Genomic DNA, 57,671 nt, shown 5'->3' with positions numbered 1-57,671 from the left:
GGCTGGTCCACATACCCGACAGGTTCGGTCTCATATAAATTGGAGCATTCGAGGACGGTAACGTCCGGCGACCGGTCGAGACGCCGCACCGCTTCCATTAACGTCTCTTCCCGGTCCCCTAAATTGGCCCCTAAAGCAATATAAGCCTCTGATGGCTCAGAGGTGGATTGTGCGTACATGGCGGATTCTCGCTTTCTTGTTTTGGGATATTAGCGGAAACGAAAGGCGTCAAACGTCCAACCTCCGCTAATTCCTCGTTCTGTAAAGCTCCACGGTGACGCCCTGAAAATGGATGTCAAAGGGAGGGTGCGGTTTGGTCACTTTGACCGTCAATGCATCGATACTAGTATAAGTGTCCAATAACAAGGATGCAACACGTTCGCCGAGCGCTTCGATGAGGCGGAAAGACTCGGTCTCAACCACTTTTTTCACGATTTCGTGCACTTCGGCATAATTTACCGTTTTGCTCAAATCGTCGTTTTTCCCCGCTTCCCGCAAATCGAGCTCCAGCTCCAAATCGATATAAAAACGTTGGCCCAGCTTGCGCTCTTCCTCGAACACGCCGTGGTACCCGTAATATTCCATCCGATGCAGCTTCATTTTATCCATAGATCGGTCGAACCTCCGTTTTATGTTATTTTACCCTTATCGTATCCGGCGAGGCATACAGCATCGCGTCGCACATATCTACGGTCCGCTTGATTGGTTTGATGTCATGGACACGCACGATTTGGCAGCCTTGGGCGATGCCGAACGCGACTGTGGCGGCCGTGCCTTCCACGATATCGTCGACCGGGAGATCGAGCACCGTACGGATGAATTTTTTGCGGGAAGTGGCCAGCAGCACCGGATATCCGATTTTCACCAGTCTGTCGAGCTGCGTCATAATCCGCAAATTTTCCGGCAGGTTTTTCGCAAAACCGACACCCGGGTCCAAGATGATCCGCTCTCCCGAAACGCCGGCTTTCAGCGCCAATTCGACGCTTTCCTCCAGATCCCGCACGACGTCGGCCGCAAAATCGCCGTAATTCATATCATTCCTGTTATGCATCAATATCACCGGGCAGCCGAGTTCCGCCGCCGCTCTCAGCATGTCGGGGTCCTTTTTGCCCCCCCAAATGTCATTCATGATATGGGCCCCCGCCTTGATCGCCTCCCGAGCTACCTCTGCTTTATACGTGTCCACTGAAATCGGGATATGGGGAGCGGCGCGGTGCAAGGCTTCAATGACCGGGATGATCCGGCGCAGCTCCTCTTCCGCAGGCACCGGCTCGTAACCCGGGCGCGTCGACTCGCCGCCGATATCGATCACATCCGCACCGTCCTCCACCATCTGAAGGGCGTGCCGAACCGCCTGCTCGGGATCGACATAGCGGCCTCCATCGGAAAAGGAATCGGGGGTCACGTTCAAAATGCCCATAATTTTCGTGGATGCACCAAGCTCAAGCACCGCTTCGCCCATCCGATATGTCCGTTCATAGATTGTCGTTTTCATGATAACCTCCCGTTCGCTGCCGGTACAACCGCAGCAGTATATCCGTTACCGGTCCGATTCGGCCGCCGCTAATGACGAGCGCCGTGCCGGTTTGATCGATCAGTGAAGTGACGGGCACCAGCTCCTGAATGGAGGTGGTCAGCCAAATTTCGTCCGCTTGCATCAAGTCTTCCCAAGTATAGAAACCTTCCTCACAGCGAAGCCCTGCAGCGGACGCGAGCTCCAGCACCAAACCGCGCGTAATGCCTGGCAGCAGGCCGCAGGCCGTATCGGGTGTATAAAGCCCGCCGTTTTTCGCGAAAAAAAGATTGCTGACGATCCCCTCCGAAAGGTAACCGTCGGCGCTCAGCATCAAGCCTTCGGCATGCAGGCGAACCGCTTCGGGGTCGGAGGAAAGCTCCCTTTTCGCCAAAATGTTGTTCATGTAATGCAGCGATTTCAAACGGACCGGACCTTCCGGCGTATTGCGACGGGTATTCAGCAGCTTAAGCGCCTTGCCATGGGTATACAGCCTCTCCGGCGGCTCAGGCAGAGGTTTGGCCATCAACACGGTATTCGGACGGCTATACATCCCTGCAGGCAGGCCAAGCACGTCTTCTCCCGCACTTACCGTATAACGGATATAAGCCTCCTTCAGACCGTTGGCCTGCATGAGTTCGCCGATCCAATCCCGCAGCTGCCGGGTATCCGGAAGGACGGAAGCGTCAATGCCCAGCGTTTTGCAGCCCTCCGTCAGCCGGTCCAAATGCCTTTCCAATAAAAACGGCTTTCCGCTATAAGTCCGGAACGTTTCAAACAACCCCATGCCGTATAAAAAGCCGTGATCCATTACGGAGACCACGGCAGCAGAAGCATCCATACTTTGACCGTTTAGCAGAATCCGATTCATACGCCCGTCGTTGCCGTCCGCTTCAAGAAATTGCGGAGCATCTGATGTCCATGGTCGGTAATGATCGACTCGGGATGAAATTGGACGCCTTCGATCGGGTATTCCTTGTGGCGCAGCCCCATAATTTCTCCCTCTTCCGTCTCCGCCGTAATTTCCAGGCAGTCGGGCAGGGTGCTGCGTTCCACCAGCAGGGAATGATACCGCGTCGCCGTAAACGGGGACGGCAGTCCCTCGAAAACGGACGTTCCTTGATGCAAAATAGGAGACGTTTTGCCGTGCATCAACCGCTCGGCGCGGACGACCTGGCCTCCAAACGCCTGTCCGATCGCCTGATGCCCGAGGCACACGCCGAAAATCGGAATCTTTCCTTTAAAATGCTCAATGGCCTCGAGGCTGATTCCCGCTTCGTTCGGAGTGCAAGGCCCCGGCGAAATCAAAATATGATCGGGAGCAAGCGCTTCGATTCCCGGGATGTCGATTTCGTCATTGCGGTATACTTTAACCTCTTCCCCCAGCTCCCCGAGATATTGAACCAGGTTGTACGTAAAAGAGTCATAATTGTCGATCACCAGAATCATGCTCTCATCTCCTTTTCACGCCGGGCCGGTCCCTCAGCCGCTTCCTTTTCGCTCAAAAGGACGGCCTTGACGACGGCTTTGGCTTTATTATGGCACTCGCGGTATTCGCGGTAAGGCTCGGAGTCGATCACGACGCCCGCACCGGTCTGGATCATGCCGATCCCGTCCGAAACGACCAGCGTTCTTATGATAATATTTAATTCCAAATTTCCATTATAGTCAATCCAGCCCATCGAGCCCGTGTAAGGCCCTCTTCTAACCGGCTCCAGTTCTTCGATAATCTCCATCGTGCGCACCTTCGGCGCTCCGGTAATCGTTCCGCCCGGGAACAACGCGGCGATGACGTCGAAAGCATCCTTGTCCTGGGCTAGCCGCCCCTCTACCTGGGATACCAGATGCATGACGTGGGAGTAATGCTCGACGGTCAATAGTTCCGGTACTTGTACCGTGCCGTAAGCAGCGACCTTGCCGATATCGTTGCGCTCAAGGTCGACCAGCATGACATGCTCCGCGCGCTCCTTTTCGCTGCCAAGCAGCTCCGCAGCCATTGCCTCGTCTTCATCCTTCGTACGCCCGCGGCGACGCGTGCCTGCAATCGGACGGGCGCTGATGGTGTCCCCCTGGCGCTTCACCAGCAGCTCCGGCGACGCGCTCGCAAGGCTGAATCCGGGAGAACGAAGCAGACCCATATACGGGGAGGGATTCAGCAGCCTCAACCATTCATAGATCCGCTCCGGTTCGGATTGCAGCTCCTGTTCCTGCCTAAGCGACAAGTTAACCTGAAACACGTCGCCCTGCCGGATATAATCTTGAATCGCCGAAACCGCCTGTTCAAAAGCTTCCTGCGTAAAGGCGCTTTTCATCCCGGGCCATTCGCCGGAATCGAGCTCCGGGGGAGCCTCGGCCATCCGCCTTTGCCGATGCAGCTTCTCTTCCTCAAGCTCCGCCCGTGCCTGCGCCGTAAACCGATCCCAACGGTCAAGCATCGCTTGGGCCTTTTCTTTGGCCGCTCCATAAGCCGCTTTCAGGTCGGTTTCTTTCGTTATCGTCATATGGGCCGCGCAGGCCAGCTTTTGCTTCTCATGGTCGTAAATCCAGATTTCATCGAACAACATCCAAAGATAGTCCGGGATGTCCGGCTGATCCGCCGCGATTTGCGGCAGCGTTTCAATGAACCGGACGACATCGTAACCCAGAAAACCGACGCATCCTCCAAGGAACGGCGGCAAATCGGCCGCAATGCCCGCCCTTTCCGCAGGCGTCGGGGCTTGGTACGGCTCCATCCAGCGTTTGATGACTTCAAGCGGAGAACCTGCCGTATAAGCGGTGCCGCCTTTCAGAAGATCCGTTATCCGCGCCTGCCCGCCTTTTCCCTGCAAAACCGATACAGGCTTCAACCCCAAGTAAGTGTACCGTCCATCCTTGCCGCTTTCGAGGACGAAGGAATACGGAGATGCCTGCTCCCAGGCATGCGACCAGGAGGCGGGCAATCCGCCTTCGTTTGCCTGGAATGACGTTTCCAGTACAAATGGAAGGATCGTGCAGCCCTGTCCGGCCCACCTTTTCCAATGTTCGATTGTCATCATACTTTCCCCGTACATCGCTTCATCCCTTTCGCTGCAAAGCTTGCTATTGGTTGTCAGTATACTTGCCCGCTTCCTTTTTGAAAAGGCCTTTTCCCGTGTTTTTGTTGGAAAACGAAGCGTTTTTTAAGAAAAATGTCTATCGACGTACTTTCATAGAAGACAGACCGCGCTTAGCGGAAATTTTCCTTGAGATCCAAGGAAGCCGTCGCTTCGAAGCTTTTACTCTCTTATATCATAAGAAAAACGTCTATCAACGTACTCCCTCCGATATCATCAAAAAACCCTGCCGCCGTTTGACGGCAGCAGGGCTGATAGCTCCCAATTAACCTTCGAAATTGTAAAGCGGGGTGCTGAGGTAACGTTCGCCGTTGCTTGGAATGATCACGACGATCCGTTTACCTTTACCGAGTTCCTTGGCAACCTTTAGAGCGGCAGAGACCGCGGCGCCGGAAGAAATGCCGGCAAGAACGCCTTCTTCTTTCGCCACGCGACGCGCCGTTTCAAAGGCTTCTTCGTTCTCGACATGGATGATTTCATCATAGATTTCACGGTTCAAAATATCCGGAATGAAGTTCGCGCCAAGGCCTTGGATCTTGTGCGGACCCGGCTTGCCGCCGGCCAAAATTGGAGAAGCCGCAGGCTCGACCGCCACGATTTTGATGTCAGGGAAACGTTGCTTCAGCACTTCGCCTGCGCCGGAGATCGTTCCGCCCGTACCGATGCCCGCAACAAAAGCGTCCAGCGTGCCGCCGATCGATTCGATCGCTTCGACGATTTCCGGACCCGTCGTTTCGCGGTGGATTTTTACGTTGGCCGGGTTTTTGAACTGCTCAGCCATGAAATAACCCGGGTTTTCCCTTACGATTTCTTCGGCTTTTTTAACGGCGCCGTTCATGCCTTCCGCTCCCGGGGTCAACACCAGCTCGGCTCCGTATGCGCGAAGCAGGTTGCGGCGTTCCAAGCTCATCGTTTCCGGCATGACGATTACCGCTTTGTATCCTTTAGCCGCAGCGACCATGGCCAGGCCGATTCCGGTGTTGCCGCTTGTTGCTTCCACGATCGTGCCGCCCGGTTTCAGCGTGCCGTCTTTCTCGGCTTCCTCGACGATGCTGATGGCGATCCGGTCCTTCACGCTTGCGCCGGGGTTCTGGTACTCAAGTTTCAGGTAAATTTCCGCGCTGTCTTCCGGAACCAGACGGTTCAAACGAACAAGCGGGGTGCTGCCGATCAATTCAGTAACATTGTTCACGACTTTAGCCATAGTAAAAATCCTCCCTTTTGAACGGTAAAATTCATTTTAAAATGTATGCGGATTCAGTTCGTGCGTCTGGCTGTAAAAACCGATTTTATATCCGAGTAAATAAGTAGGTATTTAGTACCTTTATCTTAACAACCTTCCATTCGAATGTCAATATGAACCACGGGAAGCCGCCGTCATTCCCCAAAATAATCTTAAGGAAAAAACTTCGGCGCAAAAAAACAAACCCCGCTATATGGAATCCTCGGTCCATACGGCAAAGGTTTGAATAACATGCTTTATTTTCCCCCTTTTTCCGGGTTTTTATCCGTGACGACGTTTGCTCCGTATTTGTCGCGCAGCTGCGCCTCCAGCTGTGTCAACGGAACGGCCTCGTTCAGTGCAAGCTGCTTGCGGACGTTGGCGCGGATCTCCTCGTTCGTTTGCTTTTCGCCCTTTTGGATGTCAATGACTTGGATAACCGCATATCCTTCGTCCTCCAGCTGGATCGGACCGGCGATATCCCCGGCCTGAAGCCCCTTGGCGGTGTCTAGCACCTCTGCCGAAACGAACGGATCGTCTTCCTGGATCCATCCGAGCCTCCCGCCCTGCTGACGGGTAAATTCGTCAAGGGTCAGTTCTTCCGCCAGCTTGCCGAAATCCTCGCCTTGTTCCAACCGGTCCAGCGTCCGATTAGCTTCTTTGCGGGTTTTGAGTTTGATCCAGGCGAGCTCGTATTGCTTTTTAGGCTCAAACTCCTCTTGGTGCTGATCGATATAACGGTCTACTTCCTCGTCGCTGATATCGATATTGACGATGGCGATTTTCTCAAGCTTCAGCTGGTAAGCCGCCTCCTCACGCACGTCGGCCGGGGACAATCCCAGCTGGGCGTACATCGACTGATAATAAGCATCCACCGACTCGTACCCGGCTGCGTCCACTTTGACCCTTTCCGCGATCTCCTCCGGCGTGACCCGGATTTGCAGCCTGTCGGCTTCCGCATTTACCGCCTTCTCATTCAGCATCTGCAGCAGCATCTCGTGTCCATGCGTCCGCTTCAACTCTTCTATCCACTCGTCCTCCGTGATGAACTGCCCGTCGAAAAGAGCAACGGCCTTCGCGCCGTTATGCTCTTCTTCCGGTTCGTGCGCCGCTTCGGCCGGCTTCAATCCGCGGATGACGATCAGGCTCCCCATAACCAACACGCCCGCTGCCAAAATGATGACTGCGGCCCATAGCGCCTTCTCTTGTCTGGTCATCATCCCATGGTCCCGCGCCTTAACGAATTGCTTGGTCCAAAATTTGCTGCAATTCTTCTTTATTAAAGCTGTATGCTTCGTTGCAGAAATGGCATACCACTTCCGCCTTGCCGTCTTCCTCGATCAGCTGCTCCAGCTCGTCTTTCCCGAGGCTTACCAGCGTTTGTTCGACCCGTTCCCTCGAGCATTGGCATTGAAACCGGATATCCATATGTTCCATGACTTCAATGTCAGGCAGCAGCCAGCGAAGCATCTCCTCAAGCTCCAGGCCTTGATCCAACAGAGCCGTGACCGGAGGCATCGCTCCGACGGCCTGCTCGATCGCCGTAATTTCGTCGTCGCTAAGCCCAGGCAGAAGCTGAACGATGAATCCGCCGGCCACGATGACGGAGTTGTCCGGAGCGACAAGCACGCCAAGCCCGACAGCCGACGGCGTTTGTTCCGATACGGCGAAATAATACGTAAAATCCTCACCAAGCTCTCCCGATATGATCGGTACGCTGCCACGGTAAGGCTCCTTCAGTCCCAAATCTTTCGTTACGTGCAAAAAACCCTCGCGGCCGACCGCTCCGGCAACATCGAGTTTGCCCTTGCTGTTGCTCGGCAAATGGGTATGCGGTTCGTCCACGTAACCTCTGACTTCGCCTTTTGCGTTGGCATCGACGACGATTTGGCCGAGGGGGCCGTCGCCTTTTACCTGGATCGTCAGCCTCTCATCGCCTTTGAGCATCGCTCCCATCATGGCGCCTGCCGTCAGCGTCCGCCCCATTGCGGCCGTAGCCGTCGGCCATGTGTCGTGTCTCCGGCGCAGCTCCTCGACGAGCGCCGTCGTTCGAACGGCGAAAGCCCGAACGCGCCCGCCCATTGCGGTGCCTCGGATGAGGCCGTCTTGTTTATTTTCCATGTCGTTCATAAACTCCTTGCTTTGGATTTGAAAATGTTGCGATCCTGCGATTTGAACTTCAAACCGGCCAAAAAGCCGCTGCTTCGTTTATCGTTCCCAAAACACGATGCTCATCCCTAGACCCTAGATAGCGATGATGAACTTCATTTGTTGCGCTCGTAAATAATCCGCAGTCCTTCTAGCGTCAGCATCGGGTTGACCTCATCGATCGCTTCCGATTCGCTGGCAATCAGCTCCGCAAGTCCGCCGGTGGCGACGACTTTGAGCGAAGGGGCCCGCATTTCCTCCTTCATCCGCTTGACGATTCCGTCCACCTGGCCGGCATAGCCGTAAATGATCCCGGCCTGCATCGCATGCACGGTGTTGCGGCCGATGACCTTTTTCGGCTTTTCCAGCTCGATGCGCGGAAGCTTGGACGCCCTTTCGACCAACGCTTCGGTCGATATGCCGATTCCGGGCACGATTGCGCCGCCGAGATAGTCGCCTTTTTGGTCCACGCAGTCAAACGTCGTCGCCGTGCCAAAATCGACCACGACGAGCGGCCCTTTGTAAAGCTCGACCGCCGCCACCGCGTTGACGATCCGGTCCGCGCCGACCTCGCGCGGGTTCTCGTTGCGCAAATTCAGCCCGGTTTTAATGCCGGGGCCGACCATCAGCGGATGTTTATGAATATATTTGCGGCACATCTGGTCTATGGTATGAACCATCGGCGGAACGACCGAAGACATGATGACCCCTTCAATGTCCGAAACGGCGATGCCGGACATATGGAACAAATTGTGAAACCATACCCCATATTCGTCCGACGTGGATTGGCGGATCGTGCTTAAGCGAAAATGGTGAAGGAGCTCGCGTCCTTTGTAGATGCCGAGCACAATGTTGGTATTCCCGATGTCGATGACAAGGATCATAGGGACGATCCCTCCTTTATTTTACGGCATTGAGATCCAGACTGATGTCAAGACTCTCAAAGGAATAGGTTAACCGCCCCACGGATATGACGTCAACCCCGCACTCGGCAATTTCTTTGACGGTTTGCAGCGAAACGTTGCCGGAAGCTTCCACGCGGACATGCGGCGCCTTCGTTTTGATCCGTCTGACCGCTTCTTTCATCATCTCATGATCCATGTTGTCCAGCATGATGATGTCCGCGCCGGCTTCCAGCGCCTCCGATACTTGTTCCAAAGACTCCGTTTCCACCTCGATGGTCATCGTATGAGGTATATGGGCGCGTGCCCGCTCGACCGCTCTGCGGATTCCGCCCGCTCCCTTAATGTGGTTGTCCTTAATCATGACGGCGTCGTATAACCCGAAACGGTGATTGGCACCGCCGCCGACCCGGACGGCGTATTTCTCAAGCATGCGGTGTCCCGGAGTCGTTTTGCGGGTATCGACGAGCCGGGCAGGCAAACCTTCCAGCCGATCCACGAACATGCGGGTCCGGGTAGCGATGCCCGACAATCGCTGCAAGAGGTTGAGGGCAAGGCGTTCCCCCGTCAAAATATGATGCGTGCTTCCTTCCACGACCGCCAGCACGGTTCCCTTCGTTACACGGTCTCCGTCTTTTACGTGAGGCGTGAACGCCAGACCGGGGTCCACGACTTGGAATACCAGTTCCGCAACGGGAATGCCCGCTACGACCCCATCCTCCTTTGCGTGAATGATGCCCTTCGATTCATGTCCCGACGGGATGGTTGTCATGGTCGTGATATCGCCTGAACCGACATCCTCCTTCAGCCACGAGCGGATCGATTCCACCAAGCCCTCGTTATATCCATTAAACATCATCGCTGTATTCCTCCATCATTTCTTCTTCGCGATGCTGAAGCAGATGCTTGCGCCACTCCGCGTCATCCCTTTGAGGATAATCCTCTCTATAATGGGCACCGCGGCTTTCCTTCCGCTCCAGCGCTGCCCGGGTCACCAGCATGCAGCTCGTCAGCATGTTCGCAAATTCGAACTCTTCCTTCTTCGTCAGTTCCGACTGAAAAATCGGCAGCTGCCGCTGGAGCTCCTCCAGCCCTTTTCGAAGCATCGGTTCGCTGCGGCGCAGCCCGGCATATCGAACCATTACTTTCTGTAGTTTCAACCGCCGCTCGATAACCGCCTGCTTGGGGGCGCCTGTCCGGCCCTCCAACTGATGGGTCAGATCGACGGAACCTGCGAGAGGCGCCAACTCCCGGATCCGGTTTACAATCCGTCTGCCGAACACAATCGCCTCGGACAGCGAATTGCTTGCCAAACGATTCGCCCCATGCACGCCGGTCGAGGACACTTCGCCGCAGGCAAACAACCTTGCGACGCTGCTTTCCCCGTTCAGGTCCGTTTTTACTCCACCCATCATATAATGCGCAGCCGGAGCGACGGGAATCCAATCCGTTGCCATGTCCAGGCCGTAATTCAGGCAAGTTTCGTAAATGGTCGGAAAACGGTGCTGGATGACATCCTGCGGCTCATGCGTAATGTCCAGATACACAAACGTCGATTTCGTTTCTTCCATTTCGCTGACGATCGCCCGAGCCACGATATCCCGGGGCGCCAGCTCGAGCAGCTCATGGTATTTTTCCATGAACCGATCGCCCTTGATATTCCGCAGCACGGCTCCTTCGCCCCGAACCGCTTCCGATATGAGGAAACGCGGAGCGCCGGGATAACACAGCGCCGTCGGGTGGAACTGAATGAATTCCATGTCGCGGATTCGCGCCCCAGCCCGGTAAGCGATGGCAATGCCGTCTGCTGTTGCCACATCCGGGTTCGTCGTATATCGGTAAAGCTGCCCGGCCCCTCCGGTACACAATATGGTCGCCGACGCCTTCACATATACCCTTTGCCCGTCGGGACGCTGTACGAGAGCCCCTACGCATTCGTTCCCAACCGTAATGACGTCGATCACAAAATGATGCTCCCACACTTGAACACGCTCATGAACGCGTACCTGCGCGGCCAGCGCCCTGACGATCTCGAAGCCGGTCGCATCCCCGTTCGCGTGCAAAATGCGGCGCCGGCTGTGGGCGCCTTCCTGCGTCAAGGCAAGCCCCCCGTTTTCAACGTCAAAACTGGTGCCCAGGCGAATCAGCTCCTGAACGCCTTCGGGCCCTTCATTCACAAGCACGTCGACCGCGGCGGAAGAGCATAATCCCGCCCCGGCCATCAGCGTATCTTCCCGGTGGTATGCCGGTGAGTCGTCCTCTGAAGTCACGGCGGCGATGCCGCCTTGGGCATAGCGGGTGTTGCTCTCCAGAAGGGCGTTTTTCGTAATCATGATGACGTTAAGGTCCTTTCCCGCCTCAATCGCCGTATAGAGACCCGCAATCCCGGACCCGATGACGATGACATCCGTTTCCAAGCAGGGCAACGACTGCAGGTCAAAATCAACCAAAAACTGAGGAATCATTGCATCATTCACCTGTCTTAAGAGAAAGAGTAGCGCATGCTACTGTACTTGTAACATGCGCTCTAAGGAAATTCGGGCCCGGTCTGCGACAGCCGGCGGCACGTAAATTTGCGGCTTCATGGTTTCCAGACACTTCACCAATTTTTTGAGATTGTTCACCTTCATGTTCGGGCATACCAAATATTTGGATGCGAAATGGAAGGTTTTATCCGGACTGTCCTTGCGGAGCTGATATCCCGTTCCGTCTTCCGTGCCGACGATAAATTCCTGACAGTCCGACTTTTTGCAGTAATCGATGATGGCTGTCGTGCTGCCTACAAAATCGCCCATGGCCACGACTTCCGGGCGGCATTCCGGGTGTACGACAAACTGGGCGTTCGGATGTTTGGCTTTCATCTCCACAACATCCTTCACGGTCAACATATCATGCGTGTTGCAGTATCCTTCCCAAATGATCATCTTTTTGTCGGTATGCTGCTGCACGTAATGGCCGAGGTTTTTATCCGGCACCCAGATGATCTCGTCGCAATCCAGCGACTGAATGACTTTTACGGCATTGGATGAGGTACAACAAATGTCCGTTTCCGCTTTCACGTCGGCGGAGGAGTTGATATATGTAACGACTTTGGCATTCGGATGCTGCGCTTTCAGCTTGCGGAGTCCGTCCACGTTCACCATGTCGGCCATTGGGCAACCCGCGCGTTCGTCCGGAATCAAAACCGTCTTGTTCGGAGCCAAAATTTTGGCGCTTTCCCCCATAAAATGCACGCCGCAAAATACGATCGTCTCCGCATCGGTTTGCGCGGCTTTTTGGGCAAGCAAAAAGGAATCGCCTCGGAAGTCGGCAACCTCCTGAATTTCGTCTCTTTGATAATAATGGGCAAGAATGATTGCGTTTCTTTCCTTTTTGAGCTGCATCAGCTTCTCGGTCAATTCCCGTTTTTGCTCCTCTTTATGCTGCAGCGCAAGAGCTTCCACCAGAAACCCACTCCTTTAATAATGTTCATCACATCATTATGATATTGTGAAAATTCTCTCAAAGTTAGGTGTCTAAGCCTCGAGGTTTTTCAGTTATCAACTAATGTACACAAGGTTTCACGGACTGTCAATTGGGCGGCATGTTCGCAACGGGCAGGGCCATATTCGGAAAAATTCCTTATGCGGTGCATGTTTGATGCGCCCCTTCACCGTAAAAAAGCTTGTTTAGTCCATTAAAAAATTTTTAAGTGCCGCAAAAAACAAAAACCCGAAAGACGACGATCATTGTCTTTCGGGTTTTTATTTTTGCGATAGTCGGTCAAACGTCCGGTTTATGCTTGGGTTCCGGGAGGCGTACCCCCGTTGCCTGCATTCGGATCGTCCGCCGGAGGGTTGGTCGGATCGTTCGGAATGTCCGAAGAGCTCTCCGGAACATCGTTCGGAATCTCATTCGTCGGCAAGTTGGCGTTGTCCTCTTTGCCTTGGATGCGGACGCGAACGTCACCGATCGAGTCGATCACGGGTGCTCCGCCTTCGGAAGAACCTCCGTTTTCGTCTTCGCGCGGTCCGTCTTCGGACAGATATCCTTGTTCGATCAGTTCTTTGATTTGCTCAAGCTCCAGCGTTTCTTTCTCAAGCAGCGTATTCGCGATGAGATGAACCTCTTTGGCGTGCTTGATCAGCAGATCCTTACAACGCTGATAACATTCGTTGGTCATGCGCTGCATTTCCTGATCGATTTCGTAAGCGATGGAATCACTGTAATTTTGCTCATGGCCGAGATCACGGCCAAGGAATACCTGGCCTTGCGACGAGCCGAACTGGAGCGGCCCAAGCTTTTCGCTCATGCCGTATTCCATGATCATGCTGCGTACGATGCCTGTCGCTTGCTGGAAGTCGCTGTATGCGCCGGTTCCGATTTCTCCGATGAAGAGTTCCTCGGACACGCGGCCCCCGAGGAGACCCGTAACCTTATCCAGCAGTTCCTGTTTCGTGACGAGCATGCGATCTTCCTTCGGCATCATGATGACGTATCCGCCGGCACGGCCGCGAGGAATGATCGTTACTTTATGCACCATATCGGCATTTTCGAGGAAATAGCCGACGATCGTGTGACCCGCTTCGTGATAAGCGACGATCCGCTTCTCGCGGTCGCTGATCACGCGGCTGCGTTTCTCCGTGCCGACGATGACGCGGTCGATCGCTTCGTCCACCTCGCGCATGGAGATATCCTTCCGGTTGCGGCGTGCCGCAAGCAGGGCCGCCTCGTTCATCAGGTTCTCCAGTTCGGCGCCGGTAAAGCCCGTAGTGCGTTTTGCTACAACATCAAGCTTAACGTCTTTCGTGAGCGGCTTGTTGCGCGCATGCACTTTCAGCACTGCTTCACGACCCTTCACATCCGGACGGTCTACCGTGATTTGACGGTCGAAACGTCCCGGACGCAGAAGCGCCGGGTCGAGAATATCGGCACGGTTGGTTGCCGCAACGATGATGATGCCTTCATTGCCGCCGAAACCGTCCATCTCTACGAGCAATTGGTTCAGCGTCTGTTCGCGCTCGTCATGGCCACCGCCAAGACCGGCGCCGCGCTGGCGGCCAACCGCATCGATTTCGTCGATAAATATAATACATGGCGCATTTTTCTTCGCGTTTTCGAACAAATCGCGCACGCGGGATGCGCCGACACCCACGAACATTTCCACGAAGTCGGAACCGGAAATGCTGAAGAACGGCACGCCTGCTTCGCCGGCTACCGCGCGGGCGAGGAGCGTTTTACCTGTACCCGGAGGACCTACGAGCAGCACCCCTTTCGGAATGCGCGCTCCGACGGCGGCAAATTTGCGCGGATCCTTCAGGAATTCCACAACTTCAACGAGTTCCTGTTTCTCTTCGTCGGCCCCGGCCACATCTTCGAACGTGACCCTCTTCTTCTCTTCATTATATAAGCGAGCACGGCTTTTGCCGAAGTTCATCACTTTGCCGCCGCCGCCCTGCGCCTGATTGAACAGGAAAAAGAAGAGAATGAACATGATAACCAAAGGAATCATGGAGGAGAGCAGCGTCAGCCAAATGCTTTCGCCTTCCATCTTCTTCTGGGTATATTGCATGCCGGTCTTGTCGCTGGCGTCAACCAGCTCTTGAACCGCGGCATCTGTAGCCGGAATGTAGGTCGAGAAGCTGTCGGATTTAGCCCCGTCCGGTCTATGATTATATTTACCGGTTACGAGATAGGCGTAACCGTCAAATTGAACCGTGATATCCTTCACATTGCCAGCCTTAATCTCTTGCCGAAATTCATCGTATCTAGGATTGTGAGCAGATTCACCGCTGCTGCTTACGAACTGGACAATGCCCACCACAACTAAAAAAAGAATCAAATAAAAACCAGAATTCCGGATGAACCGATTCATCCCCTACCTCCTCTCAAAACACTTTAATTATTTTACCATAGCCTGTCTGACCATCTCAACAGAGGTGGTATTCGCATGAACCGTCAGTAAAAAACGTCCATGGGCTGGAGTATCACCATTAGTGGGAATAGACTTCCGGTTTCAAGATCCCGATGTAGGGCAGGTTCCGGTAACGTTCGGCGTAATCCAAGCCGTATCCGACAACAAAGGCGTCCGGCAGTGAGAAGCCTGTATAATCAGCTTCCAGGTTTACGGTACGCCGCGCCGGCTTGTCAAACAGCGTGACAACGCACGTCGACTTGGCATTGCGGCTCTTGAGAAGCTCGATCAAATGGCTGAGCGTGAGACCGCTGTCGATAATATCTTCGACAATCAGGACATCGCGTCCTTCCACCGACGCATCCAAATCTTTGATGATTTTGACGACGCCGGATGATTTGGTCTGTGTGCCGTAGCTGGATACGGCCATGAAGTCGAGCTCAAGAGGTACTGTCATATTTTTAACCAAATCGGCCATGAAAATAAACGCGCCTTTCAGTACGCAAATGACCAAAGGATTGCGCCCTTCATAAACCTTGCTGAGCTGTGCTCCGAGTTCCTTTATTTTCTTCTGGATTTCCTCTTCGGTGATCAGAACTTCTTGAATATCGTTTTGCAACTGAGCGAACCTCCTACGTTTATACTATGAAAGTCTTACTATGACCATTACAGTTGCTCCACTGCCTCTGCATCCTCCAGACGCATATGCAGGACGGACACCGTTTGCGCCCCGACCGCCGCGTGCGCGGACCGCCGGACTCCCGGTATCCAGATAATGTTGCCTGAACCATCGACCAATACAGGAATGCGGGAGCGAGCGGATGGAGGTATCTTCGCGTCAATGAAAATATCTTTTACCTTTTTGCTTCCGTTTAATCCCATGACCTTCATGGTATCTCCAGGCAGTCTTGAGCGGATTGTTAATGGATATTTCAATTGGCCGGCATCGAACACCGCTTCGGCGCAGGTCCCGGCCGCATTCGAAAAATAAGAGTCGTTCGGCGACTGAACCTTCATTTTCATCTTTTTGCCAATCTCAGGAATAAAAAGTTCCGGAACAGCAGTTTGAAGCTCGTATGTATAGCTCTTGGACTGCTCTTGCGGCCTGTGCATAAACCATATCATATCGTATTCGCGTATGCAGGCCAAACCGCCTCCAATGTCAAGGCTCCAGGTCGTGCTTTTATTCTGAACAATTGGCTCGCGAATCAATTCGATTTTGTGAAAATCGGTGATTTCAGAGCCTGCCGACAGATAATTTAATATTAGTTTAATCAACCTTCGTTGTAAAGCGACATGTAAGGCCAAAAAGGAAGGCGCTTCAAAATAGAGCCTTCCATTCTTATGCCGCACCATATTGCGATATGCATGATCGGCAGCCAGCTCCATGAAATCGTCTTCTCCGCCTGCGATCTCGGCAAGCTGAACCAGCGATTGCCTGATCTGACCATTATATTGCCCCAAAAACGGCAGTACATCCAGCCGGATCGCATTTCGCCGGTATTCGTTCGAAAGATTGGAGCTGTCGACGGCATAGGCCAAGCCTTCCTGCTCACACACGCTGACGAGGTCCGTTTTGTATATACGTAAAAAAGGACGGATGAGTTCCACATTTTTTTCGCGCCTTTTTATTTTCATGCCTGTAAGGCCGGTAAGCCCGCTTCCCCGAAGCAAATGCATAAGCACCGTCTCGGCTTGATCGTCGGCGTGATGCCCCAGCGCGATGGATGCCGCGCCATAACGCCGCGCCGTTTCATGCAAAAAGGCGTACCTTTTTTCGCGCGCCGCCTCCTCGAATCCTTTTCCGCTTTCCTTCATATAGGAAGGAACGTCGATCCTCGCGGACTCGAAAGGGATGCCGAGGCCTTCAGCCATCCGGCGGACAAGCTCCTCCTCCCCGTCGGAGTCCGCCCTCAAACCGTGGTGCACGTGGGCGCAGACCAGCTGGAGCGGAACATGCAGCCGGGAAATCCGGTGCAGCACATGCAAAAGAGCCACAGAGTCCGGTCCGCCGGATACTGCGACTACGATCGTGTCATTGGATTTCCATAATCCATGCTCTCCCGCCATACGGAGGACATGTCCTGCCAGCGTATTCAAGTTCGTCCTGCTTTCCATCCAAGATCCCCTCTTCTGCGGCTCGCTTTATGTATATAACATTCAGGATAAAAAAGCCCATAAACAGGCCACGCATGCAATCGTAAAGGAAAGGGCGAATGCGTTGATAAGCCATCGCGGCGTTTTGCCCGGCTGCTTGCCGGCAAGCGCAGGCGTATAAACCGTCTCCTTCCACAGCTTCAGCGCCTCGTGCGAGCCTGCGAATTCCCCGCGAATCGCCCGCCCCAGCCAATCGGCATAGGATTTGAGCGCGGGGCTTCGCTGCACGAGCTGGAGCAGCTGGACAGGACTCCGGGTTTGCGGCAGATGCTGGGTGGCCGCCGCCTTTAGTTCCTCTTGATTGAGAAGCTGAATGATCAAAACGGCAAAGGAAAACAGGTCATACCCTTCGTCGCTTGTTCGCGAACCGGCATTCCAGTATCCCCTGTCATACCATTCCGTAAATTGCTTGACGCTCCGGCCGATGGAGCTTACCCCGCCGTAATCGATCAGCTCCACGTGTCCGACGTCGGATACCATGACGTTTTCGGGCTTCAAATCGCCGAATATGAATCCGGAGCGATGCAGCCCGTTCAGCTTTTCGAGCAGGCGCAGCCCCGTGAGGCCGATCCATTCCTTCCCGCGCCTGCGAATGAAATGGTGAAGGGAACTGCCCCGGACATAACGCATGACATAAAACGGAATATCCCCGTCCCCGCTTTTAAAATCGTCCACCTCAAGCAAATAGGGCATGCGCGGGCCGCCTTTGGACGATCCCGATCCCAGTCCCGACGCTTTGCGCTTCGACTGCAAAGACATCAGCACGTTGATTTCGGACTGCAGGTCCATCGTGTCGAATCCCATTTTCAGGGCGTACGGATCGCGGGAGCCTTCTTTCTGCACAAGATAAACGATTCCGTTGGCTCCCTTCCCCAGCACGCGCCGGATGATAAAGCGGCCTCTGCGCCATTTTCCCGTAACGACCGTACCGGCCGGATACACCGGTCTAGACGACGTAGTCACCGAGCATCCCTTCTCCTTCATCGGCATTTCCCCGCCATGTTTGATGTTCATCTAGTGTACCATAACGGAAGAAATCAATCACCTTCATGATGGCCGGTCCCGTCGGCGTCGCTCCTTTCATCTGAATGCGCTGAAAAAGGGATCGCAGCGCGCCGGCGTCTTTCGTCCAGCCGCTGTCCATGACGGCGTCCTCGCCGCCCCGGCGCCCCGGGAAGTGGAACACCGCGAGTTCGCTTACGCCTTCGCGCGCTTGAAGGCTGAGCATCAAATCGCGGATCGCGTCTTCCACCGCTCCGAGTTTTGGTTTCATGCTGGCGCTGGCGTCGATCAGGAGCGCAACCTGCAGCGGCGCCGTCTCCGTCATTTCGTCCACGACCTGAACGACCTGCGAACGCTGCGACGGCGGCAAATCCTCCAAGGAGCCGTCTCCCAAGATTTGTTTCAGCTCCTTATTGACGGCTTGCTGAATGGTCTGAACCACCGTTTTCCTTGTCATCATCTGCATCGTTTGGGCGAGCTGCCTCGTCCCTACGATCCGGCTAACCCCTCCTCCCGCTTTGGCGATTTCGGCGATTTCCAAACTTCCAAGCTCGCCGATCGTACCGTAATCCACCACCCCCGCAACGTTAACCGTAATGCCTTCCTGAAACGCATGGGCTGCCGCCAGCACCGGGCTTGTTCCTACATTCGAGCATCCGTCCGTAATCAAAAGAATCTGTTTCACGAGCATCTTCCTCCCAAAAATGGACTCTATCTGCTTTCTAGCATTTCCATTTTTGAGAGATTCCAAACGCGATAACGCCCCCTTTCCCCATTTCCCGGGCAATGTGTCCAACTCAGCTCACGGTCCGCGGCCGCTCCATCCGCGCAAGTCCGGGCACGTACAGCGTCGCCCACTCCGGTTGATAGTGCTCCACCCTGCCCACGACGACGGTCATGTCGTCATGAATGATATTTTGCTGGTACCGGATCACTTTTTCGAGCAAAATGTCGGCGATCTGCTGCGGATCCTCGCTGTCGATCTCCTGGATCATCCGTTTCATCCAGAGCTCCTTGTTTACCGCATGTCCCGGAGCATCGAAGATGCCGTCCGTCATCATAATGACGATATCGCCTGCCTGCAGCTTCAAAGTGACGAGGTCCACCTCAATATCCTGAATGATGCCGATCGGCAAATTGCTGGCGGATACCGGGATGACTTCAAGCCCCCGTTTGATAAAGCTTGGGGTGGACGCGATTTTCATGAACGTCGTTTCGGCCGTATACTGATCGATCAAAGCCATATCGACGGTGGCATACACTTCGTCCGGGGAACGGAGCATGAGGATGGAGTTGACCGATTTAATGGCCAGCTTCTCGTCCATTCCGCTCTGCAGCAGTTGTTCCAATATCGACAGGGCGGTGCTGCTTTCCTGTTTCGCGCGCTCGCCGTTGCCCATGCCGTCGCTGAGCGCGACCGCAAACGTGCCGTTGCCAAGCTCCATCATGCTGAAGCTGTCTCCGGACAACAGGTCTCCCCCCTTGGCCGCTCCGGCGACGCCCGTCGTGATCTCGAACGTTTTGGCGGAACCGAACAGCACCGTGGCGAGCCCGTCCTTCGGAGATACGGACGACTCGTGCAGCACGGCGATATGCTCGTCCAAAATGTTCGAGAGCAGCGGCGCGACGATTTTGCGGCATTCGTCGTACCCGCGCGTAAATGCATGCACGATTTCGATCTCCACATGTCCGGGATCCAGGCTTATAATCTCGATGCCTTGGATGGAGAGCCCCAGCTGTTCGAGCGCTTCGCGGATTTGCTCCTCCTGCCGGTACATCGCTTGTCCCTCCCGCTGAATTTCGCGCGCAAGATCCTCCATAACCTGGGATACGCCCGACAACTGCTCGGCGACGAGCTGACGGCTGTCGTATATTTGCCGCTTCCACTGCATATCATGCTGATAAAGGCTGTATTGCTGCTTCATTTCTTGAAGCACGTCGCCCGTTCTGCCGCACATTCGCATCCATTCCTTCGGAATTTGCTGATCGGTGATCTCCGGATTTTCCTCAACGGCCGACATGACGTCGGTCATGTATTTATAGGTTTGATAGAATTTGGCGTCCCAGCAGTGGCTGCGTTTGATGCAGGAGGAGCATACGCCCTCGGTCACCGCATCCATGAAATGGTCGACTTCGCCGGACCTTTTGCTGATTTCCTCCGTCCCGGCCACCTGGCCGAAGCTTTGGGAGAGCTGCCGGAAAACGCGGGAAAACTGCGTAACCCGCTCCGCGGTCAAGTCGCGCACCCTTTTGGCATATTCATGCTGCGATTTGCTGTGGTCGTTTGTCCCGGGCACATATTTGGAAATCATTGAGATGACCGACTTTGGCGTCAGCAAAAACAGTGCAATCGCCGCACACGACTCCCATGTCGATGTCATCACGTCCGCCGGCCCGCTGAAATAAATCGATAATATGGACGATCCCAAAAGCATGCCCAGCATCACGGCGCCTTTTTTGCCTTCCCGCAGCATGCCGGCCAGCATGCCGGAAAAAGCGAGCAGGCTCATCTGATAGATGGCCGATATGTCGGCCAAACTGAGGATCAACCCCGTTACGACGCCGACGGAGGCCCCAAGCGGCGCGCCGCCGACAAGCGCGAACACCAGTATTAAATACCTGGACAGCACATGCTCTACCGACAAGGAATAGATCGTCCATCCGACCGCCCCGGTCATGACGGAAGCAAGCAGAATGATCAGGCATAATATTTCCTCGCTTTTGAGCTGGTAATTTTTTTTGCGGTACGTGAATATCGGAATCGCCTGGATGAAGACGAGGGTGAGCACGAAGCTGAGGACCGCGTCCAGCGAGCTCATCATAAAGGAATACCAGGTAAAGGACGAGCCCATCACGATCGCAAACAGCTTTACGACGAAAGAAGAAACGAAAACCATCAGAGGCGCGTAAGACACTTCGGCATGTTCGAAAGCGTTCAAGCCCCGATAAATCAGATAAAAGATAAGGAGTTCAGCGGCGATCATGAGCGAAGCCGGGAACGGAGCGAACAGGCTGCCAGCAATGAGCGCCGCGCTAACCGGAAGCAAATAATCGCGCCGCATAAACAAAATGACGGCAAAAAAAGCGATTGCAAATGGCGATAGCTCGTCCAGAATCATGGCTTTCCCCAGCAAAAACGCCATCAGCGTCAGCAAAATCATCCACTTCTTGGCCGCAAGCCACTGAAACGGACGCTGCAGCACAGGCATATTGCGCACGCGGGCCATGTAGCTGTTGTCGTCCGAATCCGCTTCTTTCCGCAGCGTTTTAAAACCGGGCAAGTTCATGTTCAACTTTTCCATGTACTAAGCACCACCATTTCGTAGATTTGATGGTACCCATTATAAAAGCCTTCAAACATGAAAGTTTGTCATAACAGCGGACAAGCCCAAAAAAAGTTTCCGACAAAAAGGAACGCGGCGCGAAATGTCGGGAATCGCCCTTAATTTCACTCCCCCCAACCGTTTGCGCCCGCCCGGAACTCGTCCTTATGGCGATGGGATGCAAGGCTCCCGCCAATAATCCGCTATCGATTGCTATAGACAGAGCCGGAAATCAGTTGGATGCTGTCGTTAACTTTTTTTGGAAACGACAAAAAAACCGCGGCAGGCTCGAACCTGCTGCGGTTTATTCTTTTTCCCGTATCGCAAAGGGAATTATCGGCCTCCGAACGGGGCCGTTTCATTTATAAAGTGTCGCCAAGTCGGCGTTTAGTTCATTTACATGCGTTTTGCGCCGCGTCCTCCGCGCTTGGATTCCGTATGTTTCTTGATCGAAGAAATGCGTTCTTCGCTGTCTTTCAGGAAACGTGACATTTTATCCTCAAACGAAGTTTTGCTGGCCGCAGGCTTGAATGGGCGTCCTCCGCGTTCACGATTAAAGCCTCCACCGCCGCCAAACCGATCTCCATTTCCGCCGCCGGTGCGCTCCGGTCTTGGTCCTCTTGGAGGCCGAGCTTCCGATGCTGGCTTATCAACAGCTTGTTTGATGGAAAGTCCGATTTTGCCGTCCTTGTCGACATTGATCACCTTAACGGTAACAACATCGTTAATTTTCAGGTGATCGTTGACATCCTTGACGTAATTATCGGCGATTTCCGAGATGTGAACGAGACCCGTGACACCTCCTGACAGATCCACAAATGCTCCAAAATGCGTTATACCTGTCACCTTGCCTTCTAACTTGGTGCCCACTTCGATTGCCATAGAATAAAATGATCCTCCCTTAAAAATATACAACAAGATTTGAGTCAAACCTTCGCTGTGGTGATTTGATTATACATAAAGCATTAACCAAGGTCAACTGAGTAATAACCCAGTTCCGCGCCTATATTACGGGCCTGTTTCCTCGATATGGATAGGGGTTTCCCCGGGTTTGTACATTCCGTAGTTTTTGCGTGCCAGCTGTCCGATATATTCCGGATCGTTGAGTCTTTTCACGTCGGTTTTCAGCTGTTCCTTATTTTGATCCACGCTTTGCTGCTCCAGCTTTTTCTTCGCCAGCTCGGCACTCTTGTCCGCAATTTGCGATTGCTGGGAAAAGATGGTGATAATGGCCCATCCCATAAATACGATCATAAAGGAAGCCCAGATCCATATCCGCCTCCGCGCGCCGGCGCTCTGGACCGTTTTGGTTTCCTGTTTCGTTTTGGCCGTTTGCGTGCGTGCTCGTTCATTGGCAGCATATTTTCCCATGGGTTCCTCCTTTGCGCGCATTTTTTTACATATATTTCTAGAAGCTGTTATCAAATCCTCTATTCCTTCTTCTCCGAAAACCATTTTTCCCAAAGAAGAACGAGCCGATTCCATAGCTTGTCAAGCCACTTGGGCATCCGCAGCCTCGAGGTGATCGGCCTGAGCATCCATTGCGCAAGCTTCCAGAACGGCAGCAGCAGCTTCAGCACAACGCGAAAAACGAACATTGCAATTCCGCCGAGCATGAGGGCCAGTCCCTTCAGCAGCTTCAGCAGCATCCGGATCGGCGACCATACGAGCAGCCTGAAAAGCCGTTTCAGCACGTCGATGAAATAACGCACCGCCTTTATTAACATTACCACAAAACGCTGGGTTGTAACACTTAAGAATAAAAAATACAACCATACTCCCAAAAAGAGACCGACGAACACATAAAACCTGAGCTGCCCGTAATTGCTGACATACAGCATTCTGAACACAAAAAGAGCGGCGCCGCACCAATAGAGGAGGTCCAAAACATGAAGGGTCCACCTTGGAAAATGCAGCTGGCCCGACAGCACCCGGTAGCTGTCATAGGCCAGTCCCATCGCTGCTCCCGAAAAAAGCATCCAGAGCAGGGTAATCCATTGAATTTGCGGGCTCATTTAAACAGCTTGCCGAGCATTCCCTTATTTTTGCCGTGGGAACCGGGATCCAGGTAAATGAGGGAATGGACCATGCCTTCAATGGAGAGCAGGCCTTCCTCAAGGCTTAAATTTTTGATATGTAAATTCTGTCCTTTAATGTTCAGGTGCCCAAGTTCGGTGTGCAGCAGAAACTCTTCGCTGTCGAAGCTTTCCACGTTATGGACTCCCGTCAAATTCAGCTGCTTGCGGTTCAGCATATGCAGCTCATGCTGCTTGTTTTTGGCTGGCTCGATCATGGCATGTACCCCTCCTTCTTACCAATAGCTTATGGGCGGGGAATGCAGTTTAGAACCAGGCGCAGGCGCTTCTTTCTGATTCGCGGGAAAAAGCAAAGCACCCGCCGGAACGAATCCGGAGGGTGCTTTTTATATGCGGATTATAACGTGCTTCGGGTTACCAATTCAAACCGTTGTCTTTTGCGATCGGTTCTTCCTTGACCAAGGAGTACAGGCTTGCCGCCTCGTCCTTACGGGTGCTTTCGGCCAGGCGCTCCACCTTTACGGTGACCAGCTTCTGTCCGAACTGCACCGTAATTTCGTCGCCGACCTTCACCGTGCTGCTGGGCTTCGCTTCTCGGCCGTTAATGAGAACCCGCCCTTGATCCGAGACATCCTTGGCTACGGTACGCCGTTTGATCAGCCTGGATACCTTCAGGAATTTGTCGACGCGCATCTTATTTTACGGCTTCTTTAAGCTTGTTGCCTGCTTTGAACGCAGGTACGTTAGCTTCCGGAATTTCGATCGTTTTGCCGGTTTGAGGGTTGCGGCCGGTACGACCGGAACGTTTGCGGGTTTCAAACGTGCCGAAACCGATCAGCTGCACTTTGTCGCCGCTTGCCAAAGCATCGGTGATTTCGCCCAGGAAGCCGTTCAGTACGGATTCCACGTCTTTTTTAGTCAAGCCGCTTTTAGTCGCGATGTTGTTGATCAGATCTGTCTTGTTCATAAATTATTATCCTCCCAATATACAAAAAAATAAGTATAGGCGCGTCCTTGACGCAGAACATGCGGCAATGCGGACGCCTCTTCATGTTAGGATTTTTGCAAAATCCTTCATGCGTATCATTATTCTTGGTGTAATGCCAAAATTCCTGCCTGATTCCGTCAAAAATTTAGATTCCCCGAGGAAATCCTTGTAACAAAACGTCGATTCGGCGTACCTTTCTCAAATTGACGTTGATTTTTGCGGAGCAGCGCAGACCTTTTAGGCTGATCGAATCCTTATCATACCTGATTTTTCGCCTGTTGCCAAATGGCGTCCATTTCTTCGAGCGTGCTTTCCTGAATCGGTTTGCCTTGAGCTCTAAGCTGTTCCTCGATATAACGGAACCTGCGGACGAATTTGCGGTTTGTTCTGGACAAAGCCTCCTCCGGATCGGCATCCAGGAAGCGTGCGGCATTGGCCGCGGCGAAGAGCAGGTCTCCAAGCTCGCTGATTTGTTCTTCCCGGGAAAACCCCTTGTCGACGGCTTCGCGAAGCTCTGCCAGTTCTTCCTCGATTTTGAGGAACACGTCGCTGATCCGCTCCCAGTCGAAACCGACCTTGGAGGCCTTTTTCTGGAGCTTGTATGCTTTCATGAGCGCCGGCAGATCCCTCGGAATGCCGTCCAGCACGGAAGCCTCTTCCGGATCGATGCCTTTGCGCCGTTTTTCCTCGGCTTTCATCTGCTCCCAATTTTGCAGCGCCGCTTCGGCATCCTCCGCTTCTGTTTTGCCGAACACGTGCGGATGGCGGAAAATGAGCTTGTCGTTCAGCCCTTGAATGACGTCAAAAACGCTGAAGGTGCCGATTTCCTCCTCCATCTGGGAATGCAGCATCACCTGAAGCAGCAAGTCGCCAAGCTCTTCCTGCATATGCTCGGGGTCGTCTTCGTCGATCGTTTCCAGCACTTCATACGTTTCCTCGATGAGGTTTTTGCGGATCGACTCGTGCGTCTGCTCCCGGTCCCAAGGGCATCCTTCGGGACTTCGCAAAATGCCGACGATTTCGTGCAGTCGGGCGAAGGTCCGCTGGCGCAGCATATCATCCTCGCTTTTTGGCACGTAGACGAGGGACAAATTGCCGTAGCCCTCGACGCGGTCCAGCTCGTACAACGGAACCCGGATGATCCGCTCCTGCCCTTCCACGCCAAGCGCGTGGCCGACAATGACCGTGTAGTCGTCCGGATACAGCTCCATCAGCGCAAGCTTGACGTCGGAAGCCGTAAAAGCGTCATATACTTGTCCGATCACGGTATGCAGCTGCGGCTGGAGAAAGCTTGCGTTCAGCCCGCTCGCGTCGAGCAGCTGAAAACCTTCGATCGGGTCGAATCCGAGGCGGACGAACGCTTCGTCCAGGAAGGACTCTCCGCCGAGAATGCTCAGGCCGATCCCTTCGCCGGCGCAGCGGTCGCGGAGAAGCTGCACGGTGGATTCGGCCACCATCGGGTGCCCCGGCACGGCATAAACGATAACGCTGCCGTCCGAACCGGAAGCGGCCTTCTCCATCAAAGCCTCCGCGATAGCGGCGTACACTTCGGGAAACGAATCCTTCGCTTCATAAATATAGTCAAAAGACCGAACCGCAACCTTCAGCTCGTCCAGTACGGACATCATCGGGTGTTCCTTCGTCCGGACGTACACCTCGGACGCCTGCTGCAATTGTTTCACGATGCCGACCGTTAGGCGGTCCGGATTCCCCGAACCCAGGCCGACGATGGTTATGGATGCACTCATCCTTCATTCCCCCGCTCTATTTACCATTCTTCCGGTATTTGGTAGTAGCTATACTATATCATGGCTCTATAACAGAAAAAATATCGGCTCCATGGCGTACGGCTTATGCCAAGAGACGCAGCTTGCGCAGCAGGCCGGCGAGCGGAGCGCCGACCTTGGGCACCATGCGCAGCTCCTGCTCGCTGAGCAGGCGGGTTTGGACGGCGCCGACGAGGAAGACGGCGCCCCCGGCCGCGGCCCCGGCAAGGCTGGCCGCGGCGGCCGTCAGGCGGGCGTGCAGCCCGAGCGCGGACAGCAAAGCGTCCGCAGCGAGCATGGCGGCGCCCGCCGCCAGCGCCAAGCCGGCGAGAATCGCCGCCGGCTTGGCGCTTGCCCGGCCTGCCCGGATCCGCAGGCCGGCCGTGCGGGCGAGCAGCGCGATATTAAGCGCTGCGGCCAGGAAATGCGCGGCGACGCTGGCGATGGCCGCGCCGGAAATGCCCAGCTGCGGAACAAGCAGCAGGTTCAGCAGCGTCTTTGCCGCCGCCGCGGCCAGCAGGTGCAGCGCCGGCGCTTTTACGACGCCAAGGCCCTGCAGCAGGGCGGCGGAAATGATGCTCAGCGCGCTGCCCGCAGCGGTGAAGGCGATCCAGCGGATGACGCCGGTGCCTGTCCCGTCCTCGTACAGCGCGACGTTGATCGGCCCGGCCAGCACCGCAATCCCGATGGACGCGGCCATGCCGACAAGCCAGAACCAGCGCAGCGAAAGACGGCACCGTTCGGCGATCAGCCGCTTGTCTCCGGTCGCCTTCGCTTCCGCCAACGCCGGGATGAACAACACCGACAACGAGGTCGCCAGCATCGTCACCAGCTGCACCACCGGCATGCCGCGGTTGTATATGCCGAACTGAATCATCGCCCCCGCTTCGCCGGCTCCGCCGCTTTTCAGCAGCCGCGGCATGGTGAACGTGTCCGCCAGGTTCACGAGCGAAATGGCGAGCGCACCGAGGCACACCGGGAGGGCATATTTCAGCAGATCCAGCAACAAACGGCCTCCGGACCGCCGGAGCCGTTCCTTCTTGGCATGGGTTTCCGCCTGTGCCCCTCCGGAATGCTTGCCTTTCCGGGCGTACCCCCTCCAGTATCCTCCCATGACAAGCAGGCCTGCGGCCCCGCCGGCCGCCGAACCCAAAAGCGCCCCTGCGGCAATCGTCTCTGCGGAAGCCCCCGCCGACGTCAAATAAACGAGCAGAACGATCATCACCGCGACACGCGCGCTTTGCTCCGCGATCTGCGATACCGCGGTCGGCATCATGTTCTGGTAGCCTTGAAAAAAGCCCCGGAGACCGGTCATCAGCGGGACGAACAGCAGCGCAAGCGAGGAAGCCCGAAGCGCCGGAACGACGCTCTGGTTGCCGATGAGCATGCCGATGAAAGGCGCGCCGAAATAAACGGCGGCACCGAAAAACACGCCTGAACAGATCAACGCGGCGGAGGCGATGCGGATGACTTGCCTGCTCCGGGCGTGCCCGCCCAGCGCCGCGTCCTCCGCGACGAACTTGGCGATCGCCGACGGAAATCCGGCCAGCGCCACCGTGATGATCAACGTATACAACGGATAAACGGTATTGTATATACCAAAAACGGCGTCCCCGCCCATGTTTTGCAGCGGTATCTTTTGCAGCGTTCCGATCAGCTTCGAAAGCACCATGGCGATGCCGAGCACAAACGCCCCTTGCAGTATTTTCGAGGATGTCCCCGGTTCCTTCATGCCTGTTTCCCTACTTCTCCCAAGTTTGTGCAGCCTTAAAGCTTCTCTTCATTATACCTGGGAATACGCGCACATAAAAACTCCCGCTTGTCCGGTGCGGCTGACGATGCAGCCCCGAAGCGGGAGTGTGCCGTTATTACTGCTCCATTTGTTTGCCAAGAAATGCAGCCGCGGTTTCAGCCATTTTGATTTCGAGCTGAGACATTTTGACGGAGTCGTCCTTGCTGAGCAGAATGACCGCTCCAATCGGGTCGCCGCCGGAAACGATCGGCGCGGCCACGAAAGATGACAGCGTTTCCTGATGGTCCTTCGTAATTTCGTAGCTGCCGCAGCCGGTCTCAAGCAGCGTTTTGCGATTATCCATACAGTTTTCGATCGGAGTGCCGATCGGTTTCTCCAGATACTCCTTTTTGGAGCCGCCCGCTACCGCAATATAGGTATCCCGGTCGGAAATAATGGTGGTATGCCCTGTGCCTTCGTAGAGGGATTCGGCATACTCCTTGGCAAAATCGCCAAGTTCTCCGATCGGGGAGTATTTTTTCAAAATCACTTCACCATCGCGGTCTACAAAAATTTCAAGCGGATCTCCTTCGCGGATACGCAGTGTTCGTCTAATTTCTTTTGGGATGACCACTCTGCCCAGGTCATCAATACGGCGGACTATTCCAGTAGCTTTCATTGACATGTTGCCCCGCTTTCTCGAGAAGATTTTTCAACTACTGTTCGGATGGGAAGATGTGTGTCCCAGTAATATAAGTGTGATATCTGACCATAGTATTCATCCTTTCCCATTTCCTTATACATGATCTTGGAATGAATAGTTGCGGTCCGATACAGATTGTACCGCCGGTCCCACCCCGTTTTTTCGGCACGAAAAAACGCGGATTTCTCCGCGTTTGATGCCGCTTAAGCCTTGTCATTTTCCGCTTGTGCCTTCAGCCTTCTCGACTTTCTCCGTGTAAGGCTGCGGAGATTTCCCGTCCTTTGCTTCCGAACCGGTCTTCTCCTTCTTCGCGCTGTCCTCCGGCTGCTTCGCATCCGTTTTTGGCAGATCGATTTTCTGAATAATGTCTTTGAGCTGGTTTTGAATGAAATTGTCGATCTTGGCGGCTCCCAAATTGTATTTGATGATTTCCTTCTGTTCCTTGGTGAGCTGGTCGAAGGTCGTCTCCTTACGGGAATCCACCTTCACGATGTGGTAGCCGAGCGTCGTTTCGAACGGATCGCTGATTTTGTTCAGCGGCAGCGTCAACACCTGCTCTTTGAATCCGTTGATGTTGTACTGGCCGACCGTAAAATTCTCGTACAACCCGCCGTTTTCCTTGGTCGCCGAATCGTCGGAATATGTTTTGGCGATTTCCGCAAAATCCGCTCCCTTGTCCAGCTGGGATTTGACGTCCTTGGCGATTTTGAGGGCTTCCTCCTTGGTGCGTTCCTTTTTGTCGCCGTACTGCAAACCGATCAGCACATGATGAAGGGTTGCGACCGTGTAATCCTGCTTGTTGGCCTCGAATTTATTTTTGATCTCGTCTTCCGTGACCTTGCTGTTCATGTCTTCCATCGCGGTCATCGTCTTGACCAAATAATTCCGCAGGTCTTCTTCCTTCAGGTTTTGGGCCGCCAGCTCTTTTTTGAACTGCTCGTCGCCCATATTTTTTTTATTTTGCTCAATCAGCTGGTCGGCTTGCTTTTCCCCTTCTTTTTTCGAGGAGTCCGCCGCCTTGCCGCTCAAATAGTCGAACGCAATCATCTGCTTGACCAAAAAGTCCTGAAAATAACCGAGATTCACCAACTGGGCGTTTTCCGGAGATGTGAAAGAAATGATCTTTTTCTGGGTTTCAAGCTGTTTCGCCGTGATTTTGCCGCCCTTGTAGGTTGCCACCACTTTGCTCGTATCGTTGTTTTCCGCCTTGTCTTTCGGACTCGCGGAATCGCTTTTTTCGCAGGCAGCCAGTACGGAAAGGATCATGGCCGAGATCACCGTGAACAGGATCGCTTTCCATGCCTTCCTGTTATTGAACGACATCCTGAAGTTCCTCCTTCGATTTAAACAGCTCGCTGATGGCAGCCAGGAAGTTCTCCAGCAAACCCAGCAGCTGCTTGTCGTCGAGTCCCTTGCCTTTGATGCGGATCAACAAATGAGACTCCTGCTCAAATTGTACACGTCTTTCGAACTGATTGCCAACCTGGGCCAGTTTTGCGTTGCTGATTTTTTTCTCCTGGCCTTCGTAAAACTTCAGCATCAGATCGTCGCCGCGCCGGGTAACCGAGTCGATGCCGCACATTTTGCCGTATATTTTCAAACGGGCGACCGCAAGCAGGTTGACCACCGCTTCGGGAAGTTCCCCGAACCGGTCAAGCAGCTCGTCTTCCAGCTCTTTTTCATCGGTGAACGTGCCGACGGCCGCCACCTTTTTGTAAATTTCGATCTTTTGGATGCTGTCATAGATATAATCCGCGGGCAAATAAGCGTCGATCCCGATGTCGATGACGGTATTCCAGGATTTTGACGGCTCTTCCTTCTCGCCAAGCACGCTGATCTTCCGTTTTTTGATTTCCTCGGCCAGCATCTGCGAGTAGAGGTCGAAGCCGACCGACGCGATAAAACCGTGCTGCTCCGCCCCGAGCAGATTTCCCGCGCCGCGGATGGACAGGTCGCGCATGGCGATTTTGAAGCCGGAACCGAGCTCCGTGAACTCCTTGATCGACTGCAGGCGCTTCTCGGCCACTTCCGTGAGCACCTTGTCCCGCTGGTACGTAAAATAAGCATACGCAATCCGGTTGGACCGGCCGACGCGTCCGCGCAGCTGGTAAAGCTGGGACAAGCCCATCTTATCGGCATCATGCACGATCAGCGTGTTGACGTTCGGGATGTCGACGCCGGTTTCGATGATGCTTGTGCTGACAAGCACGTCGTATTCGCCGTCCAGGAAGTCGAGGATCGTTTTTTCCAGCTCCGATTCGGACATTTGGCCATGGCCTACGCCGACTCTGGCATCAGGCACCAGCGCGCTGATTTGGCTCGCCATCTCCTGAATGCCCTGTACCCGGTTATACAGATAGTACACCTGGCCTCCGCGCCCGAGCTCCCGCTCGATCGCTTCGCGAACCAGCGTCTGGCTGTGCTCCACCACATAGGTTTGCACCGGGAACCGGTTTTCCGGCGGCGTTTCGATGACCGACAAATCGCGGACGCCAAGCATCGACATATGGAGCGTGCGCGGAATCGGCGTCGCCGTCAAGGTCAGCACGTCCACGTTGGTTTTCAGCTTTTTCAGCTTTTCCTTGTGGGTCACCCCAAACCGCTGCTCCTCGTCCACGATCAACAGTCCCAAATCTTTGAACACGAGATCCTGGGACAGCAGGCGGTGCGTGCCGATGACGACGTCGACCGTACCCTGGCGGATTCCTTTGATCGTTTCGTTCTGCTCCTTGCGGGAACGGAAACGGCTAAGCACTTGAATGTTGATCGGGTATCCTGAAAAACGTTCGCGAAACGTCTCGTAATGCTGCTGCGCCAAAATGGTCGTCGGAACGAGCACCGCTACCTGCTTGCCCTCCATCGCCGCCTTAAAGGCCGCGCGAATCGCCACCTCGGTTTTGCCGTAACCCACGTCGCCGCAAAGAAGCCGGTCCATCGGACGGTTTTTCTCCATGTCCTTTTTGATTTCTTCAATGGCCCGCAGCTGATCCCGGGTTTCGTCATACGGGAACATTTCCTCGAATTCGCGCTGCTCCGCCGTATCCTTTTCGAACGCATATCCCGGCGTCGCCTGACGTTCCGCATACAGCTTGATCAGGTCATCCGCGATATCCTGCACGGACGAATGGACTTTGCTTTTGACTTTGTTCCACTCGTTGCCGCCCAGCTTGTATACTTTAGGCTCCTTGTCCTCGGAACCGACGTATTTCTGGATCAGATCGATCTGCTCGATCGGTACGGAAAGTTTGTCGCCGCCGGCATATAAAATGTGCATGTAGTCTTTATGGATGCCGTTGATTTCAAGCGTGCCGATGCCCATGTACTTGCCGATCCCGTGGTTTTGGTGAACGACATAGTCGCCGACCTTCAGCTCGGTATAGCTTTTAATGCGTTCGGCATTGTCCATATTTTTGCCGTGCTTGCGGATTTTGCGCTGCTTTTGCGAGAACATTTCACCTTCGGTGATAACCGCGAGATGGATCGAAGGCATTTCGAAGCCGGTCTGCAGGTTGCCCTGCATCATGACAGGCTCCTCGATGTTGTAATCCTGCAGCACGCGCCGCATGCGCTCCAGCCGTTCCTCGCCGCTTGCCAGCATAATGACCTTGACGCCGGATTTATGCCACCGTTCCATCTCCGATTTGAGCACGTTCATCTGTCCATGGAAATCCTGCATGCCGCGGCTGATGAAGTTCAAAATGTTTTGCGGTTGGGTGTGCGGCACCTGGCGCAGGAATATGGACATAAAAATCGTCTGGAAAGGACGATGATAGAGCACCGCTTCGTTTTCCACCGATAGATGCAGCTGCGGCAACGTTTTACCGTTCTGAAGCAAATGCAGATTCCATTCGGCCTCATCGCGCTCGAGTTGTCTTGCCGTTTCCAACAGGCGGGCGGGCTCATCCAGAATCAGTAAGGTGTCTTTCGGCATGTAATCGTACAATGTCTTGCGCTCGGGATAAAGAAGCGAAATATATTTATAGATTTCCGGAAAATAGACATGCTCGCGCAAAAGCTCCATCTCCCGGTTCATCTCCTCGGTCAGTCGAAGCTTGGCCTGACGGTCCGTCATTTTTCCGAGCTGCTCCTCGAGCAAATGTCCGGCGGCTTCCGCGGCTTGGACCAAACGCTGCCGGTCCGCAATAATCTCTTTGCAAGGCGTAATCGTTACTTCCTTCACTTTGTCGATGGAACGCTGGTCCGCCGGATCAAAGGTCCGGATCGAATCGACGTCTTCATCGAACAGCTCCACCCGGTAGGCCAGCTCCGATGTCATGGGGTAGAAATCGACGATGCCGCCGCGCAGGCTCATTTCGCCTTTGCTTTCGACGCGTTCCACGCGTTCGTATCCCATTTCGATCATGCGCAGCATGAAGTCCTCGACGTTCAGCGTCCCGCCGTCCTCGATCCGGATTTGCGAGCCGCCCATCACTTCGGGAGCAGGCAAAAATCTCCGGACGCCGGAAAACGGCGCCACGACAATTCCGGTAAAACCTTGGGCGCATTTCATCAGCACGTCGATCCGCTGGGCCAGCGTTTCGGGGCTGGATACCGCGGATTCGGCGGCTACCAGCTCGTTGGCCGGATAAAGCAGCACGCGATCCGAAGAAAGCGCTTCCTGTAAATCCTCCGCGATTTTTTGCGCAGAAAACATATTGTGGGTGACGATCAGCATCGGCCGCTTGACTTCCTCGACCAATGCCGCCAGCATCATCTGCCGTGCGGAGCCGGACAGCCCTGACACCAGCTGTTCCTTCATGCCGGACTTCACGCCGGCGATAACGGATTGTAAATCCGGATCTTTGGAAAACGCTTCTATTAGTGCTTGTAACAAAAGGGGCACCTCTCTCATGCTAACATTTTACGGATTTCGCAAAAATCCTATCGATATTTAAAATCCGATTTACTGAAAAATTTGCCAATAGGCACGCTCAGGGAATACCGAAAAGAAGCCTCAGCAAAACTGCCGAGGCCCCGATACATCGGGTATCCCCTTTAGTATATTTATTGGAGCGGATTTGTGATTAGGCTCAGCTCCGGATTGTTCTCCAGCGCTTCCCTGCAATAATCGCAGATGACCTTGACGGTAACGTCTCCGCTTAAATCATACGCTATTATATCTCTCCGTTCCGCAGGGGTCAAGGAATGAAAACCGAGCTGCGCGTCGGTCACCAAAGACGAATCAAGACTCCCGAGCTGGGTTCGGCAGTGCCGGCAGATATAATTTATAGCCATCTATATGCCTCCTGAAGGTGATTTATACCCTCATTATGCCCGCCCTGCGCTCGGTTTAGCCCTGTTTTAGGAAAGCATGCCCCGGGCTTTAGCCGTTAAACTTCGCCATTGTTTGCTCATAGGTATGGTCGAGGCTGAATTCCGCCGCATCGCAGGCGCGTTCTATCATGCTTTCGAGCAGATCCTTTTCTTTTTTCGGAAAAGCGGAAAGCACGTAATCCACGACGGCAAAACCGGGCTCCGGACGCGATATGCCCATGCGAATACGGTTAAACGTTTGCGTTCCGGTATGCTGGATAATCGACTTGATGCCGTTGTGGCCGCCGGCGCTGCCCTGGTACCGCAGCCTGATTTTGCCGATCTCCGTATCCAAATCGTCATACACGACGATCATGTCCTCGACTTTGGCTTTGTAATAGTCCATATAAGCCCGAACGGCTTCGCCCGATAAATTCATATACGTCATCGGCTTGATCAGCACGACTTTTTCGGTGCCGATAAACCCTTCGCCGATCAAAGCCTTGCACTTGCTTGGTCCGAATTTGATTCCATGGCGCTTCGCCAAAGCGTCAAGCATCATGAAACCGACGTTATGACGCGTTTTTTCATAATTTGAACCGGGATTCCCCAGTCCGACAATCCATTTCATTTCGTTTCCATTCCTCCATGCGGGGGTATATGGCGAGAAGGGTTATATTTTCCTTCTCTCGCGGAAAACATAACCCTCTTTCGTCGCCATCCATTTATTCGATTTCAAACAGCTTGCTGATCGACAGTTCTTCATGAACCCGGATAATCGCTTCGCCCATAAGCGGAGCTACCGAAAGCACTTTGATTTTTTGGCTTGGGTCAGGGTGCGTGATCGGAATGGTATCCGTCACGATCACTTCACTCAGCGGAGAGTTTTCAAGGCGTTCCATCGCAGGGCCGGAGAATACCGGGTGCGTACAGCATGCGTATACTTCCTTGACCCCGCCTTCCATCAGCGCGTTGGCGCCGAGGACAATGGTGCCGGCAGTATCGATGATGTCGTCGATAAGGATCGCAGTCTTGCCCTCGATGTTACCGATGATGTTCATGACTTCGCTGACGTTCGGTTCCGGACGGCGTTTATCGATAATCGCCAGCGGCGCGTTCAGGAAATCCGCCAGCTTTCTCGCACGCACGACGCCGCCGTGGTCCGGAGATACGACAACGGGATTCTCGATCTGCTTCGACCGGAAATATTGGGCCAAAATCGGCACGCCGAGCAGGTGATCCACCGGGATATCGAAAAATCCCTGAATCTGCATCGCGTGCAAATCCATCGTGATGACGCGGTGCGCTCCCGCTTTTTCAATGAGGTTAGCGACCAGCTTCGCCGTAATCGGATCGCGGGAACGCGCTTTCCGGTCCTGACGCGCATAACCGTAGTAAGGAATCACGACGTTGATGCTTTTGGCGGAGGCGCGTTTCAGCGCATCGACCATGATCAGCAGCTCCATCAAATTGTCGTTGACCGGGCCGCAGGTCGATTGCACCACGTACACGTGGCAACCGCGGACGCTCTCGTTCAGCTTCACCTGGATTTCGCCGTCGCTGAAGCTTGTCGTGTGGGAGTCGCCCATCGGAATCCCGATATAATCGGCTATTTGCTGCGCGAGCTTCGGATTGGAGTTACAAGTAAAAATTTTGAGTTTCGAATCGCAATAAGTCATAAAATAAAAACCCTCCGTGCTGGTTCATTGAATTCATGCCTGTCTCCATTGCCGTTTGAACAATGATGCTGGTTTGGGAAAATAGAATTAATCCTCTATTACTATTTAATCATCCTTTTGGCGCGAATGCTACTGCTTGTCTTTTTTTGCCTTTGCGCGGGCACGGATTTTTTCAGCGTATCCAGGTTTGTTCTCCTGGCGCGTTCTGGCGATGGCCAGATCGTTTTCAGGGACCGAATGCGTAATGGTTGATCCCGCAACCACGTAAGCACCTTTTCCAACCTTCACAGGGGCGATTAAATTCACGTTGCTGCCGATAAAAGCATCGTCTTCGATTTCCGTTATGGATTTATTATACCCATCGTAGTTGACCGTTATCGCACCGCAGCCGACATTGACGTTTTTCCCTACGACCGCGTCGCCGATGTAGCTAAGATGCGAAACTTTCGAACCGTCGGCGATTTTCGCATTTTTAATCTCCACGAAATCGCCGATCTTGACGTCTTCGCCCAACTGAGCCTTCGGACGCAGATATGCAAAAGGACCGACGGTCGTACGGCTGCCGACTTCGGCCTGATCGAGCACGGAATGCTTAATAACGGCGCCGTCGCCGATGGCCGAATCATTGATGTCGCTTTGCGGACCGATTTCGCAGTCTTCGCCGATAACGGTATGTCCTTTGAGTACCGTACCTGGATGAACCACGGTATCGGAGCCGATCTTGACATCTGCGCCAATATAGGTCGACGTCGGATCGATAATCGTTACTCCGTTCAGCATATGGCGCTTGTTGATGCGTTCGCGCATCAAACGTTCGGCTTCGGAAAGAGCCAGACGGTCGTTCACGCCGATCGATTCGGCGTAATCGTCGGTCATGTATCCAAGAACCGTTTCGCCTGCGCCGACCAAAATTCCGATCACGTCGGTCAAGTAGTATTCCTGCTGCGCGTTATTGTTCGTTACTTTATCAAGTGCCGCAAAAAGCTTGGCATTATCGAAACAATACGTGCCTGTATTAAACTCTCGTACAGCATCTTCCTCCGGCGAGCAATCCTTCTGTTCCACGATGCGCAGAACGCTTCCGTTCTCGCTGCGGATGACGCGTCCGTACCCTTTAGGATTTTCCGTATATGCCGTTAACACGGTTGCAGCCGCCTTGTTGCTTTCGTGAAGCTCGGTCAGAGCCTTCAGCGTTTCCGGAGTAACAAGCGGCGTATCTCCGCAAATGACGATCGTTGAGCCTTGTTCCGATCCTAGGAGATCCTTTGCCATTTTTACGGCATGGCCCGTTCCGAGCTGCTGCTCCTGCAGCACGTATTCAGCGGCCTCACCCAGATAAGATTGGACGGCTTCCGCACCATGGCCTACGATAACGACGCTGCGCTCGCAGTCGACTTCTTTTACAGTATCAAGCACATGCCCTACCATAGGTTTTCCACAGACGGGGTGCAGCACTTTGTACAGTTTTGATTTCATTCGTTTACCCTGCCCTGCGGCAAGAACAATCGCCATTCTTTTCAAGGATCTTGACCTCCCACTCTTAAACTCATTTAAGAATATATCGTATTCTCCGCAAAAAGAAAAGAGAGCCATAAGTCTGGCTCTCTTTTCCTTGAACCCCAATTGTGAACCTTAAGCGCCTTCCTCAATCACTTCTTCTTCATTGGCAGCGCGTTCATATTCCGCCAGCACGGCCGTTTGGATCTTCTCCCGTGTACCGGAAGAGATCGGATGGGCGATGTCGCGGAATTCCCCGTCAGGAGTGCGCTTGCTCGGCATAGCAACGAACATTCCATTGTTGCCATCGATGACCCGAATATCATGAACCACAAATTCGTTATCAATGGTAATGGACGCGATTGCCTTCATTCTCCCCTCAGAGTTGACTCGGCGGAGTCTGACATCCGTAATTTGCATGTGTGTTCACCACCTTTTTCCATCAGAGACTTGGTGTATAATTCCACACAGCAGTTCAAAATCCTCTTTTTTGGAGCAACAAAATGTCCTAATTTCAGGAATTTTTTTATAGAAATGAGATTGTCGACAGACTTCGGAACTATTCGTTCCCAAAATGTTCGAATCGACAATTTTCGTCAGGTCCTCGTCCGATCATTTTTTGGTAAAATAGTTGCCCGGTTTTACGTCGATTTCTTTCGTTTTGGCATCGACGTTGGTCAAGGTGGCCAACGAGACGTAGTCATGCAGAAGCCGTTCCTCGGTGTTCACCTCGCCGGATTCCACCAATACGCCCACGCCTGCGACTTCGGCATCAAATTCGGCCAGCAGATCCACCATGCCTTGGATGGTTCCGCCCGCTTTCATGAAATCGTCCACGATCAGAACTTTGGACTTTTCCTTCAGGGCACGCCGCGAAAGCGACATGGTATGGATGCTCTTATGCGAGCCTGACACGTAATTGATGCTCACAGCCGAGCCTTCCGTAACCTGATGGTCCCTGCGAACCAGGACGACCGGCAAATTCAACTGGGCCCCGGTCGCATATGCGAGCGGAATCCCTTTGGTCTCTACCGTCATCACGACGTCGATCTCCTGATCGGCAAAGGCGGTGGCGAATATTTTGCCCGCCTCGTTCATTAAAGACGGTTCTCCGAGCAGATCCGACATGTACAGGTAACCTCCGGGAAGGATCCGGTCTTTTTGCTGCAGCTGGCTGCACAGCTCCTCCGCAAATACCAGCGCCTGGTCCTTCGGAATCTTCGGAATAAACTTCACGCCTCCTGCGGCTCCGGCCAGGGTCATCAGTTCTCCCATGCCTTCGTCCTCGAATACCTCCTTGATGATCACCAGATCTTCACTGATCGAGGATTTGGCAGCCCCGTACCGGTCGGCAAACGTGGTGAGCGGGATTAAAGTATGAGGTCTGGACAGCAGATATTGGGTCATCTCGACCAGACGCGCGCTTCGTTTTAATTTTTTCACGAAAATTCCTCGCTATCACTTTATTCATGAACGATGGCCGGGCCAAAACGCCATTGTTTGGTCAAGCCATCCTTTTTTCGTTTCTCCATGTGCAAAATCCGAATAAACAGTATAAATATAGCATTTTTGTACGTGTTTGTACAAGGATATCCTGGCCCGAAATCATGGCCCGAACCCTTATGGACGGTTTGTTTCGGCAAGACCTATCAGGTCAAGAGCCGCACCGCATAGACCTCCCGGCAAAACCCGCGAAGCCCGTTGTAAATGCGCGCAACCTTGGATTCCTTATAGACGAGTCCAAACACGGTCGGGCCGCTTCCCGACATGAGCGCTCCGTCGGCTCCAAGCTTCAGCATCGCTTCTTTCAGCTGACTGACCTGCGGATGAAGCTTCAACGTCACTTCCTCAAGCACGTTGCCGAGACGGCCGCATACGGCGCCGAAATCGCCGGCCTGAAGCGCCTCAACCATTTTTCCCGCGGATGGATGTTCCTTCACGTCAGCCACCCTGAATTTGCCGTACACTTCCGCCGTTGAAACGTTGATCGGAGGTTTGGCCAAAATGACCCAGCAGCTTAACGGATTATCCACCTTGGTGAGCTTTTCGCCCCGACCCGTCGCCAGCGCGGTGCCTCCCGTCACGCAAAAAGGAACGTCCGATCCCAGTTCGGCTCCAAGCTCCTGCAGCTCATGTACGGGGATATTCAAGTTCCACAGCCGGTTTAAACCTCTTAAGGTCGCGGCCGCATCGCTGCTGCCTCCCGCGAGACCCGCGGCCACCGGAATTTTTTTGTCCAAGTGGATATGAACGCCGCTTTGAACATCATATCGGTCCTTGATCAGCCGCGCGGCCTGAAAAGCCAGGTTTTTCTCATCGAGCGGTATGTAGCCCGCTTGGCTTGTGATGATTATCGTGTTCCGGGGCAGCGCCGACATTTCCAGCCTGTCCGCCAAATCGACCATCGTCATGACCATTTCGACTTCATGGAAGCCGTCAGGCCGTTTATGTAATACATCCAGCATCAAATTGATTTTGGCCGGTGCTTTTTCGTAAATTTTCAAGGCGTTCACCCACCCTTAAGTTTCCCTCGTATCAGCTTCAAATCATTATATCAAACTGTACCATACAAGTCATTTCGAACCTTTCTGCGGATATAGAAAAACGGAGATTCCATGTAAGCGATGGAGATCTCCGTCCGGCATGTGTGAAGCTACGATTTGCGGGCTGCGGCCTGTTCGGCGAGTTGGATGGCCCGTTTCACCATGTTTCCTGCATCCTTGGCTTTGATGCCGCCCCAACCCTCCTGCTGGACCGTCTCATAAAAACCCAAATCCTTGGCAAGCTCCGTCTTCAGCTCTTCCGACATCACGCTGCGCCGTCTGCGGCTCATGGGCAGTCCTCCTTGTCCATCTTCGGTTGCATCCCGCCATGAATCCCTGCGGCATGACCGTTCACTCAAGAGATATAAGGAATTCCCTTATGTATTATTGCTCACGGGATGCGCCCTCATTCGGGAACTTCGCTGACAACAAAAAACAGCCCTCCCAGAAGGAAAGCTGTTCCCAAATAAAAAAGTTACGCTTGATCGAACTTATTCCGCGTCGTTCGCCTGATCCTCGCAGATGGTGACTTCAACGGATTCAGTAAGAATATCTGCATAGCTGTATGAAACGCGTTTAAAGGTTTGCTGTTCTTGGTCCAGCTTGACGATAAAAACAGAAGGGTACGTTCCCTCGAGCACGCCCGTGCGTTCGATCGTCTTGCGTCGACCGCCGTTTGCACGCAGCGATATTTTCTGACCTACGTGAGCTTCGAGATTTCGTTTGATTTCCAACAGCGCATTTTTAGCCATTGTCGACGACCACCTCTTTCCTTGTCCATTATAACCCAGGAAGAGATTTTTGTCAAATAAAATTTAAATTATAGCAGCATCAAAATTATTTTGTCAATTGATTTTTTTGCGGCATTTTGTAAGATTTCCGAATACACGCCGTAAACGACAAAAAACCTTAATCAATGAACCATGATTAAGGTTTAATCAGCCGTTGTTTAAATTTTTGCGGGACGTCGGGACTGGCTGGTTTTACATTACCGAAGGCGTTACTTTCAGCTGCGACAGGTCGTTCAGGCGTGGCAAGCCGATCCGGTAGCTTCCGCGCGTTTCGATGCCGCCGACGCCCTGCGCTCCGCTGATCGTGTTGTGCAGCACATCCATCATGTTGATCGTTTCTCTTACCGACGTGAAGGAGGCCTTGGCGGCCACGTACACGGGATCCAGCGCATGGATGAGTATGCGCCCCGGCGAGCTGGCGAAATTCGCTCCCGCTTGCAGCAGCGCCTCAAAATGCGACTGGCAGGCACCCGCAATGACTGTCAGCGTATCGTAATGCCGTTCGTATTGACGGGCGACCTGAATGGCCGAAACGAAGTTTTGGGAATTTTTATAGCTGTTCAGGTTGTAGAGGTCCTTATTCGGCCGGTGCTTGAGCACGCCGTCATGACCGGTAATGACGACGATGTCCGGACGCACCCGCGGCAGCAGGCGGTACAGCGCATCCGCCATGCCCGCTTCGTTGACGTAATGCCCTTCGACGGGCACGCGCAGCTGCTGATAAAGGCTAAGGCTCTTTTTCAAATAATTTAAATCCCCATCCAGATGGAGAACTTTACCCGGAACTTCAAAATACGAAGGCTGCTCCATCATCGGCCACTCTCCGCCGAGGTTGGCCTGCGTTCGTTCGGTAAGCTCCTCCCGATGGCGTTTCAGCCTGCTTAGCGACTCGTTTGCCCGAATATGGGCCTTTTGGGTTTTCTCAGTAACCGGCGCATATGGTACCCTCACAAGGTCATCCAGGGGCGAATCAGCCAACAGCCGAAACTCGGTCCCCTTGATCACAGCCAAATTGCTCCGCAGATCTTCCACACGAAAAGCGATATCACCGCCATAAGATTTGCGGACGACCAGGTCTCCTATATTCATCACAACATCACCCCTACCCCATGGTATGGGCGAATCCCCTTATTGGTTCTTCCCTTTTGCCAAAATAAGCTTGGAACCCATCCTTCCCGCCGGCATGACAATGGTTGCGAATGAGGCTTTTAGCTTGTTACGCCGCCTTTCAACAGCACATTGCTGAGCGTGGCAAATTCCTGCAGGCTGAGGGTTTCACCGCGTCGCGACGGCTCAATGCCGGCAGCATGAAGCAAACTCTCCAGCTGCTCACGGCCCTCTTTGGGGAAAAATCGCGTTTTGAGATTGTTGGCGATCGTTTTCCGGCGTTGGGCAAACGAAGCATGCACGACCTGGAAAAAGAACTTCTCGTCGTCCACCTCAACCGGGGGCTGCTCACGCACTTTGAGACGGATGACGGCAGACTCCACGTTCGGCTGCGGGATAAACACCGTCTTCGGCACGATGCATACCAATTCCGGCTCGCTGTAATACTGGACGGCGATGCTGAGGCTTCCGTAGTCCTTCGTGCCCGGTGAAGCCGCCATCCGCTCGGCGACCTCCTTCTGGATCATGACCACGATATTCTCCAGCGGCAGCTTCTCTTCCAGCAGCTTCATTAAAATCGGCGTCGTGACGTAATAGGGCAGGTTTGCAACGACGCTCACCTTGGACACATTCGCAAAATCCTCCGCAAAAAGCGCATCAAGATCCGTCTTCAGGACGTCGCCATGATGAATGCGCACATGCGGATACGGCTCCAATACCTCCTGAAGAATCGGAATGAGCCTTTGGTCGATTTCGACGGCGGTAACCGCCCCGGCCTCTTGGGCCAGCTTTTCGGTCAGGGCTCCGATGCCCGGGCCGATTTCCAAAGCCCCTTTCGTGGAATCAAGCCCCGCCGCCTCCACGATTTTGCCCAAAATGTTTTGATCAATCAGAAAATTTTGCCCCAGGCTTTTTTTGAACGAGAACCCGTGACGCTGAATAATTTCTTTCGTTCGCCTTGGCGAAGCAATGTCGTCCATTCGATGCATGTCAACCTTCCCTTTCCTGTTCCAATTGGGCTAAAGCATTGGCAAATTCCTCGCGCGTGATTTGAAATACGGCCAGCCGCTTATGGAACTGTTTGCCGTTGCAATATCCGATGCCAAGCAGGTTCCCCATCACCATGCGTCTATGGGCCGCATCCGGGTGCACCAACAAGCCTGCCTCCATCAGGTCCTCCATGTCGATCAGGCTTTCGGCCCCTTCGTAAGACGTATGCACGCGCGAGAGCGCCTTGCGGATCGCTTCGGGCGAAGCGTTCTCCACGCCGATGTCCCCTTTCCGCGTGGCGTCCTCCTCCGGAATGAAGGCATGCTTGCAGCCGGGCACCTTATTGGCGATAATTTTCCGAATCCGTTCCCCGGCGTGGTCCGGGTCGGTCAAGACGATGACTCCCCTGCGTTCTTGAGCCAAAGCGATCTGCTTCAGTATGCGGCTGTTGATCGCCGACCCTCCGGTCTCGATGGTGTCAGCTTCCACCGCCCGTTTTACGGCTACGGTATCGTCCCGGCCTTCCACGACTATGACTTCTTTGATCATGGCCTGCTTCTTCCTTTCCCAAAAGCTCGTCCGTTCATGCGTCAGGCGTTTTTCGGACATCCAAACAACAAAAAGAAGAGGAATGCTCCTCTTCTTTAGCATGACATTTTCATGATCATAATACTATAACATTAGAATGACATTGTAAAACGAAATTAATTCACTTGCGGCTTCACCGGACCGATCACGTACACTTTGAGCCCGGATTTCCGGCCGAAATTGTTGGCCCGTTTCACGGAGTCGTAATAAATGTCGATCTTGTTGCCTTTGATGGCCCCGCCCGTGTCTTCGGCACGGCGGAAGCCGATCCCCTCGATGTACACCCACCATCCGAGCGGAATCACGCTAGGATCAACGGCAATGGTGCGCCCTTCCGTCACGCGCGTTCCCGTCGCGGTACGCGTCCCGATTCCCGGCTCGCCGGCGGAATATGCCGTCATGGAAACATGAATCAATTTTTTATATGAGAAATCAACACCGGCTTTGCTTATACGGCTATTGCTGCTGACTGTTTTTTTCGTTTTGGCGGCTGATGAAGCTTTGACGGTGGATGAAGCTTTGACGGTGGATGAAGCTTTGACGGTGGATGAAGATTTGACGGCTGCTGTCTGTACGACTGGCGGAGCCGGTTTTTTCTTCGTTCCTACGGCGATGACTTTATCCAGCGTTTTCGTCTGCACTTCTTTGCCGATCATGCGCATCGACACCATTTGGCCGTCATGGTATACCTTTTCGATATGCTGCACCATCACGCCCGGCTTTCCCTGCTGAATGACGCGGTTATCGCCTACGGTCAGGCTGGGATCGGCCGTCTTGATGACGCGGAAAGGCAAGCTTTCGTGGCGATCCACGACTTGCTTGTTGACGCGCACGATACGAATATCGGTCTGTTCCGTCACCCGCTCGGTCAGAGCCGGAGTGACTTTATCGTTCTCTTTGAGCGATACGCCGAACTCCTTCAGCACGTCGCCAACCGTGTCTTTTGTGGTGTACAACTTTTTCGTCGCCCCATCCACCGTCACCTGCACGGGAGCGGCGCGGTCGATCACCACTTTGTCTCCATCCTGAAGCGAACCGCTCAGCGGCATGGAAACCTGATCCTCCGGTTTAAGGCTGATTGCCTGCTCATCCAGCATTTCTTGTAAAACAGACTTGTTAGTCTCAATCTTCTTGACTTGACCGTCTACCACCAGGTATACCTGTTTGCGCGTGGATGAGTTGACCAGCAGCAAAATCATGATGGTAAGTGCGATTGTAACGATAGCTGCAGTAGAGATTTGGCGCAAATTCTCATGCTTCCATCGCAATGCGTAAGACATGCTGGAGATTTTTGAATCATGGGTCTCTTCTTGACCGAAAATGCCCATTTTCTCGATCCTCCTTCATAGCCTCGCCATTAGAGTTACGCATGAATGATTTGACGCGGGCTATACTTGATTTTTTACAAGACCGCACAAGGAGCATGCGCTCTTGCACCACGAACCGATCGATTTTTCATGATTTGTCGCCTCCTGTTATACAACAGTATGACGACGCCTTCTCCATTATTCAAAAACAAAAGAAGCCTGCTAAGAGCTTGCGAGGACTCTTTCGTGGCTTCCCTGGATGTCTGAATGACGGAAAAGTAAATGCACGAAACCCTCTCTTTATGCCGCTTACGGAGTTAGCTGTCGGGTTTGGGCGAAAGAGAGCCGCCCGATCAACGCCTGCCCGCTCATGGCGGACTGCGCCGAATTCACCCCTGAGACCCTGTAAAGAAATCAAATACATCCTGAGCATCGATGCGGCTGCGACCGCAACGCTCTCTATGTATCGGTTCCCCCGCTCTTTCGCAAAACGAAAGATTCAGCGTGATTGGTTCACGGAAGCCGCCGCATAACCGAAAAAGGAAACGGCTTACAGCAGCTCAAGTTCACTGACAAGATGATATCCTGTTTTGATGCATGTTGTAAAGCGGGAATCAACAACGTTTATTTGAATATATGGTTAAAAAATTGTAATATTCTTCGTTTTTTTGGTTAAAAAACTTTAATGCTTCGCTTATGCTCGTTTTTTCAGCTGTTTTTCTCCCGTTTTCATTTAATACCAAATCGTTCCAGCCCATTTTTGGTCGTAATTCGGGCAATTTCCTCCACTTCGACACCTTTAATTTGGGCGGCGGCCTCGGCCACCAGACGAACGTGGGCAGATTCGTTTCGTTTTCCTCGGTAAGGATGCGGCGTCAGGTAAGGAGAGTCGGTTTCGATCAGCAGCCGGTCCATCGGAACCTGCGCAAGCACTTCCTTGGGCTGTCTGGCATTTTTGAACGTGATGGGTCCCCCGAAGGACAGATGGAATCCCATGTTCAAGCATAATTTGGCCGTTTCCCAGCTGCCGGAATAGGAATGCATAACGCCCCCGACTTCGCTTGCCTTCTCTTCGCGCAAAATTTTTACGATATCCTCGTGCGCGTCCCGGTTATGAATCACGATCGGCATGTTCAATTCCCGGGCCAAACCGATTTGCTGGCGCAGCACGCGATGCTGAACGTCCTTCGGCGAAGTGTCCCAGTAATAATCAAGCCCGATTTCGCCGATGGCCACCACTTTCTCGTGACTGCATAAAGATGCAATCCACTCGAGGTCGCCTTCTTTCATCGTGACGGCATCCTGGGGATGCCAACCGACGGCGGCATATATAAAATCATACGTTTCCGCAAGCTTCATCGTGGAGGGGATCGTTTCACGGTTAAACCCGACGTTAATCATCCGGGTAACGCCCGCCTCATAAGCGCGAACTATAGTTTCCTCCCGGTCTTCGTCGAACTGCGGCGCATCCAAATGCGTATGCGTGTCGAATAAATTCATGCTTGGAACTCCCTTCGTGTCAGAAAGCATAGATTAATATGGGTCATCCTTCAAAGCAATCGCTGTCGTTATCGCTTGAAAATTTGGGAAACCGGGTCGGAAAGGGAAGAAATGACGTCTTTCATTTTCGACCCGGGATAATACAGATGGTATTTCCCGCGGTGAATCCCGCTGATGGAGCGGACAATATCCGACACCTCCGATATTTCCCGCAGGCGTTCCTCTCTATCAAGCAGCAGAATCTGCTTCTGGCTGGATTCGTCGCCGGGCCGAAATACATCGTACGGAAGATCGGTCGGAAAATCAACCTCGAGATCATATTCAGGGTTGAGTCCTACCCGCTTAAAATCACGGCGGATCTGATCGATCATCTCAAGGTCCACTGATTCCACTTCCACATATTTATACAATCTGCGATGCATAAAACGGCTGCAAAGCTCGCTCAGCACGGCATCCTTTTCGTTCGTCCACTGCGAAAACACGGTTTGGATCAACGCTTCGTCAAGTTTCAGATAATCCTGAACGGAAAGCTTGTCTTCGAAAAGCCCCGGAAGCGGATCAATCAGGAATCCAAAGGCATAGTGATCTCGGTACAACTCCTTGGCGCGGCGGAAGATTTGCCGCAAAATAATTTCAGAGCTGCGCGTCACCGGATGAAAATAAACCTGCCAGTACATTTGATACCGGGACATCAGGTAGTCTTCCACCGCATGCATTCCCGATTCCTTAACGACGATTCTTCCCTGATAGGGACGTAGCATCCGGAGAATCCGGTCGATATCGATCGTTCCGTAATTGACGCCCGTGTAATAGGCATCCCGGAGCAAATAGTCCATCCGGTCGGCATCGAGCGGGCTGGATACCAGATTAACCACGATCGGATGAACGTAATCCTTGGCGATTACCGAGGCGACTTTGACAGGGAAATCATCGGCCACCTCCGCTAAAATCGCGTTTACTTCGGTGTCCCCGAGGATGATCCGTCGGGTCCAATCCTCATGGTCCATTTCGAAAGCCTCTTCGATCGAATGGGAAAATGGACCGTGTCCCAAATCATGCAGCAGAGCGGCGCAAAGGGTGAGCAGCTTCTCGCTGTGCGGCCAGTCGGCATACCCGTTTCGCTCAAATTGCGAGATGATACGGCGCGTAATTTCGTAAACGCCGAGGGAGTGGGAAAACCGGCTGTGCTCCGCCCCGTGGAACGTCAAATAAGAGGTGCCGAGCTGGCGGATTCGCCGCAGCCTTTGAAATTCCGCCGTGTTAATCAGCCGCCAGATGGTGGAATGCTGAACATGGATATAATTATGTACGGGATCCTTGAACACTTTTTCTTCATTTAAGGTATGCATGCGATTCATCTCCTTCTGAAAAATTTAAAAATCAAACTATTTTTGAATTTTTTTCGACAATACATGTCGAATGATGTCGTTTAAGGTAGAAAAAGCGATTTCCAAATCGACATTATCCTACCAAGGATATATAATGGGAAAAGAATCCTGATATTAGTGATTTCCCTACTACCAAGCAATCTGTGCTCGTTTTGGGGACGAATTTGATAGGTTGACTGTTTTGGGAATCGTTGGTATTATTGATATCATAAAAGAGAGAACGTTGTCGAATTATGGCACTATAAAACTATGGCGAGAGGAGCAATGATCAGTTATGATGAAATCAACTGGTATTGTAAGAAAAGTAGATGAACTGGGCCGGGTCGTTATTCCGATTGAATTGCGCCGCACACTAGGCATCGGGGAAAAAGACGCTTTGGAAATTTACGTGGACGGAGAGCGCATCATGCTCAAGAAATACGAGCCTGCCTGCATCTTTTGCGGCAATGCCGAGAACGTGACGTATTTCAAAGGAAAAATTGTTTGCCACGATTGCATCTCGGAAATCCCAACACCTGTGACAAATTAAGTTTTTTAGTATATAATAGTATTATTCTATTTGTTAATTCTAACCTTTTTCATATCTCCTTGGTGTCTCCTAGGCTTAGAACCCGGCCTTTGGAGACATTTTTTTGTCCTGCAGGCTGCGTGCCCGCGCCGGAATTTGGGCCCTAAGGCTCCCCTCCGCCGGGCTTATCGCTGCAGCCTGCCTGGCATAGTTTGTGCATCCATCGTTATATCAAAGCGTTATAAATATCGCGCTTCGAAACTCCGCGGTCACCGGCGGTTTTTTTCATCGCCTCCTTACGCGGCATTCCTTCCGCCTCATAATGCGCGACATGCTCCTCGATCGTCAGATCCTGCCACCAAGCGGACAGCCGCTCCCGCTCCTCTGTTAAACTCGTCCCTTCCACAACCAAGCAATATTCGCCTTGGGGCGGATGCTCCTGCAAATAGTCCAGACATTCCTGCACGTCTCCGCGAACAAATTCTTCGTAGCGTTTCGTCAGTTCGCGGGCCAATGCCACCTTGCGGTTCCCGAGGACGTTTTGGATCGCGGTCAACGTTTTGACCACCCGGTGCGGAGATTCGTATAACAGCAGCGTTCCTTGCGCTGAGTTGAAAGAATGAAGCGTCTCCTCGATGTCCTTTCGCTCGCGCGGAAGAAAGCCGATAAAGGTAAACCTGTCCGTCGGTAGGCCGGACGCGATCAAGGACGACAAAGCGGCATTCGCCCCCGGAATCGGAATGACGTTGATCCCTTCCTCCACCGCCAGTTTGACGAGATCGGCCCCAGGGTCGGAAATGGCCGGCAAACCGGCGTCGCTCACAAGCGCCAAATTTTTTCCTTCTATTATATAGCGTATCAATTCCGGCCCGCTCGCCGCTTTGTTATGCTCATGGTAGCTGAACAGCATTTGCGGGCTGATCTCGAAATGCGTCAGCAGCTTTCGCGTTTGGCGCGTGTCCTCTGCTGCAATGATATCGCATTCCTTTAACGTCCGAACCGCCCGGAAAGTCATATCCTCCAAATTTCCGATAGGCGTAGCGACAAGATACAGCGATCCCTTGCCGCCGGAATGGTCTTGAAAACTGCTTTGACGTGTCAGACTCATGCTTCTCCCTCTTTGGAACCGTAATAAATTTCCATGATTTCCGGACAATACTGATTATGTTCGTCATATACAATCAGCGGCGGAAGTAGCCTTACATCCGGTTTTCCCTCCCGAATACATTCAATCAGCACCATGTTCGCTTCCAAATGGGCGCGGGGGTGAACAAAACGCATCCGTTTCGGTTCCAGCCGGTACTGCCGCATCAATGTTACGATTTCGCCAAGTCGCTGCGGTTTATGCACCATGCTTACTTTTCCTCCCGGTTTTACGAGCCGGAAGCAGGCTTGAATAACATCCTCCAACGTACAGCCGATTTCATGCCGGGCAATCGCCTGATGCGGGTTCAATTTAATATCGCTCCCGTTCAGCGGCATGTAGGGCGGATTCACCGTAATGGCGTCGTACGCTCCGTGGCCCGTTTCCTTATAAAGCTCCTTTAAGTCGCCTTCCCGAATGACGATTCGGTCCTTAAGCCCGTTCATCGCTACGCTGCGCTTGGCCATTCCCGCAAGTCTGGGCTGAATTTCAATGCCTTCGATCTGCGCTTTGGTGCGCGTGCTCAGTAGAAGCGGAATGACGCCATTGCCCGTGCAAAGGTCCAATATTTTTCCTCTTGGCGGAACGCCGGCAAAACGGGCCAGCAGTACGGCATCCATCGAAAAGCTGAACACCTCGTCGCTCTGAATAATGTGCAGATCATGGGTCAGCAGATCGTCGATGCGCTCCGAGGGCTCCAAAAGCAGACTTTTGTCCATATTCATCGGTTCCATTTTCCTTTATCTATTGTTCTCCTTCATGAAAAGTTTACACTTTCGGATTGTTGAAAAAAAACCGTAGGAGTCGCTCCTACGGCTTCATTTATTCAAAAAAGACAGACAGAAAAGGCAATCGCCTTCCGTGCGCAAATGTCCATAATACACGTTGCAAATGTGAAAGCCTTCATGATAAAGCCGTGCCAGATTGTCATACCCTTCACCTACGACATCGCTGGGATGTTCGGGTTTGATCGGGACATGAGGCTGCGGCAAAGGAGCTCCCTCTTCGGCGGGCAAAGCTTCCTTCAATATTTTGCGGAGGTGTTCGTTTTCCAGCGTCAGCCGGTGATTCTCCTCCAGCAGCTCTTTCATAATCAGCTTCATTTCACCTAGATCACTATGGATCTGTCCCATTTGTGTTTCCATTTCCTGAATGTGTGCAAAAATACTTTTCTTTTCCAAGTCTCCACCCCGAAAGTAACCCTATGGTTTACTTAATGACAACGTCATCCATTTGCAGTTCCCTGACCTTGCCGATGTCAAACAGCTGGACATGAACGGAACGGCTGTCGGCGTTGATGCCGACCACTTTGCCTTCGCCCAAAGACGTGATGACGATTTTGCCTACCGATGGCAGTTCTTCCTTCACACTTTCATAATTATCATGCTCATATTTCAAGCAGCACATAAGTCTTCCGCATAAACCGGAAATTTTGGTCGGATTCAGCGATAAGCTTTGATCCTTGGCCATTTTGATCGATACCGGCTCGAAGTCGCCAAGCCAGGAGGAGCAGCAAAGAATGCGACCGCATGGGCCGATGCCGCCCAGCATCTTCGCTTCGTCCCGGACCCCGATTTGTCTGAGCTCGATCCGCGTCCGGAAGATCCCGGCCAAATCCTTTACCAGCTCCCGGAAATCCACTCTTCCCTCGGCCGTAAAATAAAAAATGATTTTGTTGCGGTCAAACGTAAATTCCACGTCCACCAGCTTCATTTTGAGACCATGATCGCGGATTTTATTTAAACAGGTCGTAAAAGCCTCTTTGGCAGCCTGCTTATTCTCTTCTACAACGCGTGCGTCGGCTTCGCCGGCAATGCGTATCACCTTTTTCAAGGGCAGGACCACGTCGGCTTCCCCTACTTCTTTTTTTCCGACAACCACTTTGCCATATTCGATGCCCCGCGCCGTTTCAACGATCACGCTGTGATCCTTTTCAATCGGAAAATCAAGCGGATCGAAGTAATAAATTTTGCCCGCTTTCTTAAAACGGACGCCCACTACACTGTACAAAAACTAACCCCCTTGTATGCCAGAGAAAAAATTGGCTGGCCATGAAGCTACCCTTCCAAACCGATCAAAAATTGTTCGATACAAAGTTGGCCATTCACATTGTAGCGCAATTTCTTCCGGCACTCTGCGGCCAAATCCATATAGGAGACCCATTGTGCTGTGCTGCGGGATGATGCATGTGTGGATAAGAACTCCAACTGATCTATAAAAACGATACTTTCGTGCTTTCCGTACTGGACGTGAAGCATATCTTTGAACCACAAATGAAACAAACTTAACAGTACATCCAGATGATCGGAGAGTCCGGCCTTAAACACCTTCTGCGCTGCGGTCACCAGAGCGGAGCTGCCTCGTCCGAGAGCCTCCTTCCCTAATTGTAACACTACGCTTCTAATTTCTGCAAACCAATTCTGCTCGATCATTTCGCGGCATCCGTCGAGTCCGGACGATAAATGAACCGCGCAGCGGGCAAGCGCCGAAGGGTATCCTTCGTCGACCAGCTGCTGAAGCATCAGTCCCGGATTTAACGGGAAAAAGGGGATCGTCTGAGCCCGCGATTGAATCGTCGGCAGCAGCGCTTGTCCATTTTCCGTAATCAGAACGGCCACGGCCGGAACCGGAGGCTCCTCCAAAAATTTAAGCAGGCTGTTGGCCGCCTGCACCGTCATCGAATCAGCGTGATCTATAATATACACCTTCGGATTCGCCGATTCCGAACGATAGGAAAAGACCCGCTGCAGTTCGCGGATCTGGTCAATTTTGATGGACGATCCGTCGGGAGCGAGAAGATGAAGATCGGGATGGTTCCCGTGCTGGACTTTGCGGCATTCCAGGCATTGCCCGCATGCATCATCCACGCGTTCGGTACAAAACAGCGCCTGAGCAAAGGCTATCGCCGTCTTCATCTGCCCACAGCCGGCCGGCCCGCTAAAAATGTAGGCATGGCTCACGGAATCGCTGCGAAGCGCATTCTGCAGCAGCTTTTTCGCCGCATCCTGTCCCATAATATCCTGAAAAGACATAGTTCCTCTCTTCCTTTAAGATTTTACAAAAACCGGTTCCGATTGCAGCCTTTTATTACGCATATTAAAAGATTCTTCATCCTTGGCGGGCTTGTAATCGTCCTATTGCGGCCTTGCAAAATCTCCCTTGAATCTGCCTATGATGATCGGCTTATATCTCTAGTTTATCATGACAAGGCAAACTTGTTCATTCCTATTTCTTCAAAAAACGAGATTGATCAGCATGCCGCGGATTTCGCCTATTCGCTGCAGCAGCTCAATTTTTCCTTGCTCGCTTTCCAGCATCTCGTCAGCCAAGCCAAGCAGCGCCGCATCAATCTCATCGATTAATTTATATCGTTTTCCCCGACCGCGTCGGTCCCATCCTCTAGCTTCCTTCATGGTAACGCCGCGTCTCACCGTATCCTCCAAAAACCGCTTCACCAGAAGGCGATATGCTTTCAGCTCGCGGATGGTCATGGAACGGGCCAAGCGTTCCCCCTGCATCTGAATTTCCTTGAACCGGCGCCCGAGCTCCTCCTGGGAGGCGGTTTCTTTCTGCTGCTGCATGACGTCCAGGAAAGATTTTTGCTGAACGGGTTTCGTCAAACCGTCGGTTACCGGGAGTTCGCTTTTGATGGGTCTAAACCCCGGGTTGATTTTCAAGAATATCTCCTGCCTTTAGCTGCCAAGAATAATGCGAAATAAGGCTTCATTCGCCTTATGCTGCGATCCTCCCGGCTGCGTTTTTTTCGGATGGTCAGAACGCTGCAAGGATTCCGCCCGCTTTGCGGCACCGAAGGTTCGTAATTGCCCTTTTTTCCGGTCCCTGAAGCCGTGGCGGGATGTTGCAGCATCCCTTGAATTAGTCAGGCTTTTGCAAACATTTGATCCTGAAATCAAATTTTTTGCAAAATCCTACTTAGAAATGTTCAAAACGGTCTACCGGCAGCACGAATACGGTGGCTCCGCCCACTTGAACTTCAACGGGGAGAGGCAAATAAGAATCTGTCGTACCGCTCATCGGCGTAACCGGAGTAACAAGCTGCTCCCTGACTTTACAACTGCTGCGGATGACGTTCATTACGGCCTCGACCTGACTGTCGTCCACCCCGATCATAAATGTGGTGTTCCCCGCCCGAAGAAACCCGCCGGTACTTGCCAGTTTTGTCGCCCGAAAATTCGCTTTCACCAGCCCCGCAGACAAACGGTTGCTGTCTTTATCCTGTACAATCGCAACGATCAGTTTCATCCTGCATTCCCTCCTCTTTGAATTTTGGCTTGATACGGAAACAAGTCCTTGATTTAGCGGCCCGTTGTCCTTCCAAGCCATCTTTAACTTATTTGACAAAGGTCCTCAAAAATCCTTTAAAATCCGCTCTTCCAAGCTCCGAATGATGTCCCGCTCGACATTTTCCAACGTTTGCGATGCATCGATTACGACAATCCGATCGGAAAAACGTTCGACAAGCTGCAAATACCCTTCTCTTACTTTATGATGAAACGATAAGTCCTCCAGATCCAAACGATTGACTTCCCGGTTCCGGTTGGCGGCAATACGCGCCAATCCCACCTCGGGTTCGATATCCAAATAAAACGTCAGCTGCGGCATCCGGTCATGAATCGCAAATTGGTTGATGCTCCACACTTCGTCCATGCCGATTCCGCGGGCATATCCCTGATACACGAGGCTGCTGTCGACAAACCGGTCGCACAACACCAGCTTGCCTTCCGCCAGCGCGGGCTCCACCTTCTCCGCCAGATGTTGGCTGCGCGAAGCGGCATACAGCAAAGCTTCCGTACGTGGGTCCATCGCCGTGTGGCTCGGGTTTAAAATGACCTCGCGTATTTTTTCGGCGATTTCGATGCCTCCCGGCTCGCGCGTCACGATATGAGGGACGGAGCGGTTTTCCAGGTAGTCCTTGAGTTTGCCTATAACGGTCGTTTTTCCGGTTCCTTCCCCTCCCTCCAGCGTAACGAATATTCCCCTGCCATGACTCATTCAACATTCTCCTGCTCTTTTGTTATTTTTAAGTTAGGTATTTTGCAACAATATCGGAAGCGCGGTCTGGTAATCCTCCCCCGTTTGACTGCGGCCCGAAGTTTAAAGCGCGATTCATCGACGATTCTTATAATTTTGGGGTATATCAATTTGCCACTGGTCGCCCGCATGAGCTCAAAAAAGTTTTCCGCGATCCGGAGACGAGTCTCCATCTTTGTAAACAAGGATCGTCCTCAGCTTCGGATCCTGGGCGCCCTGGCATTTGGCACCGGCTTGCGCCAAGGCTTGCAGCTTGCGGATCGTCGCTTCGGTTACCCGTTCTCCCGGGTACAAAACGGGAATGCCCGGCGGGTACGGTATAACCATCTCTGCCGCCATCCTCCCCGAACCATCTTCCAGTGGAATGGCCTCCACGTCGTCGGGATCGGTCGGGGTCAGGCTGAATGGGACCGGCTCCGAAAAAGCGGTTGGTTCAAAAATGTTCCACGTGGAAAATTCGACAGCAAGGTTCTCTTTGGCCTTGTCGACATGCGCGGAAGCCTGCGGCTGCAGAACTCGTGATGGAGAATGCATCGGCTGGGCGTCCGCCTTCTCTACAGTTATATGCGATAGGGCCATCAAAAGGTGACGGGTGTCCTCTTCCGTCGACCCCAAACTATAGAGCAGGACCACGTACCGGTCATCGCTCATCTCGGGCACGCAGCCCCAGGCTTCAAGCCGGCGCTGCAGCTCGTAGCCGCTCAGGACCCCGGTGCGGTCATAAATGACCACCTTGAACGGGTCCTGCGTGGCATAGGCCGCCGCTGCATCGCCGGCGGCACCCCGCTGCTGCGCCTGCGGCTGCAGCAGCCCGAAGCGCGGCAGCTCCCTGAGGCCGCGCTTCAGTCCCTCCACGGCGGCAAGACCCGCCGTGAAGGCTGCGGCGCCCTGCACGTGCAGCTGGCGCCGCGCCAGGTCGAGAGAGCCCATCACCGGGTACGATGGGCTCGAGCTTTGCACCATGGCCAGCCGCTGGCGGAGAAGTCCGCGGTTCACCCGCGGACCTTGGACGTGCAGCATGGCTCCCATGGTGAGCGCGGCCAGCATCTTGTGCGTCGATTGAACGACGACGTCTGCGCCGCTGGCCAACGCGCTTACGGGCAGTTCCGGATGCTGCCCGTAATGGGCGCCGTGCGCCTCGTCCACAAGCAGCGGCACGCCGTGCCGATGACAGGCCTCCGCGAGCGGCGCCAAGTCGGTTCCCATGCCGTAATAGTTCGGCATGGTGACAAGCACGCCTTTGGCCTCCGGATATGCGGCCAGTGCGGCGGTGACCGTCTCGGCTGCGGGCGCCGTGGCAAGCCCGCTGGGCTCGTCTACCAACGGCTGCAGAAACACCGCCCTTGCCCCCGCCAGCATCAAGCCGTTGAGTACCGATTTATGCACGTTCCGTTGGACCAGCAATATATCTCCGGGACGCGTACACACGGTCAAAATCATCGCCAAATTGCCGGACGTGCTTCCGCCAACGAGGAAAAAGCTTTCCTCCGCCCCGAAACAATCCGCAGCCAGCCTCTGTGCATCGCGGATAACACCCTCGGGATGGTGAAGATCGTCGGTCCCCGAAATTTCCGTGACATCCGCCTCCATCACTTGATCCAGAAAACCCGCTCCCCCCAGAGCGGCATAAGCCCGTCCTTTTTTATGGCCGGGTACATGAAAGGAGGCTTGCCTGCCGTTTTTGTATTGACATAGTGCCTCGAATAGAGGCGCCTTTTCTTTTTCCAACTGTTTTTTGCCCATTTCGACTTCGATTCCTTCCGGTTTCACTCTATACCCTATTTTACCGTATATTGAACCATCCAGCTAACGAAACGGCAAAACAAAGCCGAAATCAAGCTCCTCTTATTAAAGAGCTCGTGCCGGCTCAAAACGAAAACTTGTGAAGAAAAAGCTCTGCCAAGTCCAATTGCAGGCTTTACCACTGATCTTAAAAAAAGGGCAAGCATTCCGCCAGCCCTTCCTTCATTCGCAATATTGCGAAGCCACGATATGTCCAATGTATTTTAGCTGCTTTCCAAGCATATTGCCGAATTTGCCTCAAACATGGGTCTGCATGCTGATTTGTCTCATCTGATGGATATAAAAATGATATTTTGCATCCCCGGCATCGGTGCGCACCATTTCGCTTTCGCAATCCTCGCAAATAAACTGGGACACGATCGTGATCCCTTCTTCTTTCGTTTGCCCGCAAATGATACAGACGTGTTCGGTATGATTATCTTCCATCAACCATCCCACCTTGTTTCTTTGATTACTATGAAGTATGGCTCATTTTCTATTATTTTAAACCCTTTCATAGTTGTTTCATATCCCTTATGGCCTACACCATTCATATTCATCTGCGACTAAACGCGTGTTTGTACACGAAAACTTAATGAATTCCCGAGAAAGAGCCGATATATGAAATAAAGACATAAGGGAGGAACGCTATTTTTCTATGACTGAGGAGAACAATATCAACGCTACCTTTTATCATTATAAGTTAATCAAAAGGATACCGGTAAAGCGGATTTTCGTCCGCTGTTATCTCCTTCTTCCTTATATCGCGCTGATTGCGGAGACGCTGTTGATATCCTGGATGAGCATATTTTATTTTGTGCTCGCAGCGCCGCTCGTTTTTTGGATTCATTACGTTATTTCCCGCTCGGTGTTGCTCCTGTCCGGCTCTGCGTACCATAAGCGGTGGAAGTTCTCTATGCAGATTCCCTGGGTCGGATACGTTACGGATCAGCATATCAGCTTCCGCATGTTCAGAAAAGTTTATACGTACATTACAAGCATCGGGCTGGTGCTCTTTCTAGCGTTTCTGTTTTTCTCTCCCCTTTCGTTTGTCGTTTCCTTGCTGTTCTGGCATCTGTGGCTTTTGCTTCCGCGCTTCTATGTCTACGCCCGTCTATCCAGGCTGCGCAAAGACGGAATGATCAAATTCAACCGTCAGGATATTTCTTATTACCAGCAATAAACGCTATGGATCCAAACCTGAATTTCAATGCATGTGGATAATGATTAAGAATCAATCTCTAATATTAAAAAAAGACCTGCATCTTAAGATGCGGGTCTTTTATGGTTTGGTGGAGTCCGTGCTTTTTACAGCCGCCTTGCCTTTCGCTAGTACGGTGACCGTGAAATAATTATCGTGTATGGTCAAATGGACGACCCGGTTCTGCTTCTCGAATACTTTGGAAGCCCCTTCGGATTCATCCGTGTTTTCGCGCCAACCCCACTCTTTTATTTTCTCTAAATATTCCTCGGGAAAACTGTCCTTTTCCTTGAGGCCGCTCATTGAATAACGGACATAATCTATTTTAGTATTTCCTACATTACGATCGGTTCGGTTTGCTTCTTTCGGAACGGGAAAGGTCTTTTCATTTGCAGCCCCTTCAAAAGACGACCACGATGGTTGAGACTTTCCGCATCCTGCAAGCAGCAGCATAACGATACTAAACAAAAGAAGAGCATGCAGCCAAGAACGTCTGCGCATGTATGTCCTCCTTCTTCCAAGATCGGTTCCCTTAATAACCTCCAATACACCTCCTGACATGTACACTTCATATTATACTGACAACTTTTGGCGCGTCGGTAACAAAAATGTTACTTTAGTTTAGTGAGCAGTAAAAGCTCGCCGATATAAACACTCCATTTTCGCGGGGGAACCTGCCGATTCACAATTATCCCTGGCATGACCATCCCTACAACGGTAGAACAAAGATCATATCGACGATAACCGCTTTAGATTGAAATACGCAGCATATAACAAAGCATCAAACGACAAATAATTCCCTGCGCCATAAAATAAAAAAACCACCGTCGATTATACATCAACAGTGGTCCTTCGCTTGGCAAC

At 52.9% G+C, this 57,671-nt stretch carries 59 protein-coding genes and 1 riboswitch (1 of these 60 running past the window's edge); of the genes, 3 read left to right on the top strand and 56 right to left on the bottom strand.

All coding sequences use genetic code 11. From position 1 onward, the window contains the following. The 6 genes from folK to GQY55_RS29325 all read right to left on the bottom strand — a co-directional run. Positions 1-179: the beginning of a 2-amino-4-hydroxy-6-hydroxymethyldihydropteridine diphosphokinase gene (gene folK / locus GQY55_RS29350; protein WP_160045465.1), read on the bottom strand. Its footprint begins 370 nt before the window's first position; only the first 179 of its 549 coding nucleotides appear in the window; its start codon is at positions 177-179; the stop codon falls past the left edge of the window. A gap of 67 nt (positions 180-246) precedes the next feature. Continuing rightward, positions 247-609 carry a dihydroneopterin aldolase gene (gene folB, locus GQY55_RS29345; RefSeq protein ID WP_160045464.1) on the bottom strand — a complete coding sequence of 121 codons (363 nt, stop codon included), beginning with the start codon at positions 607-609 and terminating at the stop codon, positions 247-249. A 25-nt stretch (positions 610-634) separates the two neighbouring features. Further along, positions 635-1,495, bottom strand: coding sequence for a dihydropteroate synthase (gene folP, locus GQY55_RS29340; protein WP_160045463.1), 861 nt, complete (start codon positions 1,493-1,495; stop codon positions 635-637). Next, positions 1,476-2,384, bottom strand: a complete 909-nt coding sequence (locus GQY55_RS29335; RefSeq protein ID WP_160045462.1) for an aminotransferase class IV — start codon at positions 2,382-2,384, stop codon at positions 1,476-1,478. The genes folP and GQY55_RS29335 overlap by 20 nt, the downstream gene beginning before the upstream one ends. Beyond that, on the bottom strand, positions 2,381-2,962 hold the full coding sequence (pabA, locus tag GQY55_RS29330) for an aminodeoxychorismate/anthranilate synthase component II (RefSeq protein ID WP_160045461.1): 582 nt from the start codon (positions 2,960-2,962) through the stop codon (positions 2,381-2,383). Before pabA ends, GQY55_RS29335 begins: the two co-directional genes overlap by 4 nt. Continuing rightward, positions 2,959-4,545 carry an anthranilate synthase component I family protein gene (locus GQY55_RS29325; protein WP_236575945.1) on the bottom strand — a complete coding sequence of 529 codons (1,587 nt, stop codon included), beginning with the start codon at positions 4,543-4,545 and terminating at the stop codon, positions 2,959-2,961. Before GQY55_RS29325 ends, pabA begins: the two co-directional genes overlap by 4 nt. A gap of 107 nt (positions 4,546-4,652) precedes the next feature. On the opposite strand from GQY55_RS29325, the gene GQY55_RS31685 reads away from it, so the two are divergent. Beyond that, positions 4,653-4,874, top strand: a complete 222-nt coding sequence (locus GQY55_RS31685; protein ID WP_236575944.1) for a hypothetical protein — start codon at positions 4,653-4,655, stop codon at positions 4,872-4,874. Here the strand turns inward: GQY55_RS31685 and cysK are convergent. From cysK to GQY55_RS29130, 39 genes are all read right to left on the bottom strand, one after another. Next, on the bottom strand, positions 4,871-5,809 hold the full coding sequence (cysK, locus tag GQY55_RS29320) for a cysteine synthase A (protein ID WP_160045459.1): 939 nt from the start codon (positions 5,807-5,809) through the stop codon (positions 4,871-4,873). The two genes, GQY55_RS31685 and cysK, sit on opposite strands and share 4 nt — an antisense overlap. 275 nt (positions 5,810-6,084) lie before the next feature. Next, complete coding sequence (locus GQY55_RS29315; RefSeq protein ID WP_160045458.1) at positions 6,085-7,047, bottom strand: peptidyl-prolyl cis-trans isomerase; 963 nt, start codon at positions 7,045-7,047, stop codon at positions 6,085-6,087. A 16-nt stretch (positions 7,048-7,063) separates the two neighbouring features. After that, entirely contained in the window at positions 7,064-7,948 is an 885-nt protein-coding gene (hslO, locus tag GQY55_RS29310; RefSeq protein ID WP_160045457.1) for an Hsp33 family molecular chaperone HslO, read from the bottom strand. A gap of 143 nt (positions 7,949-8,091) precedes the next feature. Next, positions 8,092-8,859, bottom strand: a complete 768-nt coding sequence (locus GQY55_RS29305; RefSeq protein ID WP_160045456.1) for a type III pantothenate kinase — start codon at positions 8,857-8,859, stop codon at positions 8,092-8,094. A gap of 16 nt (positions 8,860-8,875) precedes the next feature. Then, positions 8,876-9,736, bottom strand: a complete 861-nt coding sequence (gene nadC, locus GQY55_RS29300) for a carboxylating nicotinate-nucleotide diphosphorylase (protein WP_160045455.1) — start codon at positions 9,734-9,736, stop codon at positions 8,876-8,878. Further along, the gene (nadB, locus tag GQY55_RS29295) at positions 9,726-11,342 is read right to left on the bottom strand and encodes an L-aspartate oxidase (RefSeq protein ID WP_160045454.1); all 1,617 of its coding nucleotides are present in this window, start codon (positions 11,340-11,342) and stop codon (positions 9,726-9,728) included. Before nadB ends, nadC begins: the two co-directional genes overlap by 11 nt. 39 nt (positions 11,343-11,381) lie before the next feature. After that, on the bottom strand, positions 11,382-12,320 hold the full coding sequence (nadA, locus tag GQY55_RS29290) for a quinolinate synthase NadA (RefSeq protein ID WP_160045453.1): 939 nt from the start codon (positions 12,318-12,320) through the stop codon (positions 11,382-11,384). Positions 12,321-12,652: 332 nt separating this feature from the next. Further along, a complete protein-coding gene (ftsH, locus tag GQY55_RS29285; protein ID WP_160045452.1) occupies positions 12,653-14,731 on the bottom strand; it encodes an ATP-dependent zinc metalloprotease FtsH in 2,079 nt (692 codons plus the stop codon). Positions 14,732-14,849: 118 nt separating this feature from the next. Continuing rightward, positions 14,850-15,389: a hypoxanthine phosphoribosyltransferase gene (gene hpt, locus GQY55_RS29280; RefSeq protein ID WP_160045451.1), complete on the bottom strand. Its 540-nt coding sequence runs from the start codon at positions 15,387-15,389 to the stop codon at positions 14,850-14,852. Positions 15,390-15,436: 47 nt separating this feature from the next. Continuing rightward, positions 15,437-16,888: a tRNA lysidine(34) synthetase TilS gene (gene tilS, locus GQY55_RS29275; protein WP_160045450.1), complete on the bottom strand. Its 1,452-nt coding sequence runs from the start codon at positions 16,886-16,888 to the stop codon at positions 15,437-15,439. Between the two features lie 42 nt (positions 16,889-16,930). Next, a complete protein-coding gene (locus GQY55_RS29270) occupies positions 16,931-17,890 on the bottom strand; it encodes a serine/threonine protein kinase (RefSeq protein WP_160045449.1) in 960 nt (319 codons plus the stop codon). Beyond that, positions 17,874-18,614 (bottom strand): hypothetical protein, encoded by a 741-nt coding sequence (locus GQY55_RS29265; protein WP_160045448.1) that lies wholly within the window; start codon positions 18,612-18,614, stop codon positions 17,874-17,876. Before GQY55_RS29265 ends, GQY55_RS29270 begins: the two co-directional genes overlap by 17 nt. Before the next feature lie 112 nt (positions 18,615-18,726). Next, entirely contained in the window at positions 18,727-21,231 is a 2,505-nt protein-coding gene (spoIIE, locus tag GQY55_RS29260) for a stage II sporulation protein E (RefSeq protein ID WP_160045447.1), read from the bottom strand. 417 nt (positions 21,232-21,648) lie between these two features. Then, positions 21,649-22,134, bottom strand: coding sequence for a S1 domain-containing RNA-binding protein (locus tag GQY55_RS29255; RefSeq protein ID WP_036712758.1), 486 nt, complete (start codon positions 22,132-22,134; stop codon positions 21,649-21,651). Between the two features lie 126 nt (positions 22,135-22,260). Continuing rightward, complete coding sequence (locus GQY55_RS29250) at positions 22,261-22,623, bottom strand: FtsB family cell division protein (RefSeq protein WP_160045446.1); 363 nt, start codon at positions 22,621-22,623, stop codon at positions 22,261-22,263. A 59-nt stretch (positions 22,624-22,682) separates the two neighbouring features. Further along, positions 22,683-23,267 carry a spore cortex biosynthesis protein YabQ gene (yabQ, locus tag GQY55_RS29245; RefSeq protein WP_160045445.1) on the bottom strand — a complete coding sequence of 195 codons (585 nt, stop codon included), beginning with the start codon at positions 23,265-23,267 and terminating at the stop codon, positions 22,683-22,685. Continuing rightward, complete coding sequence (yabP, locus tag GQY55_RS29240) at positions 23,264-23,545, bottom strand: sporulation protein YabP (RefSeq protein ID WP_160045444.1); 282 nt, start codon at positions 23,543-23,545, stop codon at positions 23,264-23,266. Before yabP ends, yabQ begins: the two co-directional genes overlap by 4 nt. A 157-nt stretch (positions 23,546-23,702) precedes the next feature. Continuing rightward, entirely contained in the window at positions 23,703-23,981 is a 279-nt protein-coding gene (locus tag GQY55_RS29235; protein ID WP_160045443.1) for an RNA-binding S4 domain-containing protein, read from the bottom strand. A 1-nt stretch (position 23,982) separates the two neighbouring features. After that, positions 23,983-24,255 carry an HU family DNA-binding protein gene (locus tag GQY55_RS29230; RefSeq protein ID WP_160045442.1) on the bottom strand — a complete coding sequence of 91 codons (273 nt, stop codon included), beginning with the start codon at positions 24,253-24,255 and terminating at the stop codon, positions 23,983-23,985. A gap of 278 nt (positions 24,256-24,533) precedes the next feature. Beyond that, entirely contained in the window at positions 24,534-26,024 is a 1,491-nt protein-coding gene (gene mazG, locus GQY55_RS29225; RefSeq protein WP_160045441.1) for a nucleoside triphosphate pyrophosphohydrolase, read from the bottom strand. Between the two features lie 103 nt (positions 26,025-26,127). Continuing rightward, positions 26,128-27,774, bottom strand: coding sequence for a putative polysaccharide biosynthesis protein (locus tag GQY55_RS29220; protein WP_160045440.1), 1,647 nt, complete (start codon positions 27,772-27,774; stop codon positions 26,128-26,130). A gap of 136 nt (positions 27,775-27,910) precedes the next feature. Then, the gene (spoVT, locus tag GQY55_RS29215) at positions 27,911-28,453 is read right to left on the bottom strand and encodes a stage V sporulation protein T (RefSeq protein WP_160045439.1); all 543 of its coding nucleotides are present in this window, start codon (positions 28,451-28,453) and stop codon (positions 27,911-27,913) included. 237 nt (positions 28,454-28,690) lie between these two features. Then, positions 28,691-29,800, bottom strand: coding sequence for a peptidylprolyl isomerase (locus tag GQY55_RS29210; RefSeq protein WP_160045438.1), 1,110 nt, complete (start codon positions 29,798-29,800; stop codon positions 28,691-28,693). Next, a complete protein-coding gene (mfd, locus tag GQY55_RS29205) occupies positions 29,787-33,311 on the bottom strand; it encodes a transcription-repair coupling factor (protein WP_160045437.1) in 3,525 nt (1,174 codons plus the stop codon). Before mfd ends, GQY55_RS29210 begins: the two co-directional genes overlap by 14 nt. A gap of 170 nt (positions 33,312-33,481) precedes the next feature. After that, entirely contained in the window at positions 33,482-33,712 is a 231-nt protein-coding gene (locus tag GQY55_RS29200; protein WP_160045436.1) for an anti-sigma-F factor Fin family protein, read from the bottom strand. Positions 33,713-33,800: 88 nt separating this feature from the next. Further along, a complete protein-coding gene (gene pth, locus GQY55_RS29195; RefSeq protein ID WP_160045435.1) occupies positions 33,801-34,361 on the bottom strand; it encodes an aminoacyl-tRNA hydrolase in 561 nt (186 codons plus the stop codon). 94 nt (positions 34,362-34,455) lie between these two features. Further along, positions 34,456-35,409, bottom strand: a complete 954-nt coding sequence (locus GQY55_RS29190; RefSeq protein ID WP_160045434.1) for a ribose-phosphate diphosphokinase — start codon at positions 35,407-35,409, stop codon at positions 34,456-34,458. A 129-nt stretch (positions 35,410-35,538) separates the two neighbouring features. Then, positions 35,539-36,921 carry a bifunctional UDP-N-acetylglucosamine diphosphorylase/glucosamine-1-phosphate N-acetyltransferase GlmU gene (gene glmU / locus GQY55_RS29185; protein WP_201452268.1) on the bottom strand — a complete coding sequence of 461 codons (1,383 nt, stop codon included), beginning with the start codon at positions 36,919-36,921 and terminating at the stop codon, positions 35,539-35,541. Positions 36,922-37,041: 120 nt separating this feature from the next. Beyond that, a complete protein-coding gene (gene spoVG, locus GQY55_RS29180; RefSeq protein ID WP_036712730.1) occupies positions 37,042-37,326 on the bottom strand; it encodes a septation regulator SpoVG in 285 nt (94 codons plus the stop codon). Positions 37,327-37,518: 192 nt separating this feature from the next. Then, positions 37,519-38,349 (bottom strand): pur operon repressor, encoded by an 831-nt coding sequence (purR, locus tag GQY55_RS29175; RefSeq protein WP_160045432.1) that lies wholly within the window; start codon positions 38,347-38,349, stop codon positions 37,519-37,521. A gap of 206 nt (positions 38,350-38,555) precedes the next feature. Then, positions 38,556-39,410 (bottom strand): 4-(cytidine 5'-diphospho)-2-C-methyl-D-erythritol kinase, encoded by an 855-nt coding sequence (ispE, locus tag GQY55_RS29170; protein ID WP_160045431.1) that lies wholly within the window; start codon positions 39,408-39,410, stop codon positions 38,556-38,558. A 149-nt stretch (positions 39,411-39,559) separates the two neighbouring features. Then, a complete protein-coding gene (locus GQY55_RS29165) occupies positions 39,560-39,739 on the bottom strand; it encodes a small, acid-soluble spore protein, alpha/beta type (protein ID WP_160045430.1) in 180 nt (59 codons plus the stop codon). Positions 39,740-39,940: 201 nt separating this feature from the next. Next, positions 39,941-40,201, bottom strand: coding sequence for a biofilm formation stimulator Veg (veg, locus tag GQY55_RS29160; RefSeq protein ID WP_160045429.1), 261 nt, complete (start codon positions 40,199-40,201; stop codon positions 39,941-39,943). Between the two features lie 231 nt (positions 40,202-40,432). After that, positions 40,433-41,329 (bottom strand): sporulation peptidase YabG, encoded by an 897-nt coding sequence (gene yabG / locus GQY55_RS29155; protein WP_160045428.1) that lies wholly within the window; start codon positions 41,327-41,329, stop codon positions 40,433-40,435. A 119-nt stretch (positions 41,330-41,448) separates the two neighbouring features. Continuing rightward, positions 41,449-42,336 carry a 16S rRNA (adenine(1518)-N(6)/adenine(1519)-N(6))-dimethyltransferase RsmA gene (rsmA, locus tag GQY55_RS29150; RefSeq protein WP_160045427.1) on the bottom strand — a complete coding sequence of 296 codons (888 nt, stop codon included), beginning with the start codon at positions 42,334-42,336 and terminating at the stop codon, positions 41,449-41,451. Position 42,337: 1 nt separating this feature from the next. Then, positions 42,338-42,886 carry a ribonuclease M5 gene (rnmV, locus tag GQY55_RS29145; protein ID WP_160045426.1) on the bottom strand — a complete coding sequence of 183 codons (549 nt, stop codon included), beginning with the start codon at positions 42,884-42,886 and terminating at the stop codon, positions 42,338-42,340. Positions 42,887-43,041: 155 nt separating this feature from the next. Then, entirely contained in the window at positions 43,042-44,253 is a 1,212-nt protein-coding gene (locus GQY55_RS29140; protein ID WP_160045425.1) for a 3D domain-containing protein, read from the bottom strand. Positions 44,254-44,523: 270 nt separating this feature from the next. Then, a riboswitch (cyclic di-AMP (ydaO/yuaA leader) is annotated at positions 44,524-44,747 on the bottom strand. Positions 44,748-44,961: 214 nt separating this feature from the next. Beyond that, positions 44,962-45,732 (bottom strand): TatD family hydrolase, encoded by a 771-nt coding sequence (locus GQY55_RS29135; RefSeq protein WP_160045424.1) that lies wholly within the window; start codon positions 45,730-45,732, stop codon positions 44,962-44,964. 68 nt (positions 45,733-45,800) lie between these two features. Next, positions 45,801-47,081, bottom strand: a complete 1,281-nt coding sequence (locus tag GQY55_RS29130) for an HD domain-containing protein (RefSeq protein ID WP_160045423.1) — start codon at positions 47,079-47,081, stop codon at positions 45,801-45,803. A gap of 313 nt (positions 47,082-47,394) precedes the next feature. On the opposite strand from GQY55_RS29130, the gene GQY55_RS29125 reads away from it, so the two are divergent. Beyond that, a complete protein-coding gene (locus tag GQY55_RS29125; RefSeq protein WP_036712714.1) occupies positions 47,395-47,649 on the top strand; it encodes an AbrB/MazE/SpoVT family DNA-binding domain-containing protein in 255 nt (84 codons plus the stop codon). Positions 47,650-47,854: 205 nt separating this feature from the next. Here the strand turns inward: GQY55_RS29125 and rsmI are convergent, their stop codons facing one another. The 10 genes from rsmI to GQY55_RS29075 all read right to left on the bottom strand — a co-directional run bounded on the left by rsmI (position 47,855) and on the right by GQY55_RS29075 (position 56,053). After that, positions 47,855-48,736 carry a 16S rRNA (cytidine(1402)-2'-O)-methyltransferase gene (gene rsmI / locus GQY55_RS29120; protein ID WP_160045422.1) on the bottom strand — a complete coding sequence of 294 codons (882 nt, stop codon included), beginning with the start codon at positions 48,734-48,736 and terminating at the stop codon, positions 47,855-47,857. Then, positions 48,733-49,497, bottom strand: a complete 765-nt coding sequence (locus GQY55_RS29115; RefSeq protein ID WP_160045421.1) for a tRNA1(Val) (adenine(37)-N6)-methyltransferase — start codon at positions 49,495-49,497, stop codon at positions 48,733-48,735. Before GQY55_RS29115 ends, rsmI begins: the two co-directional genes overlap by 4 nt. 93 nt (positions 49,498-49,590) lie before the next feature. Continuing rightward, positions 49,591-49,953 carry a DNA replication initiation control protein YabA gene (gene yabA / locus GQY55_RS29110; protein WP_160045420.1) on the bottom strand — a complete coding sequence of 121 codons (363 nt, stop codon included), beginning with the start codon at positions 49,951-49,953 and terminating at the stop codon, positions 49,591-49,593. A gap of 28 nt (positions 49,954-49,981) precedes the next feature. Further along, complete coding sequence (locus GQY55_RS29105; RefSeq protein ID WP_160045419.1) at positions 49,982-50,782, bottom strand: PSP1 domain-containing protein; 801 nt, start codon at positions 50,780-50,782, stop codon at positions 49,982-49,984. A gap of 47 nt (positions 50,783-50,829) precedes the next feature. Next, the gene (gene holB, locus GQY55_RS29100; protein WP_160045418.1) at positions 50,830-51,804 is read right to left on the bottom strand and encodes a DNA polymerase III subunit delta'; all 975 of its coding nucleotides are present in this window, start codon (positions 51,802-51,804) and stop codon (positions 50,830-50,832) included. Positions 51,805-52,005: 201 nt separating this feature from the next. Next, positions 52,006-52,449, bottom strand: coding sequence for a YaaR family protein (locus tag GQY55_RS29095; protein ID WP_160045417.1), 444 nt, complete (start codon positions 52,447-52,449; stop codon positions 52,006-52,008). A gap of 256 nt (positions 52,450-52,705) precedes the next feature. After that, positions 52,706-53,035 (bottom strand): cyclic-di-AMP receptor, encoded by a 330-nt coding sequence (locus tag GQY55_RS29090; RefSeq protein ID WP_036712689.1) that lies wholly within the window; start codon positions 53,033-53,035, stop codon positions 52,706-52,708. Positions 53,036-53,140: 105 nt separating this feature from the next. Further along, entirely contained in the window at positions 53,141-53,785 is a 645-nt protein-coding gene (gene tmk / locus GQY55_RS29085) for a dTMP kinase (RefSeq protein ID WP_160045416.1), read from the bottom strand. Positions 53,786-53,959: 174 nt separating this feature from the next. Then, entirely contained in the window at positions 53,960-55,567 is a 1,608-nt protein-coding gene (locus tag GQY55_RS29080; RefSeq protein ID WP_160045472.1) for an aminotransferase class I/II-fold pyridoxal phosphate-dependent enzyme, read from the bottom strand. Positions 55,568-55,864: 297 nt separating this feature from the next. Next, positions 55,865-56,053, bottom strand: a complete 189-nt coding sequence (locus tag GQY55_RS29075) for a sigma factor G inhibitor Gin (protein WP_160045415.1) — start codon at positions 56,051-56,053, stop codon at positions 55,865-55,867. 352 nt (positions 56,054-56,405) lie between these two features. On the opposite strand from GQY55_RS29075, the gene GQY55_RS29070 reads away from it, so the two are divergent. After that, on the top strand, positions 56,406-56,789 hold the full coding sequence (locus GQY55_RS29070; protein ID WP_236575943.1) for a hypothetical protein: 384 nt from the start codon (positions 56,406-56,408) through the stop codon (positions 56,787-56,789). Between the two features lie 99 nt (positions 56,790-56,888). Here the strand turns inward: GQY55_RS29070 and GQY55_RS29065 are convergent, their stop codons facing one another. Next, complete coding sequence (locus GQY55_RS29065; RefSeq protein WP_160045413.1) at positions 56,889-57,308, bottom strand: hypothetical protein; 420 nt, start codon at positions 57,306-57,308, stop codon at positions 56,889-56,891. Positions 57,309-57,671 lie beyond the last annotated feature (363 nt).

Origin of the sequence: Paenibacillus sp. USDA918EY, from assembly GCF_009870825.1 — a bacterium.
In the GTDB taxonomy this organism is placed as follows: domain Bacteria; phylum Bacillota; class Bacilli; order Paenibacillales; family Paenibacillaceae; genus Paenibacillus_AQ; species Paenibacillus_AQ albilobatus.
This window is presented reverse-complemented; position numbering and strand designations above follow the sequence as displayed.

Bases quoted from the DNA above. Each gene is read 5' to 3' on its own strand.
- folB (WP_160045464.1), bottom strand. From the start codon at position 609: ATGGATAAAATGAAGCTGCATCGGATGGAATATTACGGGTACCACGGC.
- folP (WP_160045463.1), bottom strand. From the start codon at position 1,495: ATGAAAACGACAATCTATGAACGGACATATCGGATGGGCGAAGCGGTG.
- GQY55_RS29335 (WP_160045462.1), bottom strand. From the start codon at position 2,384: ATGAATCGGATTCTGCTAAACGGTCAAAGTATGGATGCTTCTGCTGCC.
- pabA (WP_160045461.1), bottom strand. From the start codon at position 2,962: ATGATTCTGGTGATCGACAATTATGACTCTTTTACGTACAACCTGGTT.
- GQY55_RS29325 (WP_236575945.1), bottom strand. From the start codon at position 4,545: ATGACAATCGAACATTGGAAAAGGTGGGCCGGACAGGGCTGCACGATC.
- cysK (WP_160045459.1), bottom strand. From the start codon at position 5,809: ATGGCTAAAGTCGTGAACAATGTTACTGAATTGATCGGCAGCACCCCG.
- GQY55_RS29315 (WP_160045458.1), bottom strand. From the start codon at position 7,047: ATGATGACCAGACAAGAGAAGGCGCTATGGGCCGCAGTCATCATTTTG.
- hslO (WP_160045457.1), bottom strand. From the start codon at position 7,948: ATGGAAAATAAACAAGACGGCCTCATCCGAGGCACCGCAATGGGCGGG.
- GQY55_RS29305 (WP_160045456.1), bottom strand. From the start codon at position 8,859: ATGATCCTTGTCATCGACATCGGGAATACCAACATTGTGCTCGGCATC.
- nadC (WP_160045455.1), bottom strand. From the start codon at position 9,736: ATGATGTTTAATGGATATAACGAGGGCTTGGTGGAATCGATCCGCTCG.
- nadB (WP_160045454.1), bottom strand. From the start codon at position 11,342: ATGATTCCTCAGTTTTTGGTTGATTTTGACCTGCAGTCGTTGCCCTGC.
- ftsH (WP_160045452.1), bottom strand. From the start codon at position 14,731: ATGAATCGGTTCATCCGGAATTCTGGTTTTTATTTGATTCTTTTTTTA.
- tilS (WP_160045450.1), bottom strand. From the start codon at position 16,888: ATGGAAAGCAGGACGAACTTGAATACGCTGGCAGGACATGTCCTCCGT.
- spoIIE (WP_160045447.1), bottom strand. From the start codon at position 21,231: ATGGAAAAGTTGAACATGAACTTGCCCGGTTTTAAAACGCTGCGGAAA.
- GQY55_RS29255 (WP_036712758.1), bottom strand. From the start codon at position 22,134: ATGGCAATCGAAGTGGGCACCAAGTTAGAAGGCAAGGTGACAGGTATA.
- GQY55_RS29250 (WP_160045446.1), bottom strand. From the start codon at position 22,623: ATGGGAAAATATGCTGCCAATGAACGAGCACGCACGCAAACGGCCAAA.
- yabQ (WP_160045445.1), bottom strand. From the start codon at position 23,267: ATGAGCCCGCAAATTCAATGGATTACCCTGCTCTGGATGCTTTTTTCG.
- yabP (WP_160045444.1), bottom strand. From the start codon at position 23,545: ATGATCGAGCCAGCCAAAAACAAGCAGCATGAGCTGCATATGCTGAAC.
- GQY55_RS29235 (WP_160045443.1), bottom strand. From the start codon at position 23,981: ATGCGCGTCGACAAATTCCTGAAGGTATCCAGGCTGATCAAACGGCGT.
- GQY55_RS29230 (WP_160045442.1), bottom strand. From the start codon at position 24,255: ATGAACAAGACAGATCTGATCAACAACATCGCGACTAAAAGCGGCTTG.
- mazG (WP_160045441.1), bottom strand. From the start codon at position 26,024: ATGAGTGCATCCATAACCATCGTCGGCCTGGGTTCGGGGAATCCGGAC.
- GQY55_RS29220 (WP_160045440.1), bottom strand. From the start codon at position 27,774: ATGAAGGAACCGGGGACATCCTCGAAAATACTGCAAGGGGCGTTTGTG.
- spoVT (WP_160045439.1), bottom strand. From the start codon at position 28,453: ATGAAAGCTACTGGAATAGTCCGCCGTATTGATGACCTGGGCAGAGTG.
- GQY55_RS29210 (WP_160045438.1), bottom strand. From the start codon at position 29,800: ATGTCGTTCAATAACAGGAAGGCATGGAAAGCGATCCTGTTCACGGTG.
- GQY55_RS29200 (WP_160045436.1), bottom strand. From the start codon at position 33,712: ATGGCTATAAATTATATCTGCCGGCACTGCCGAACCCAGCTCGGGAGT.
- pth (WP_160045435.1), bottom strand. From the start codon at position 34,361: ATGAAATGGATTGTCGGACTGGGGAATCCCGGTTCAAATTATGAAAAA.
- GQY55_RS29190 (WP_160045434.1), bottom strand. From the start codon at position 35,409: ATGACTTATTGCGATTCGAAACTCAAAATTTTTACTTGTAACTCCAAT.
- glmU (WP_201452268.1), bottom strand. From the start codon at position 36,921: ATGGCGATTGTTCTTGCCGCAGGGCAGGGTAAACGAATGAAATCAAAA.
- spoVG (WP_036712730.1), bottom strand. From the start codon at position 37,326: ATGCAAATTACGGATGTCAGACTCCGCCGAGTCAACTCTGAGGGGAGA.
- GQY55_RS29165 (WP_160045430.1), bottom strand. From the start codon at position 39,739: ATGAGCCGCAGACGGCGCAGCGTGATGTCGGAAGAGCTGAAGACGGAG.
- veg (WP_160045429.1), bottom strand. From the start codon at position 40,201: ATGGCTAAAAATGCGCTGTTGGAAATCAAACGAAATCTCGAAGCTCAC.
- yabG (WP_160045428.1), bottom strand. From the start codon at position 41,329: ATGAATATAGGAGACCTGGTCGTCCGCAAATCTTATGGCGGTGATATC.
- rsmA (WP_160045427.1), bottom strand. From the start codon at position 42,336: ATGCATCGAATGGACGACATTGCTTCGCCAAGGCGAACGAAAGAAATT.
- rnmV (WP_160045426.1), bottom strand. From the start codon at position 42,886: ATGATCAAAGAAGTCATAGTCGTGGAAGGCCGGGACGATACCGTAGCC.
- GQY55_RS29140 (WP_160045425.1), bottom strand. From the start codon at position 44,253: ATGGGCATTTTCGGTCAAGAAGAGACCCATGATTCAAAAATCTCCAGC.
- GQY55_RS29135 (WP_160045424.1), bottom strand. From the start codon at position 45,732: ATGAATTTATTCGACACGCATACGCATTTGGATGCGCCGCAGTTCGAC.
- GQY55_RS29130 (WP_160045423.1), bottom strand. From the start codon at position 47,081: ATGCATACCTTAAATGAAGAAAAAGTGTTCAAGGATCCCGTACATAAT.
- GQY55_RS29125 (WP_036712714.1), top strand. From the start codon at position 47,395: ATGATGAAATCAACTGGTATTGTAAGAAAAGTAGATGAACTGGGCCGG.
- rsmI (WP_160045422.1), bottom strand. From the start codon at position 48,736: ATGAGTCTGACACGTCAAAGCAGTTTTCAAGACCATTCCGGCGGCAAG.
- GQY55_RS29115 (WP_160045421.1), bottom strand. From the start codon at position 49,497: ATGAATATGGACAAAAGTCTGCTTTTGGAGCCCTCGGAGCGCATCGAC.
- holB (WP_160045418.1), bottom strand. From the start codon at position 51,804: ATGTCTTTTCAGGATATTATGGGACAGGATGCGGCGAAAAAGCTGCTG.
- GQY55_RS29090 (WP_036712689.1), bottom strand. From the start codon at position 53,035: ATGAAACTGATCGTTGCGATTGTACAGGATAAAGACAGCAACCGTTTG.
- tmk (WP_160045416.1), bottom strand. From the start codon at position 53,785: ATGAGTCATGGCAGGGGAATATTCGTTACGCTGGAGGGAGGGGAAGGA.
- GQY55_RS29080 (WP_160045472.1), bottom strand. From the start codon at position 55,567: ATGGGCAAAAAACAGTTGGAAAAAGAAAAGGCGCCTCTATTCGAGGCA.
- GQY55_RS29075 (WP_160045415.1), bottom strand. From the start codon at position 56,053: ATGGAAGATAATCATACCGAACACGTCTGTATCATTTGCGGGCAAACG.
- GQY55_RS29070 (WP_236575943.1), top strand. From the start codon at position 56,406: ATGAGCATATTTTATTTTGTGCTCGCAGCGCCGCTCGTTTTTTGGATT.
- GQY55_RS29065 (WP_160045413.1), bottom strand. From the start codon at position 57,308: ATGCGCAGACGTTCTTGGCTGCATGCTCTTCTTTTGTTTAGTATCGTT.